This is a genomic window from Providencia sp. PROV048 (assembly GCF_033688165.1).
In the GTDB taxonomy this organism is placed as follows: domain Bacteria; phylum Pseudomonadota; class Gammaproteobacteria; order Enterobacterales; family Enterobacteriaceae; genus Providencia; species Providencia hangzhouensis.
The window spans coordinates 1-57,671 of record NZ_CP096360.1 but is presented as its reverse complement, the minus strand read 5'-3'; the positions used below and the strand labels follow the sequence as shown (position 1 = coordinate 57,671).

Annotated in this window: 45 protein-coding genes and 1 pseudogene (1 of these 46 running past the window's edge); 22 read left to right on the top strand and 24 right to left on the bottom strand. The window is 39.8% G+C overall.

Features of this window, described 5'->3' with window-relative positions; genetic code table 11:
- A protein-coding gene (gene viaA / locus M1F26_RS00230) for an ATPase RavA stimulator ViaA (protein WP_096863682.1) crosses the window boundary here: on the top strand, positions 1 to 548 show its end. Its footprint begins 910 nt before the window's first position; only the last 548 of its 1,458 coding nucleotides appear in the window; its start codon lies off the left edge, out of view; the stop codon is at positions 546 to 548.
- Here viaA and asnA read toward each other — a convergent pair whose 3' ends face one another.
- Positions 549 to 1,541, bottom strand: coding sequence for an aspartate--ammonia ligase (gene asnA / locus M1F26_RS00225; RefSeq protein WP_004906329.1), 993 nt, complete (start codon positions 1,539 to 1,541; stop codon positions 549 to 551).
- A 161-nt stretch (positions 1,542 to 1,702) separates the two neighbouring features.
- Here asnA and asnC point away from each other — a divergent pair, with 161 nt between their 5' ends.
- The 15 genes from asnC to glmS all read left to right on the top strand — a co-directional run bounded on the left by asnC (position 1,703) and on the right by glmS (position 16,654).
- Positions 1,703 to 2,164, top strand: a complete 462-nt coding sequence (gene asnC, locus M1F26_RS00220; protein WP_004906326.1) for a transcriptional regulator AsnC — start codon at positions 1,703 to 1,705, stop codon at positions 2,162 to 2,164.
- A gap of 91 nt (positions 2,165 to 2,255) precedes the next feature.
- Positions 2,256 to 2,696: an FMN-binding protein MioC gene (gene mioC / locus M1F26_RS00215; protein WP_094962009.1), complete on the top strand. Its 441-nt coding sequence runs from the start codon at positions 2,256 to 2,258 to the stop codon at positions 2,694 to 2,696.
- A gap of 377 nt (positions 2,697 to 3,073) precedes the next feature.
- A complete protein-coding gene (mnmG, locus tag M1F26_RS00210) occupies positions 3,074 to 4,963 on the top strand; it encodes a tRNA uridine-5-carboxymethylaminomethyl(34) synthesis enzyme MnmG (RefSeq protein WP_140172699.1) in 1,890 nt (629 codons plus the stop codon).
- Between the two features lies 1 nt (position 4,964).
- Positions 4,965 to 5,585, top strand: a complete 621-nt coding sequence (gene rsmG / locus M1F26_RS00205) for a 16S rRNA (guanine(527)-N(7))-methyltransferase RsmG (protein WP_140172698.1) — start codon at positions 4,965 to 4,967, stop codon at positions 5,583 to 5,585.
- A gap of 601 nt (positions 5,586 to 6,186) precedes the next feature.
- Positions 6,187 to 6,564: a F0F1 ATP synthase subunit I gene (gene atpI / locus M1F26_RS00200; protein WP_004906317.1), complete on the top strand. Its 378-nt coding sequence runs from the start codon at positions 6,187 to 6,189 to the stop codon at positions 6,562 to 6,564.
- Positions 6,565 to 6,597: 33 nt separating this feature from the next.
- The gene (gene atpB, locus M1F26_RS00195; RefSeq protein WP_004906316.1) at positions 6,598 to 7,416 is read left to right on the top strand and encodes a F0F1 ATP synthase subunit A; all 819 of its coding nucleotides are present in this window, start codon (positions 6,598 to 6,600) and stop codon (positions 7,414 to 7,416) included.
- 48 nt (positions 7,417 to 7,464) lie between these two features.
- Positions 7,465 to 7,704, top strand: a complete 240-nt coding sequence (gene atpE, locus M1F26_RS00190; RefSeq protein WP_004093904.1) for a F0F1 ATP synthase subunit C — start codon at positions 7,465 to 7,467, stop codon at positions 7,702 to 7,704.
- Positions 7,705 to 7,762: 58 nt separating this feature from the next.
- A complete protein-coding gene (gene atpF / locus M1F26_RS00185) occupies positions 7,763 to 8,233 on the top strand; it encodes a F0F1 ATP synthase subunit B (protein WP_004906301.1) in 471 nt (156 codons plus the stop codon).
- A 12-nt stretch (positions 8,234 to 8,245) separates the two neighbouring features.
- Positions 8,246 to 8,779, top strand: a complete 534-nt coding sequence (atpH, locus tag M1F26_RS00180) for a F0F1 ATP synthase subunit delta (protein ID WP_004906300.1) — start codon at positions 8,246 to 8,248, stop codon at positions 8,777 to 8,779.
- Between the two features lie 14 nt (positions 8,780 to 8,793).
- A complete protein-coding gene (gene atpA / locus M1F26_RS00175) occupies positions 8,794 to 10,335 on the top strand; it encodes a F0F1 ATP synthase subunit alpha (RefSeq protein ID WP_004906297.1) in 1,542 nt (513 codons plus the stop codon).
- A 51-nt stretch (positions 10,336 to 10,386) separates the two neighbouring features.
- A complete protein-coding gene (atpG, locus tag M1F26_RS00170; RefSeq protein ID WP_004906295.1) occupies positions 10,387 to 11,250 on the top strand; it encodes a F0F1 ATP synthase subunit gamma in 864 nt (287 codons plus the stop codon).
- A 34-nt stretch (positions 11,251 to 11,284) separates the two neighbouring features.
- A complete protein-coding gene (atpD, locus tag M1F26_RS00165; protein WP_004906293.1) occupies positions 11,285 to 12,667 on the top strand; it encodes a F0F1 ATP synthase subunit beta in 1,383 nt (460 codons plus the stop codon).
- Positions 12,668 to 12,688: 21 nt separating this feature from the next.
- Positions 12,689 to 13,114 carry a F0F1 ATP synthase subunit epsilon gene (locus tag M1F26_RS00160; protein ID WP_004906291.1) on the top strand — a complete coding sequence of 142 codons (426 nt, stop codon included), beginning with the start codon at positions 12,689 to 12,691 and terminating at the stop codon, positions 13,112 to 13,114.
- A gap of 126 nt (positions 13,115 to 13,240) precedes the next feature.
- Positions 13,241 to 14,611, top strand: a complete 1,371-nt coding sequence (gene glmU, locus M1F26_RS00155; protein ID WP_140172696.1) for a bifunctional UDP-N-acetylglucosamine diphosphorylase/glucosamine-1-phosphate N-acetyltransferase GlmU — start codon at positions 13,241 to 13,243, stop codon at positions 14,609 to 14,611.
- A gap of 210 nt (positions 14,612 to 14,821) precedes the next feature.
- Complete coding sequence (glmS, locus tag M1F26_RS00150) at positions 14,822 to 16,654, top strand: glutamine--fructose-6-phosphate transaminase (isomerizing) (protein ID WP_036959190.1); 1,833 nt, start codon at positions 14,822 to 14,824, stop codon at positions 16,652 to 16,654.
- Between the two features lie 149 nt (positions 16,655 to 16,803).
- On the opposite strand, the gene M1F26_RS00145 is transcribed toward glmS, so the two are convergent.
- From M1F26_RS00145 to M1F26_RS00110, 8 genes are all read right to left on the bottom strand, one after another.
- Positions 16,804 to 17,133, bottom strand: a complete 330-nt coding sequence (locus tag M1F26_RS00145) for a hypothetical protein (protein WP_227528864.1) — start codon at positions 17,131 to 17,133, stop codon at positions 16,804 to 16,806.
- Positions 17,134 to 17,154: 21 nt separating this feature from the next.
- Positions 17,155 to 18,300 (bottom strand): ABC transporter substrate-binding protein, encoded by a 1,146-nt coding sequence (locus M1F26_RS00140; protein ID WP_140172695.1) that lies wholly within the window; start codon positions 18,298 to 18,300, stop codon positions 17,155 to 17,157.
- Positions 18,284 to 19,495: an MFS transporter gene (locus tag M1F26_RS00135; protein ID WP_140172694.1), complete on the bottom strand. Its 1,212-nt coding sequence runs from the start codon at positions 19,493 to 19,495 to the stop codon at positions 18,284 to 18,286. Before M1F26_RS00135 ends, M1F26_RS00140 begins: the two co-directional genes overlap by 17 nt.
- 2 nt (positions 19,496 to 19,497) lie before the next feature.
- A complete protein-coding gene (locus M1F26_RS00130) occupies positions 19,498 to 20,661 on the bottom strand; it encodes an NAD/NADP octopine/nopaline dehydrogenase family protein (protein ID WP_140172693.1) in 1,164 nt (387 codons plus the stop codon).
- Between the two features lie 10 nt (positions 20,662 to 20,671).
- Complete coding sequence (locus tag M1F26_RS00125) at positions 20,672 to 21,688, bottom strand: PLP-dependent cysteine synthase family protein (RefSeq protein WP_140172692.1); 1,017 nt, start codon at positions 21,686 to 21,688, stop codon at positions 20,672 to 20,674.
- A gap of 8 nt (positions 21,689 to 21,696) precedes the next feature.
- Entirely contained in the window at positions 21,697 to 23,091 is a 1,395-nt protein-coding gene (locus M1F26_RS00120) for a Y4yA family PLP-dependent enzyme (protein ID WP_140172691.1), read from the bottom strand.
- A 12-nt stretch (positions 23,092 to 23,103) separates the two neighbouring features.
- Positions 23,104 to 25,038 carry a TonB-dependent receptor gene (locus M1F26_RS00115; protein WP_227528862.1) on the bottom strand — a complete coding sequence of 645 codons (1,935 nt, stop codon included), beginning with the start codon at positions 25,036 to 25,038 and terminating at the stop codon, positions 23,104 to 23,106.
- A gap of 321 nt (positions 25,039 to 25,359) precedes the next feature.
- Entirely contained in the window at positions 25,360 to 27,024 is a 1,665-nt protein-coding gene (locus M1F26_RS00110; RefSeq protein ID WP_318837637.1) for an IucA/IucC family protein, read from the bottom strand.
- Between the two features lie 788 nt (positions 27,025 to 27,812).
- Between M1F26_RS00110 and M1F26_RS00105 the strand changes: the two genes are divergently transcribed.
- Complete coding sequence (locus tag M1F26_RS00105) at positions 27,813 to 28,979, top strand: hypothetical protein (RefSeq protein ID WP_140172690.1); 1,167 nt, start codon at positions 27,813 to 27,815, stop codon at positions 28,977 to 28,979.
- A 105-nt stretch (positions 28,980 to 29,084) separates the two neighbouring features.
- Here M1F26_RS00105 and M1F26_RS00100 read toward each other — a convergent pair whose 3' ends face one another.
- Both M1F26_RS00100 and M1F26_RS00095 read right to left on the bottom strand, forming a co-directional pair.
- On the bottom strand, positions 29,085 to 30,011 hold the full coding sequence (locus M1F26_RS00100; protein ID WP_140172689.1) for a hypothetical protein: 927 nt from the start codon (positions 30,009 to 30,011) through the stop codon (positions 29,085 to 29,087).
- Between the two features lie 67 nt (positions 30,012 to 30,078).
- The gene (locus M1F26_RS00095) at positions 30,079 to 30,624 is read right to left on the bottom strand and encodes a TetR/AcrR family transcriptional regulator (RefSeq protein ID WP_140172688.1); all 546 of its coding nucleotides are present in this window, start codon (positions 30,622 to 30,624) and stop codon (positions 30,079 to 30,081) included.
- Positions 30,625 to 30,719: 95 nt separating this feature from the next.
- Here M1F26_RS00095 and M1F26_RS00090 point away from each other — a divergent pair, with 95 nt between their 5' ends.
- Complete coding sequence (locus M1F26_RS00090) at positions 30,720 to 32,219, top strand: MFS transporter (RefSeq protein ID WP_140172687.1); 1,500 nt, start codon at positions 30,720 to 30,722, stop codon at positions 32,217 to 32,219.
- Between the two features lie 97 nt (positions 32,220 to 32,316).
- Here M1F26_RS00090 and M1F26_RS00085 read toward each other — a convergent pair.
- Positions 32,317 to 33,125, bottom strand: a pseudogene (locus M1F26_RS00085) (MFS transporter); the annotation flags it as partial.
- Positions 33,126 to 33,199: 74 nt separating this feature from the next.
- Between M1F26_RS00085 and M1F26_RS00080 the strand changes: the two are divergent.
- Entirely contained in the window at positions 33,200 to 33,862 is a 663-nt protein-coding gene (locus tag M1F26_RS00080) for a helix-turn-helix transcriptional regulator (RefSeq protein ID WP_140172686.1), read from the top strand.
- 6 nt (positions 33,863 to 33,868) lie between these two features.
- Here M1F26_RS00080 and M1F26_RS00075 read toward each other — a convergent pair whose 3' ends face one another.
- From M1F26_RS00075 to nagK, 5 genes are all read right to left on the bottom strand, one after another.
- Positions 33,869 to 34,435 (bottom strand): rhomboid family intramembrane serine protease, encoded by a 567-nt coding sequence (locus M1F26_RS00075; RefSeq protein WP_140172685.1) that lies wholly within the window; start codon positions 34,433 to 34,435, stop codon positions 33,869 to 33,871.
- A complete protein-coding gene (locus tag M1F26_RS00070) occupies positions 34,435 to 39,372 on the bottom strand; it encodes a DNA repair ATPase (protein WP_140172684.1) in 4,938 nt (1,645 codons plus the stop codon). Before M1F26_RS00070 ends, M1F26_RS00075 begins: the two co-directional genes overlap by 1 nt.
- Positions 39,373 to 39,452: 80 nt before the next feature.
- Complete coding sequence (locus M1F26_RS00065; RefSeq protein WP_318837636.1) at positions 39,453 to 41,654, bottom strand: hypothetical protein; 2,202 nt, start codon at positions 41,652 to 41,654, stop codon at positions 39,453 to 39,455.
- Positions 41,655 to 41,729: 75 nt separating this feature from the next.
- On the bottom strand, positions 41,730 to 42,368 hold the full coding sequence (locus M1F26_RS00060) for an OB-fold-containig protein (protein ID WP_140172682.1): 639 nt from the start codon (positions 42,366 to 42,368) through the stop codon (positions 41,730 to 41,732).
- A gap of 389 nt (positions 42,369 to 42,757) precedes the next feature.
- Positions 42,758 to 43,669, bottom strand: a complete 912-nt coding sequence (gene nagK / locus M1F26_RS00055; RefSeq protein WP_140172702.1) for an N-acetylglucosamine kinase — start codon at positions 43,667 to 43,669, stop codon at positions 42,758 to 42,760.
- 251 nt (positions 43,670 to 43,920) lie between these two features.
- Here nagK and M1F26_RS00050 point away from each other — a divergent pair, with 251 nt between their 5' ends.
- The 3 genes from M1F26_RS00050 to asd all read left to right on the top strand — a co-directional run bounded on the left by M1F26_RS00050 (position 43,921) and on the right by asd (position 45,766).
- Positions 43,921 to 44,181 (top strand): type B 50S ribosomal protein L31, encoded by a 261-nt coding sequence (locus M1F26_RS00050; protein ID WP_004906261.1) that lies wholly within the window; start codon positions 43,921 to 43,923, stop codon positions 44,179 to 44,181.
- 2 nt (positions 44,182 to 44,183) lie between these two features.
- Positions 44,184 to 44,324 carry a type B 50S ribosomal protein L36 gene (gene ykgO / locus M1F26_RS00045; protein ID WP_004906260.1) on the top strand — a complete coding sequence of 47 codons (141 nt, stop codon included), beginning with the start codon at positions 44,184 to 44,186 and terminating at the stop codon, positions 44,322 to 44,324.
- A gap of 335 nt (positions 44,325 to 44,659) precedes the next feature.
- Entirely contained in the window at positions 44,660 to 45,766 is a 1,107-nt protein-coding gene (gene asd, locus M1F26_RS00040) for an aspartate-semialdehyde dehydrogenase (RefSeq protein WP_140172681.1), read from the top strand.
- A gap of 70 nt (positions 45,767 to 45,836) precedes the next feature.
- Here the strand turns inward: asd and M1F26_RS00035 are convergent, their stop codons facing one another.
- From M1F26_RS00035 to dnaA, 7 genes are all read right to left on the bottom strand, one after another.
- Entirely contained in the window at positions 45,837 to 46,184 is a 348-nt protein-coding gene (locus tag M1F26_RS00035; RefSeq protein ID WP_140172680.1) for a DUF1622 domain-containing protein, read from the bottom strand.
- 69 nt (positions 46,185 to 46,253) lie between these two features.
- Positions 46,254 to 47,837, bottom strand: a complete 1,584-nt coding sequence (locus M1F26_RS00030; protein ID WP_140172679.1) for a phosphoethanolamine transferase — start codon at positions 47,835 to 47,837, stop codon at positions 46,254 to 46,256.
- Between the two features lie 210 nt (positions 47,838 to 48,047).
- Complete coding sequence (locus M1F26_RS00025) at positions 48,048 to 50,945, bottom strand: autotransporter domain-containing protein (RefSeq protein ID WP_140172678.1); 2,898 nt, start codon at positions 50,943 to 50,945, stop codon at positions 48,048 to 48,050.
- 298 nt (positions 50,946 to 51,243) lie between these two features.
- Positions 51,244 to 53,658 (bottom strand): DNA topoisomerase (ATP-hydrolyzing) subunit B, encoded by a 2,415-nt coding sequence (gene gyrB, locus M1F26_RS00020; RefSeq protein ID WP_140172677.1) that lies wholly within the window; start codon positions 53,656 to 53,658, stop codon positions 51,244 to 51,246.
- Positions 53,659 to 53,676: 18 nt separating this feature from the next.
- Entirely contained in the window at positions 53,677 to 54,771 is a 1,095-nt protein-coding gene (recF, locus tag M1F26_RS00015) for a DNA replication/repair protein RecF (protein ID WP_004906245.1), read from the bottom strand.
- Between the two features lie 9 nt (positions 54,772 to 54,780).
- Positions 54,781 to 55,881, bottom strand: a complete 1,101-nt coding sequence (dnaN, locus tag M1F26_RS00010) for a DNA polymerase III subunit beta (RefSeq protein ID WP_004906243.1) — start codon at positions 55,879 to 55,881, stop codon at positions 54,781 to 54,783.
- A gap of 5 nt (positions 55,882 to 55,886) precedes the next feature.
- A complete protein-coding gene (gene dnaA / locus M1F26_RS00005; protein ID WP_004906241.1) occupies positions 55,887 to 57,278 on the bottom strand; it encodes a chromosomal replication initiator protein DnaA in 1,392 nt (463 codons plus the stop codon).
- Between the last annotated feature and the right edge of the window lie 393 nt (positions 57,279 to 57,671).

Below are 57,671 nucleotides of genomic sequence, written 5' to 3'. Positions count from 1 at the left end.
AAAGAAAAGTTCTGCGCCCTATTACCCACCACCATAATGAAGAACAGCCAAGAGGACCATTTGTTGTATGTATTGATACATCGGGTTCGATGGGCGGTTTAAATGAACGCTGCGCCAAAGCATTTTGCCTCGCGCTAATGAAAATTGCGCTGGCGGATAACCGCTCATGCCATGTGATGTTATTTTCCACAGAAATTGTGCATTACGATTTACTTTCTATTGATGGCTTAGAGCAATGTATTCGTTTTTTACATCAAACATTTAAAGGTGGGACTGACCTTGCGGCTTGTTTGCAAGAAACCGCAATAAAATTGGAATCAAAACAGTGGATTGATGCAGATGCCGTGGTGATTTCTGATTTTGTTGCTCAGCGTTTACCGGATGAGTTAATTCAGAAAATAAAGATTATGCAGAAGAAAGGTAAATACCGCTTCCATGCGGTATCTGTATCAAATTATGGGAAACCCAGTATCATGAAGATCTTTGACCATATTTGGCGTTTTGATACTGGGTTAAAAAGCAGGCTGTTACGCCGCTTTAGCCGCTAATTACAGCATACCTTCAACGGATTCTTGCATTTCAGCACCCCATACACCACATTGCACTTGGCCAATGTGTTGGCGTTGAAGAAGTAGCATAACTAAGCGAGACTGGCCAATACCACCACCGATAGTTTGTGGCATTTCACCTTTCACTAACGCTTGGTGCCACTCTAATTCCATACGTTTTTCATCGCCAGTTAAACTTAATTGACGAGTTAAACACTCAGGACTTACGCGAATTCCCATTGAAGAAAGCTCAAATGCGTCCTGTAAAACAGGGTTCCACACAATGATGTCGCCGTTCAAACCACAAAAACCGTCTTCATTTTTTGTTGTCCAGTCATCGTAGTCTGGCGCACGAACATCATGTGATTCACCGCTAGATAGCTTACCACCGATACCAATTAAGAATACTGCACCTAATTCTTTTGCGATTGCGCGTTCACGCCCTTTCGCATCTAAATCAGGGTAGCGCTGTAACAACTCTTCACTGTGAATAAAGTGGATTTGGTCAGGCAGGAACGGTGCCAACCCAAATTCTTTACTTACGGCAGCTTCTGTTTCTTTTATTGCCTTATAGATTTTACCCACTGTCTGCTTCAGATAAGGAAGTGTACGTTCCTCATCTGCCATCACTTTTTCCCAATCCCACTGATCAACATAAACGGAGTGGATTGGGGTTAAGCGATCTTCGTCCGGACGCAACGCTTTCATATGAGTGTATAAACCTTGGCCTTTACTAAAACCGAAACGCCCTAAGGTTTTACGTTTCCATTTAGCCAAAGAATGAACCACTTCAAAGGTTGCACCTGGAATTGATTTCACTTTCACTTGAACGGCTTTTTCGCTGCCAGATAAGTTGTCTTGAGTACCATCCCCTAAGCGGCTTAGGATTGGCCCTTGAACTTCAATTAACCCTAATTCTTTTTCAAGTAAACGTGAGAAATATGATTTCACAAAACTAATTTGTTGCTGATGTTCGATAAATGACTTGTCCATAATTTATTCCCATAATTTGTTAGCTGTATTAGCTGATGTATAGATTAAGCAACAAAATGAGGTATAAATTCAATATCCATCATTAAAAAAAGCCTTTACTGTTTATTTTGAATAAAAAAACAGGTATAAAAATGAATAATCGTTAAAATAGAGGTGAAATAATGCCGGAAAATTATCAAATCGATAATCTCGATCGTGACATACTTCACGAATTAATGGCAAATGCACGCATACCGTATGCTGAATTAGCCAAAAAATTCGCTGTTAGTCCCGGGACAATTCATGTCCGTGTCGAAAAAATGAAACAAGCAGGAATTATTAAAGGCACACGTATTGATATAAACCCAAAACAATTAGGGTTCGATGTTTGCTGCTTTATTGGCATTATTTTAAAAAGTGCAAAAGATTACCCAACCGCACTAAAAAAATTAGATGCCTTAGAAGAAGTTGTCGAGGTGTACTATACAACAGGGCAATACAGCATTTTTATTAAAGTAATGTGCCGTTCTATCGATTCTTTACAAGACGTACTTATCAACAAAATTCAGACCATTGATGAGATACAATCCACAGAAACACTGATCTCCTTACAAAACCCGATCTTACGAACAATCAATCCGTAGAAAAAAAATGATATAACCACATTATCCACAGGTAGATCCCAGCTCATTCACAGCGTACAATAGCGCCCTATTATTGTGAAAGAGAATCACCATGACAAAAGTAACCTTAATAAGTGGCAGTACAATGGGCAGTGCGGAGTATGTTGCCGAGCACATGGCTGAGATTTTAGAAGAACTCGGTCATGAAACCGAAATTCAACATGGCCCGGAGCTTGATGACTTAACACTTGAAGGCATATGGCTGGTGGTGAGCTCAACACATGGTGCAGGTGATCTCCCTGAAAATATTCAACCTCTTTTTGATTCAATAGAAGAAAGTGCTCCTGATCTAAGCCAAGTTCAATTTGGCTCGGTAGGGATCGGTAGCTCTGAATATGACACTTTTTGTGGTGCGATCCATAAAATAGATGACTTGTTAACCAAGCAAGGGGCTAAAAGGATCGGTGAATGTTTGGAAATTGATGTCCAACAACACGAAATACCCGAAGATCCCGCAGGGGAATGGGTTAAAATTTGGGCAAACGAACTCTAATTTGATTAAAATAACAGCAATCAACTGTGGATAACTCAGGGAAGATCCCGGTATTAACCCGTAGTTATCCAGAGTATAAGTTTTAGGTTCCCCATGCCCTGTGTATAAGTACCCTTTTTGATCCCAGCTTATACGCAAATGGATCACGGATCATTCACAGTATATGATCCTTTACACTTTTATGATCTTTAAAGTGAAAATCCACTTATCCACAGAAACGAGTGATCCTAATAAAAGATCTAATAAAGAGATCTTTAAATAAAAAGATCTTTATATTATATAGGGGAGAAACCTAAAGCTTGGTCTCTTCCTCAAACTTGAGTAGAATTCTCTCCTCAAATGCACAATCCGCATTTTCTAACGTTTAAGGTCCACACATGTTTTATCCAGAGCAATTTGACGTCATCGTAATTGGTGGTGGTCATGCCGGTACTGAAGCAGCAATGGCAGCTGCACGTATGGGGCGTCAAACCCTATTACTGACTCACAATATTGATACATTGGGCCAGATGTCTTGCAACCCAGCCATCGGTGGGATCGGTAAGGGGCATCTGGTTAGAGAAATTGATGCCCTTGGTGGTCTAATGGCCACAGCAACAGACAAAGCAGGTATTCAATTTAGAACATTAAATGCCAGCAAAGGGCCTGCAGTTCGTGCAACCCGAGCACAAGCTGACCGTGTTCTTTATCGCCAAGCTGTCAGAATGGCTTTAGAAAATCAGCCTAATTTGATGATTTTCCAACAACCTGTAGAAGACTTAATTGTTGAAAACAATCGAGTTACAGGGGCTATTACTCGCATGGGCTTAAAATTTAAAGCCAAAGCGGTAGTCTTAACCGTTGGTACTTTCCTTGATGGCAAAATTCATATAGGTTTAGAAAATTACAGTGGTGGTCGTGCAGGTGATCCCCCTTCAATTTCACTTTCTCAACGTTTGAGAGAATTGCCTTTACGTGTTAATCGTTTAAAAACAGGAACGCCACCACGTATTGATGCAAGAACTATTGATTTCAGTCAGTTAGCTCAACAGCTAGGTGATGATCCAATGCCGGTATTTTCATTTTTAGGTTCACAAGATCAACATCCACAGCAGATGCCTTGTCATATCACCTATACCAATGAAAAAACCCATGAAGTGATCAGAAATAACTTGGATCGTAGCCCTATGTATGCAGGGGTTATTGAAGGGATCGGCCCACGTTATTGCCCTTCGATCGAAGATAAAGTTATGCGTTTTGCCGATAAAGACTCACATCAGATCTTCTTAGAGCCAGAAGGCTTAACAAGCAATGAAATTTACCCTAACGGGATATCCACCAGCTTACCATTTGATGTTCAAATGCAAATTGTTCATTCCATGAAAGGAATGGAAAATGCAAGGATCATTCGTCCTGGTTATGCTATTGAATATGATTTCTTTGACCCTAGAGATCTAAAACAAACGCTTGAAAGTAAATTTATTGATGGCTTATTTTTTGCTGGCCAAATTAACGGTACAACAGGTTATGAAGAAGCAGGGGCCCAAGGACTACTAGCCGGCCTTAATGCTGCACAACATGCCTTTGGTTTAGAAGGTTGGTTCCCTCGTCGTGACCAAGCTTATATTGGTGTTCTCGTTGACGACCTTTGTACTTTAGGGACAAAAGAACCTTACCGTATGTTTACCTCACGTGCTGAATACCGTTTGATGCTTCGTGAAGACAATGCAGATTTACGTCTGACAGAAAAAGGCCGAGAGTTAGGTTTAGTTGATGATGTTCGCTGGGCGCATTTTAATAACAAAGTCGAATTGATTGAAAAAGAGCGTCAGCGCTTAAAAGATATCTGGGTTCATCCTAAATCGGATAACCACACAGAAATAGATGGAATTTTAATCGTTCCATTATCTAAAGAAGCAAATGGGGAAGATTTACTCCGTCGCCCAGAAATGACTTATAAAATGTTAACTTCACTCAACCTTTTTGCACCGGGTATTGATGATCCTCAAGCTGCGGATCAAGTGGAAATCCAAGTTAAATACGAAGGGTATATTGCTCGTCAAAAAGAAGAAATTGAAAGACAACTGCGTAATGAAAATACCTTGTTGCCTGTTGACCTTGATTACAAACAAGTCAAAGGGTTGTCTAACGAAGTGATGGCGAAACTAAACGATCATAAACCAACATCTATTGGTCAAGCATCACGAATTTCAGGGATCACGCCTGCTGCAATCTCTATTTTACTTGTTTGGCTGAAAAAACAAGGCATGCTACGCCGGAGCGCTTAACGTGGATTTATTATCGAAACTTAATCAATTGCTAGTAAAAACCGATATCGACTTAACGGAAAAGCAAAAACAGCAGTTAGTTGATTATGTTGGGTTATTAGCGAAATGGAATAAAGCCTATAACCTGACATCGGTACGTGACCCACAGCAGATGTTAATCCGCCATATCATGGATAGCATAGTGGTGAACGATCAACTCAACGGAACAAAATTTATTGATGTAGGAACCGGTCCTGGTTTGCCTGGTGTTCCTTTAGCAATTGTTCGACCTGATTCCCATTTTGTTTTACTGGACAGCTTAGGGAAGCGCATACGCTTTCTAAAACAGGTTCAACATGAGTTAGGGCTAACTAATATTGAGCCTGTTCAATCACGTGTTGAAGAATATCCAGTTGAAGATGGTTTTGATGGTGTGATTAGCCGCGCATTTGCTTCGCTGAATGATATGTTGAGTTGGTGCCATCATTTACCTTCATCTGAAGGGCGCTTTTATGCACTTAAAGGTGTCATTCGTGATGATGAAATGGTGCTACCAGAAGGTTTTGTGATTGAATCTATTACAGAGCTTGAAGTACCTGAACTTGATGAGCAGCGCCATTTAGTTAAAGTTTCTATAAAATAAAGTTGCTTTCTGTCAAAATATTTTGTCTTTTAGAGCGATAGTCGGTGTGTTAAAAAGCACCGGCTATTTTTATTTTTAGCTAAAGAATAAATACTTATATTTCACGTGTTATTTACATGGAAATAACGAATAAGTTTCAAAAATAAAGTGTTGATAGAAAAAATGCTGGCTAATTGGCAATTTTTACTTAATCGATTTAGCTAGGTAAATAGTTAACAGTGAAATATTTGATTTATCACGTTTAAATTTAACTTAAAAAACTAATTATTTAATTGTTTGATTTACAGATTAAATCTATTTTTTGTTGTCAGTAAAGTTGAAAGAATAAATAAAGAGGATAAAGTCAAATGTGATATTTATCACATTAATGTGAATATGTGCAGCAATTCATTAACTATTTATTAATTATTACAGCGACAATTCTGCGCCAACTCGAAAAAATTAAATATTTATTCACCTTTTCGCTACTTACTGATTGAATTCATTTCGCCTGCCCGTATAATTTGCACGTTTTTGTCTCTTGACACATTTACGCAAAGGCAGTTTTATACAACACTTAGCGTTTCTGAGGCTGAGAAGAGCTGGGAGTAAACAAAAAGTTATGTCTGTATCCCTTTATGACAACAAACACGCTGCAAAGCAGTTGTCTGTTCAGTTTATAACTTTAGTGATCCTCAGTGGGGCTTTCTGTGCAAATAGTATAGAATGGGGGGCCTCTGCTCTTGCTGGTGGGTTAGCATGCTGGTTACCAAATATCGTATTTATGCTGCTAGCACAATTTCAGAAAGCAAAAGGAGAGGATGAACCTGTCCGCATTGCCTGGTTCTTAGCATTAGGAGCAGGGCTAAAGGTTGTTACAACTATCGCTGTCTTAGTTGTTGCTTTCGGTGTGTTCAAAGCGTCATTAACACCACTGGGTTTGACCTATTTAGCGGTGCTAATTGTTCAGATTGTTGCACCAGCCGTTTTTAAACGGTAAGTATTTTTAAACTACAAAAGGGTAAGAGGCATCATGTCTGCATCAGGAGAAGTGATGACTACAGAGGATTACATAGGCCACCATCTGAAAAACCTTCAGTTGGACCTGAGTACCTTTAAGTTGGTCGATCCCCACGCTAGTCCAACATTTTGGACGTTGAACATTGACTCGCTTTTTTTCTCGGTAGTTCTCGGGGCTCTGTTCCTGTGGCTATTTAGAAGAGTTGCAGCCAATGCGACTAGTGGCGTACCCGGTAAGTTACAGACTGCAATAGAACTGATCATTGGTTTCGTTGATAACTCAGTCCGTGATATGTATCACGGCAAGAGCAAAGTTATTGCTCCTTTAGCATTAACGGTGTTCGTCTGGGTATTCTTAATGAACCTAATGGATTTACTCCCAATTGATTTCCTTCCGTATATTGCTGAGCATTATCTCGGGTTACCTGCATTACGTGCAGTACCAACCGCAGATGTTAGTGTCACATTATCGATGGCTATTGGTGTGTTTATCCTAATCCTCTTCTACAGCATCAAAATGAAAGGAATTGGCGGATTTACAAAAGAGCTCACAATGCAGCCTTTTAACCATCCTGTCTTCATTCCAGTCAACTTGATTCTTGAAGGGGTAAGCCTGCTGTCAAAACCTGTATCACTCGGTCTGCGACTGTTTGGTAACATGTATGCAGGTGAATTGATCTTTATTCTTATCGCGGCTCTGCTTCCGTGGTGGTCACAGTGGTTGTTAAGCCTACCTTGGGCTATCTTCCACATACTGATTATTACGCTACAAGCCTTTATTTTTATGGTTCTGACGGTTGTTTATCTGTCGATGGCATCTGAAGAACACTAATTTAATTTTATCAATAATTGTATTAACTGAAACAAACTGGAGACTGTCATGGAAAACCTGAGTATGGATCTGCTGTACATGGCTGCCGCTGTGATGATGGGCTTAGCGGCGATCGGTGCTGCGATCGGTATCGGCATCCTAGGTGGTAAATTTTTAGAAGGTGCTGCTCGTCAGCCAGATTTAATTCCTCTGCTGCGTACACAGTTCTTTATCGTAATGGGTCTGGTCGATGCTATTCCGATGATTGCTGTTGGTCTGGGCTTGTATGTAATGTTCGCTGTTGCCTAATTAACGTTACGGAACACTGTAAGAACATTAATTCACTAATGAATATGAGGTATTGTCTGTGAATCTAAATGCAACAATCCTCGGCCAGGCTATCGCGTTTGTCCTGTTTGTTTGGTTCTGTATGAAGTATGTATGGCCACCGATTATGGCGGCCATTGAAAAACGTCAAAAAGAAATTGCTGACGGTTTATCTTCCGCAGAACGTGCTAAAAAGAACCTGGAACTGGCGCAAACCGACGCAACCGACCGACTGAAAAAAGCGAAAGCTGAAGCACAAGTCATCATTGAACAAGCGAATAAACAGCGCGTTCAAATGATTGATGAAGCAAAAGCAGAAGCGGAAGCAGAACGTGCAAAAATCGTCGCGCAAGCGCAAGCTGAAATTGATGCTGAGCGCAAACGTGCACGTGAAGAGTTACGTAAACAGGTTGCGATGCTTGCTATCGCAGGTGCCGAGAAGATCATCGAACGTTCCGTGGATGAAGCTGCTAACAGCGACATCGTTGATAAACTAGTCGCTGAACTGTAAGGAGGGAGGGGCATGTCTGAAATTGCTACTGTAGCTCGCCCCTACGCCAAAGCAGCTTTTGACTTTGCTGTGGAAAACCAAGCTGTTGCTAAATGGCAGGAAATGCTAGCCTTCACCGCTGAGGTGACGCGCAATGAACAGGTTGGAGAGCTGCTTTCTGGTTCTATTGCACCAGAAACATTAGCTAAAACGTTTATCTCTGTTTGTGGAGATGAAATTGACGAGCATGTTCAGAATCTGATTCGTGTTATGGCGGATAACGGGCGTTTAACGACGCTACCAGAAGTGTTAACGCAATTTATCCAATTGCGTGATTCTCTGGAATCAACCATTGAAGTTGATGTAATTTCTGCCAACGAACTGAGTGAACAGCAGTCAGCTAAAATTTCTGCAGCGATGGAAAAACGTCTGTCACGCAAAGTTAAGCTGAATTGCAAAATTGATAAGTCTGTTATTGCTGGAGTGATCATTCGTGCTGGAGACCTCGTTATTGACGGGAGTATCCGCGGTCGCTTAGAGCGTTTAACTGACGTCTTGCAGTCTTAAGGGGACTGGAGCATATGCAACTGAATTCCACCGAAATCAGCGAACTGATCAAACAGCGTATTGCTCAGTTCGATGTTGTGAGTGAAGCTCACAATGAAGGTACGATTGTATCCGTTAATGACGGTATTATTCGTATTCACGGTTTAGCCGAAGTCATGCAGGGTGAAATGATCGCGCTGCCTGGCAACCGTTACGCTATCGCACTGAACTTAGAGCGTGACTCTGTTGGTGCGGTCGTCATGGGTCCTTATGCCGACTTGGCAGAAGGCATGAAAGTTAAATGTACTGGTCGTATTCTTGAAGTTCCAGTAGGCCGTGGCCTGCTAGGACGTGTTGTGAATACACTGGGTCAACCAATTGATGGTAAAGGTCCTGTTGATAACGATGGCTTCTCTCCTGTAGAAGTTATTGCTCCAGGTGTTATCGACCGTCAATCTGTTGATCAACCAGTTCAAACTGGTTATAAATCAGTCGATGCCATGATTCCAATCGGTCGTGGTCAGCGTGAGCTTGTTATCGGTGACCGTCAAACAGGTAAAACTGCTTTGGCAATCGATGCAATCATCAACCAACGCGACTCAGGCATCAAATGTGTGTACGTAGCTATCGGCCAGAAAGCGTCTACCGTTTCTAACGTAGTTCGTAAACTGGAAGAGCACGGCGCACTGCAAAATACTATCGTTGTTGTTGCTACAGCATCTGAATCAGCTGCTCTGCAATACTTAGCACCATATGCTGGTTGCGCGATGGGTGAATATTTCCGTGACCGCGGTGAAGATGCACTTATTGTATACGATGACCTGTCTAAACAGGCTGTTGCGTACCGTCAAATCTCACTGTTGCTGCGTCGTCCACCAGGACGTGAAGCTTACCCAGGTGACGTTTTCTATCTGCACTCACGTTTACTTGAGCGTGCTGCTCGCGTTAACGCTGAATACGTAGAAAACTTTACTAAAGGTGAAGTTAAAGGCAAAACAGGTTCATTGACAGCTCTGCCTATCATTGAAACCCAAGCTGGTGACGTTTCTGCATTCGTACCAACAAACGTAATTTCGATTACAGATGGTCAGATCTTCCTGGAATCTAACCTGTTTAACTCTGGTATTCGTCCAGCGGTTAACCCAGGTATTTCAGTATCTCGTGTTGGTGGTGCTGCTCAGACTAAAATTATCAAGAAACTGTCTGGTGGTATCCGTACCGCACTTGCTCAGTATCGTGAACTGGCAGCGTTTGCTCAGTTTGCTTCCGACCTCGATGACGCGACTCGTAAACAGTTAAGTCATGGTCAGAAAGTAACTGAACTGCTGAAACAGAAACAGTACGCACCTATGTCAGTAGCAGAGCAGGCACTGTCTCTGTTCGCGGCAGAACGTGGGTTCTTGGATGATGTTGAGTTAGCGAAAATTGGTGCGTTTGAAGCTGCTTTAGTTTCTTTTGCACAGCGCGAGCATGCTGACCTTATGAACGAAATTGGCCCGGCTGGTAGCTATAACGATGATATCGAAGGCAAGTTGAAAAAACTGCTCGAATCATTTAAAGCAACTCAGTCCTGGTAATACTATTCGGCCCAGTTCCTAGGGCCGTCTGGTTAATAAGGAGAAGCAGAAATGGCCGGCGCAAAAGAGATACGTTCCAAGATCGGAAGTGTACAAAATACACAAAAGATCACTAAAGCGATGGAAATGGTCGCTGCGTCCAAAATGCGTAAAACGCAGGAACGCATGGCGGCCAGCCGTCCTTATGCAGAAACCATGCGCAGTGTGATTGGTCACCTAGCGTTAGGTAATCTGGAATATAAACACCCATATCTCGAAGAGCGTGAAGTTAAGCGTGTCGGGTATCTGGTTGTTTCAACAGACCGTGGTCTGTGTGGTGGCTTGAACATTAACTTGTTCAAAAAACTGTTAGCAGATATGAAGTTATGGTCTGAGAAAAACGTTCAGGTTGATTTGGCTTTAATCGGTTCTAAAGCGGTATCATTCTTCGGTTCTGTGGGCGGTAATGTCGTGACTCAAGTTACCGGAATGGGGGATAACCCAACGCTTTCGGACTTGATTGGTCCAGTTAACACTATGCTACAAGCCTATGATGAAGGGCGTTTGGATAAACTGTATGTGGTGACGAATAAGTTCATCAATACAATGTCTCAGGAGCCAACTATTCTTCAATTGTTACCATTGCCTGCAAGTGATGATGAAACACTGAAGAAGAAGTCTTGGGATTACATTTACGAACCCGATCCTAAGGCGTTGCTGGATACCCTGCTACGTCGTTATATCGAGTCGCAGGTTTATCAGGGCGTCGTTGAAAACCTGGCTAGTGAGCAGGCCGCACGAATGGTAGCGATGAAAGCCGCTACTGATAATGGTGGAAACCTGATCAAAGAGTTACAGTTGGTTTACAACAAAGCTCGTCAGGCCAGCATTACTCAGGAGCTTACCGAAATCGTTTCGGGTGCTTCCGCGGTTTAACAGCTAGGTTTACGAATTACGTAGAGGATTCAAGATGGCTACTGGAAAGATTATCCAGGTAATCGGCGCCGTTGTGGACGTCGAGTTCCCTCAAGATGACGTACCAAAAGTGTACGACGCTCTTGAGGTTGTTAACGGTAAAGAAAAACTGGTGTTGGAAGTTCAGCAACAGTTAGGCGGTGGTGTTGTCCGTTGTATCGCAATGGGTACATCAGATGGCCTGAGCCGTGGTTTAGAAGTTGTAAACTTAGAGCACCCAATTGAAGTACCAGTAGGTAAAGCAACTTTAGGACGTATCATGAACGTTCTGGGTCAACCTATTGATATGAAAGGTGATATCGGCGAAGAAGAGCGCTGGTCAATTCACCGTGCTGCACCTAGCTATGAAGAATTAGCTAACTCAACAGAACTGCTGGAAACCGGTATCAAAGTAATGGACTTAATCTGTCCATTCGCGAAAGGTGGTAAAGTTGGTCTGTTCGGTGGTGCGGGTGTTGGTAAAACAGTAAACATGATGGAACTGATCCGTAACATCGCGATTGAGCACTCAGGTTACTCAGTATTCGCAGGTGTTGGTGAGCGTACTCGTGAAGGGAACGACTTCTATCATGAAATGACCGACTCAAACGTTTTGGATAAAGTATCACTGGTTTATGGCCAGATGAACGAGCCACCAGGAAACCGTCTGCGCGTTGCGTTGACTGGTCTGACTATGGCTGAAAAATTCCGTGACGAAGGTCGTGACGTACTGCTGTTCGTTGACAATATCTATCGTTATACACTGGCAGGTACTGAAGTATCAGCACTGTTAGGCCGTATGCCTTCAGCGGTAGGTTATCAGCCAACGCTGGCGGAAGAGATGGGTGTTCTGCAAGAACGTATTACCTCAACTCAAACAGGTTCTATCACTTCCGTTCAAGCGGTTTACGTTCCTGCGGATGACTTGACTGACCCATCACCAGCAACCACCTTTGCTCACTTAGACGCAACGGTAGTTCTGAGCCGTCAAATCGCATCACTGGGTATTTACCCTGCGGTTGACCCTCTGGATTCTACTAGCCGTCAACTTGACCCACTGGTTGTTGGTCAAGAGCACTATGATGTTGCTCGTGGCGTTCAGTCTATTCTGCAACGTTACCAAGAACTGAAAGATATCATTGCAATCCTGGGTATGGATGAACTGTCTGAAGAAGACAAACTGGTTGTTGCTCGTGCTCGTAAGATCCAGCGCTTCCTGTCTCAACCATTCTTCGTTGCTGAAGTATTTACCGGTTCACCAGGTAAGTTCGTTTCTCTGAAAGACACTATCCGTGGCTTCAGTGGGATCCTGAACGGTGATTACGACCACCTGCCAGAACAAGCGTTCTATATGGTTGGTACCATTGAAGAAGCTGTGGAAAAAGCGAAAAAGCTTTAATCCAGCTGACAGGAGGTTGATATGGTAGCTGCAATGACATACCACCTGACTGTAGTGAGTGCTGAAAAACAAATGTTTGAAGGCATGGTACAGAAAATTCAGGTGACAGGTAGTGAAGGTGAGCTGGGGATTTACCCGCAGCATACCCCGCTGCTGACTGCCATAAAACCGGGCATGGTACGTATTACCAAACAGTTTGGTGAAGAAGAGCTAATTTACCTCTCCGGCGGTATTTTAGAAGTACAACCAAATGGTGTTATCGTACTCGCTGATACAGCGATCCGTGGTAAAGATTTAGACGAAGCTCGTGCAGTGGAGTCTAAACGCAAAGCGGAAGAACACGTCCGTAAAGCTCACGGCGATGTTGATTATGCTCAGGCATCAGCAGAACTTGCAAAAGCAATAGCGAAACTTCGAGTTATCGAGTTAACTAAAAAGCTAATGTAATGATAGCGGTATAGTAAAAAAAGCCAGTTGGTTAAGTCTAACTGGCTTTTTTATTTGAGCGAAATATGTAGTAATTTATAAAGGAAATAGGTTTACTTTCATCCCTAAGTTGGAGTTTCAGGAAAAATGACTGTGCAAAGAAAAAGTGTCGTGATTTTAGCTGCCGGTAAAGGCACACGGATGTATTCAGAGCTACCTAAAGTTTTGCATTTGCTTGCAGGCAAACCAATGGTTCAGCATGTTATAGATACAGCAAAATCCATTGGTGCATCAGATATTCATCTGGTATACGGACATGGCGGTGATTTACTGAAAGAAAAACTAGGTGAGCAAAACCTCAATTGGGTATTGCAGGCGGAGCAACTCGGTACGGGCCATGCGATGCAACAAGCTGCCCCTAGCTTCCAAGATGATGAAGATATTGTCATGCTCTATGGTGACGTGCCGTTAATCGCTAAAGATACCTTGGACAGGCTGATTGAAGTCAAACCACAAGGTGGTATTGGCTTGCTGACGGTTATTTTAGATAACCCAACAGGGTATGGCCGTATCATTCGTGAAAATAATGAAGTTGTCGGTATTATTGAGCAAAAAGATGCGACTGAAGAGCAACGTAAAATCCAAGAGATTAACACTGGGATCATGGTTGCCAGTGGTAAAGATTTCAAACGTTGGTTGGCACAGCTGAACAACGATAACGCACAAGGCGAATACTATATTACTGATATTATTGCATTAGCACATAAAGAAGGTAATAAAATTGCAACCGTTCATCCTAAACATTTAAGTGAGATGGAAGGGGTGAATAACCGCCTACAGCTGGCTGCGTTAGAAAGAGTTTATCAGAAAGAACAAGCGGAAAAACTGTTATTAGCCGGTGTTATGTTGATTGACCCTGCACGTTTTGACCTGCGCGGAAATCTAACTCATGGTCGCGATATTATTATTGATACTAACGTGATTATCGAAGGTAACGTTACATTAGGGAATAACGTACATATTCAATCTGGCTGTATTTTGAAAGATTGTGTAATCGGTGATAACTCAGTGATTAGCCCGTATTCAGTCATAGAAAACTCTGAATTATCAGCTGAATGTACGGTTGGTCCTTTTGCGCGTTTACGTCCAGGTGCTAAATTAGCAGCCAAAGCACACGTCGGTAATTTCGTCGAAATGAAAAATGCCTCTTTAGGTTTAGGTTCTAAAGCGGGTCATTTAAGTTACCTCGGAGATGCCCAAATTGGTGATAACGTGAATATTGGCGCAGGTACCATCACTTGTAATTATGATGGTGCCAATAAACATAAAACCATTATTGGTGATGATGTGTTTGTAGGGTCTGATACTCAGTTAGTTGCGCCAGTTTCTGTTGCCAAAGGTGCAACAATAGGCGCTGGCACGACGGTTACACGTGATGTGAATGAAGACGAACTTGTCGTTAGCCGTGTAAAACAAATGCATATTAAAAACTGGCAACGTCCAGTTAAGAAAAAATAAGTAAATATTGAGGAGAGGTAGCGTTATCTCACCTATTATAAAAAAGCTATTTAAATAGCAAAAATTAAAATAGCTACCCAAGGTAGCAATATAAAAATAATATCCCCATTTTCTACAAGGCTGGGGAGCAGTGAAAACTGTACAACAATTAGGTTGCGACAAATGAAGGTTTCTCAAGAAAGGAACCTTTTGTCTAGGAATCAAAAAAATATGTGTGGAATTGTAGGTGCTGTTGCACAACGTGATATTGCAGAAATTCTGTTAGAAGGTCTTCGTCGTCTTGAGTATCGTGGTTATGACTCAGCGGGTATGGCTGTCGTTGATCACGAAGGTCATTTGCAACGCTTACGTGAAGTCGGCAAAGTGCAAATGTTAGCGGAAGAAGCGGAGAAAAACCCAGTATCGGGTGGAACGGGGATTGCACATACCCGTTGGGCGACTCATGGTATTCCAAGTGAACGTAATGCTCACCCACATACCTCTGGTTATATTGCTGTTGTTCATAACGGCATTATTGAAAACTATTTAGAACTGAAAGATGAACTGAAAAAACTCGGTTATGTCTTTAGTTCAGAAACTGACACTGAAGTGATTGCGCACCTTGTTCACCATGAGCAACAAAAGGGCGGTTCGCTGGTGGAAGTAGTTCAACGTGTTATCCCACAATTGCGCGGTGCTTACGGTACTGTGATTATGGATAGCCGTATTCCTGAATTATTAGTCGCCGCACGTTCTGGTAGCCCATTGGTTATTGGTTTAGGTGTGGGTGAAAACTTTTTAGCATCAGACCAATTAGCGCTGTTGCCTGTGACTCGTCGCTTTATTTACCTTGAAGAAGGGGATGTTGCCGAGGTCACTCGTCGTACTGTTCGTATTTTTGATAAAAGTGGTGAAGCGGTCGATCGCGAGCAAATTGAATCAAACGTTCAATATGATGCGGGCGATAAAGGCGTTTACCGTCATTACATGCAAAAAGAGATTTATGAACAGCCGATGGCGATTAAAAACACCCTTGAAGGGCGTTTTAGCAAAGATAATGGCATTGATTTAAGCGAGTTAGGTCCTCGTGCGAGTGAAATTTTATCTCAAGTTGAACATATCCAAATTGTAGCTTGCGGGACATCTTACAATGCTGGCATGGTTGCACGTTATTGGTTTGAGTCTTTGGCCGGTATTCCATGTGATGTGGAAATCGCTTCAGAGTATCGCTACCGTAACCCTGCGCACCGTAAAAATAGCTTAATGATTACGCTATCCCAATCAGGTGAAACCGCTGATACACTGGCAGCATTGCGTTTATCGAAAGAGTTAGGTTATTTGACCTCTTTAGCGGTATGTAACGTCGCAGGTTCTTCACTGGTACGTGAATCTGAATTTGCTTTGATGACCAAGGCAGGGGCAGAAATTGGTGTGGCATCCACTAAAGCATTTACCACACAGTTAACCGTCTTACTGATGTTAGTTGCGTATATGGGCCGCTTGAAAGGTGCTAATCCTGAGCTCGAAGAAAACATTTCTCACGCTCTACATGCGCTACCGGCTCGTATTGAAAGCATGTTATCGCAAGATAAAGTTATCGAGGCATTGGCAGAAGATTTCTCAGATAAACATCACGCATTGTTCTTAGGTCGCGGTGATCAGTTCCCTATTGCAGTTGAAGGGGCTCTGAAATTAAAAGAGATTTCTTACATTCACGCAGAAGCATATGCAGCGGGTGAGTTAAAGCACGGCCCATTAGCGTTAATTGATGCCGATATGCCTGTTATCATCGTTGCACCTAACAATGAGCTGTTAGAAAAACTGAAATCAAACATTGAGGAAGTCCGTGCGCGTGGTGGTTTGCTGTATGTATTCGCTGACCAAGATGCAGGCTTTGAAGCCAGTGAAAATATGAAAATTGTTTCGCTACCTCATGTTGAAGAACTGATCGCACCAATTTTCTACACTGTTCCTCTGCAACTGTTGTCTTATCACGTTGCATTAATTAAAGGCACAGACGTTGACCAACCACGTAACTTGGCGAAGTCGGTGACAGTTGAGTAACTCAGATGATTGAAATATAAATAAATCCGATTATGTTGTTAGTGGCATAATCGGATTTTTATTTATATTTACAGGCCTTTTAATAGGCTTAATTTAAAATTAATTGTTGGTAATAATGGCGAAAAATGATGTTTTGTAGTTTTATAAGGCTATAGCTTATTTTGATATAAAATAACTTCAAAAATATTTTTCACATCATAAGGTTGGTCTGAGTTTTGATAGTTGACTTTGACTCGATTATCTTGATAACTCAGTAATATACAAGGTAACAGCGATAGTTTTAGTTGCTTAGCCACTTGATAGCGGTGGTTACCATCCATAATAATACCAGTGTGAATTTCACATGTAATTGGTGTTGTCCAAGTCCCATCACAGGCAATTTTGTGGCTAAGATAATCAACATGCTGTTCATCTGTTTCTTCTGATGAGCAAAAAAATTGTATTGGTTTCAATTCAATATGGTAGGTATCGTTAGTCATAACATCACCTTTATCAAAAAATTACTTATTATCTAAGCTTACAAAGTATCCAGGTTCATAAGGAATAGATAAAAATTTTTCATAGAATGTTTTAAATGTTTTATCTGCATTTAAATCAGCGAATAGTTCTGGGTGGATCCAATATGCGAGCTGCTGTATAGCAATAAAATCATAAGGGCTGTTATAGAATTGATGCCAAATAGCATAAAATTGTTGGTTCTTAACGGCATTACTGCCAGTATAGGCGGGTTTTTTTAAGTATTTTTCTAGTTTTATTTTAGCCGCATTGAGGTTTTCATTTGGGCCTAAGCCTATCCAATCTCCTTCAGGCATGAATTTTGAAAAGTTGGCGCTGGTAATAATCACTTTATCAGGGTTAGCGGCAAGCACTTGTTCAGGATTCATCATATAGAAGGTGTTAGGGGCATTGTTTGCGCCGATATTGTTACCACCAGCAAGTGAAACAAAGCGACCAAAGTTACCATCACCAAAAGTCAGACAGCACTCATCGGTATAACCACCTATGCGTTCAATAAAAATGCGTGGTTTTTGGGGATTATTTTTTGTGAGTACATCACTAACTCGTTTTAGCTGTTTTTCTCTAAATTGAATGAATTTCTCAGTTGTTTTTTCTTTCCCCCATAAAGCACCGAATAAGCGCATGGTTGGTGGTGTATTTTTTGATGGGTTAAAGCGAAAATCGACATAGATAATAGGGATCCCCGCCTTCTGTAATGCTTTATCGTGACCTTGCTCTTCAATAGCGGTTTTAGCTTCGATATTCATAATGATGACATCAGGCTGTAAAGTTAATGCATGCTCTATGTTTAAAGAACGTCTTTCTGTGCCACCAAATGTTGGAATTTTTTTTAGTTCAGGGAAATGCTCACTATATTGGCGCCATGTTGCAGGATCTGAGGTTTGCATATCGTTCCCCATTGCAACAATACGTTTTGCAGGGTTTTCTTTATCTAGCATGGCGACTAGGTAAAGCATACGGCCTTCACCTAAAATGACTTTTTTCACTGGAACGTTGACCTTGACCTTTCTATCTAGAATGTCGGTGACAACAATCTGCTCTGCTGAAATAACAGTAGAGAATAGCAAAGTAAAAGAAAACAATAACAGGGATACTATTTTGATAGATAATTTATGCTTTTCTTTCATATAATTCCTCATTGGATGAATGTTTGATCAGTAAAATGATTGTAATTAGGCTTGTGATATAACCAGCTGAAACATAATAAAAAAGCCAATCAATTCCAGGAAATAGAATAAATATACTTCCTAAGGCAATTCCTCCAATAGAAGCGAATTGATTGATACTTTGTGATAAACCAAGTACATAGCCTTGATGTTCAGAAGATGTAGTTGAAGATATTAATGCCGTGAGTATTGGCGTTGTTGCACCAAGTAAAACTCCCCAAAGCAAGTACAGTGAGGCAAACCAAAAAATTATAGGGGTTAATGCAAGACAGATAACAACAATGACACAGGTGAAGATAATCCATTTTAAGCGAACCAATGAAACAGTTATTGATTGGTGTTCAAACCATTTAGCCCATAACTGAGCAGATAGAATAACCCCCATTGCTTGTAGACCATAAATTAACCCAATAACCCAGAAATCTATTGAGTAGGAATGGTTGAGGTATAATGAAAAACTGGGGAGGGTGAGCATTCTGCTCATTAATAAAAGCCCCATTAATAACATAAGGTGTTTCACAACTTGTTGAGGGCGATACTTTTTTTTGTTGTTAGATGTTTTTTTTGCTTGTATCACTAGATGATGTTTTTTATCTGAAGGTAAGAAAACAAATACAGTGACTGCGCAAACACCACAGAGTAGCCCCGCAATTATATTGATCCAAAAGAAATTGAGATAATCTAAGATTAACCCACCACAAAGTGCCCCCAGTAAAGACCCGATATTTGTAGATACTTGTAGGAAGGCAAAAAGCTGTGTTCGCTTTTTAGGATCGGTGACTGAAACGCCATAAGCTTGAGCTGGAGCAATATACCCTGCGCAAGCTCCTTGCACAGTTCTCAGTAATAAAATTAGCCAAGGGTCGTTACAAAATGATAATAAAATTTGGGTAATTGCTAAGCCAAGCAATGCACGGATCATCATTGCTTTATTACCCATTCGATCACCCATTCTTCCCCAAAATGTACTGGTTAACATGACACCAGTCATAGGGGCGACATAAACCATTGTCAAAGAAAAAGACAGTAGCCAACCCGAGCTATTATGTTGTAAATGAATAGGCCAAAATGGCCCACTCATTTCCATCGCTCCCATTGAAACAATTTGGATACCAAATAAGAAACCAATAATCAGATGGCTTTTCAGTAAATTCACGGTTAACTTACCTGATATTGAGTTAGATTTAGCTCGCTGAAGGCAGGATGCGGAATGTTAGGGTCTAGTCCTAGATACCCCATGCACCAAGTGTATATTTCATTCGTATAAGGGAGTGGAATATTGAGATGCTCACTTAAATGAACGAGTAAACTTAGCCCATAAACAATATCTTCCTGAAATACTCGATGTTGTTTATTAAAAGACCAGCCACTTTGCTTATGTTTTATTAATGGTAATTGGATACCATGGTAAGCCTCATTGGTACGAAGTATTGACCAAAGGGTTTTTGTATCACTAATTTGTTTAGGATAAACTTCGCGTAATTCATCAATTAAGGACTTTACTGTGACTAAAGGAATACCTAAGTTGTCTATTAAGTGTCGGCAAATAGAGAGTCGTTCTTCATCACAACGCTGTAAATAATAGGCGCTAAGCTCGGTACAATCATTCCACCAGCAGATAGGTGACTCAAAATAGTCATTATGCCATTGAGCGTATGGGCCGATTAGCCCGTAGATTACCGAGCTATGCATTATAGGGTTTGCTGGTGTTAGGGTAATTTCCAAATAGTTATCGAGAATACTAATAGGTGCGGAATATAGCCTTGATAACAATTTATGAAGCTGCTTTTTATTGGATTCATTTTCTCGACGATGAAAAGCAATAAAAAGTGCCGACTTTTCTCCACCGAAACAGACTTTAGTCCCAGGTTCTAATCCCCATGCTATATGAGGAACATCTTTCATTCCCCAAATCACGATATTAGGATTGTTTTTAAAGAACTGTTCAGCAAGCCAGTCAAAACCATTAATTCCAGGAATAGCACCGATAAAAACAGTTTTAGAAGAAGATAGATAAGCAGAAATAAAACGTAACCAACTTGCTTGATGATGGGAAGGGACAGTAAGAATGACTATGTCAGCTTCAGGTATCACCAGTTGTGGTGAATTGGTTATTAATCCAACAGAATGGTTTATTATCTCACCATTATTGTAATGAACAGACAGAATATTGTTTTGCTGTTGATGGCGTTCAACCGTTGTTGCATTTTGGGTCAGTAGTGATGTTTTTATATTTAGATATTGACTAAATAAAGCTACAGCAAGGTGACCCGTTTGACCTCCTCCGCAAATCACAACATTAAGATGTTTTTCTTCCGACATGACTTCCTCCTTAGCTAGCTTTCTCTAAAGAAACAGTATTAGTAATCCAATGATTAAGTTGATGAGATATATCAGGTGAGGTCAAATTACGAGAGCTAAGCCACTGCTCATTAAATACGGTATTAAGATATTTTTCACCGCCATCAGCTACGATAACAACGATATTGCCGTGAATAGTATCGTTATTAATATACTCTAAGGCTTTATAGACAATTCCTCCGGTAGAGCCTCCTATTAACAAACCGTATTGGCTAGCAATATATCGCGCAGTTTCAAATGCTTGAATATCTGAAACCTGTGTATTATGGTCAATACAGCTGTAGTCCAGTACTAATCCAACTTCGTCCCCTTCAGGAGTGCCTGTACCTGATTGATAATAAGGTTTCCCTGGATATCCAAAAATAATGGACCCTTCAGGTTCAACGGCAACAGTGATAGTTTGTGGATTATGGGACTTTAGGCCTTGAGAAACACCAGTCATTGAGCCGCCAGTGCCAACACAGCCTATATATGCATCAATTCTGCCAATTTGTTCTATTAGTTCACAAACTAATGCAGCATAACCACCTGAGTTTGCTATATTGTCTGATTGATTCATAAACGTTGTATTGGGAAGTTGGGAGGCTAATTCACTAGCAAGGCGCTGACGTTCGACAACAGCTACTTCGTCTTCCTGATAATTACCAGTAACATAACGGATTTCAGCACCTAGTGCTTTCATTATCGCTATTTTGTCAGGAGCGGCGTGATGATCAACAACGGCAATAAAATGTAAATCAAATTCAATAGCAGCAAGCGCAAGGCCAATTCCAGTATTGCCTGATGATGATTCTATAATGGTACTTTTAGGCTTAATTTTCCCCGATTTTAGCCCTGCAATAACCATATTACGTGCCATTCTGTCCTTCATACTTCCACCAGGGTTGTTCTTTTCTATTTTTAAAAATAAGGCACTTTTTTTATGGGGTACTGCAATACGTAAAATGGGTGTATTACCTATCAAATCAGTGATTTTGTTGTAGATCATAAGCTTACCTATTTAGTGTCTTTGAAAAAGATAAACTGCCCAACATTGTTTTCCTGTACATATAATCGGCAAGGTATTGGGTGCCGATGAAATTGACTCTCAAGTAAATCCATTTGATATCCCGCGGTATTAACGAATCCTAATAAGTCACCTGCTTGGGGAAGGTTGTTAAATAAAATAAGTCTGTGAGTAATAACATCATCTTCTAAACAGCTATGTCCTGCTATCCATGCTCGGATAGGTTGCTGTTTTGATTGTTTGGTAACAATATGAAAAGGGTCGATTAAAAATTCAGAGTTAAACCACGTTTCGCAGGCGCTGAAGCTACTGCCTTCGACAAATATAATAGGGTGTTCGGATTGCTGGCAGGTACGTACAACTCGAAATAGAGTGATGGCGCTTTGATCAACAAGGCTACGCCCAGGTTCTATCGCTAATGTGACATTTAGCTTATTAATATATTGGGCGATTGTTTCATTATCGGTACATTTGCTTGTGAGTAATGTGCTAAGCCATTGTTCTGCTGACTGTTCACTACCATAAGGATAAAAATCTGTTGGAATACGGTGATTTTGATAAGTTTCAGTGGATTGATTATTAACCCAAGCTTGATAATGTTCTGTTGGGACATATTGAATAGGTAGCCCACCTCCGATATCGATAGTTTGGATGTTAAGCCCTAATTGTTGTGATAATTCAATCAGTGGTAATATTTCGTGAAAAGCTTGTACCCGTGAGGCTAGTGTATAGCCACCTAAATGGAAGTGGATCCCTTGCCATTGTAATTTATCATGTTGTTTCACTAATTTAAGTGCATTAACAAAAGCCGGGTATTTCATGCCGAATCGTGAATGGCTTGAATGCGGTTGATATCGCAGTAGTACTCTTGCTTTAAGTGATTGAAATTCTAATAAATGTAGAATATCTTGTAATTCTTCAAGTGAGTCTACGACAATTAGTGAGTTATGTAATATCAGTTGCCAGAGAAAATCATCTGTTTTGGCAGGGCCAGTAGCGCAAATTTTTTCAGGTGAAATGCCATATTGGCTGGCATCTCTCCATTCATGAAGGCTTGAAACATCAACTCCAATATTTTCTTCGATAGCTGTTCTGAGCAGGACGTTTGATTGATTAACTTTCACACCATATAAAATACATCCATTCACGTTGTTTTCTTGAAAAACAGCCTTCAGTTTTTGGATGTTCTGTTTCATCGTATGAGGAAAAACTAAGTTCAATGGTGAACCATACCGCTTAATCAATCCGACAAGCTGTTCATTATTAGAAAAACACAGTTGATGAATCTGAGGATCCATAATAGGAGGAAGCTCTGTTGGGGCTATTGTTTTAGCTGATAAATGAACAACAGTTGATATATTGACTAAGTTAGATTGATCCACCATGATTTTCACCTCTTAAAAGTCAACAGCAATTGATCCCATTACAGTTCTTGGTGAGCCTTGAGCGAAGGTGCTGTACGAAGCAACGCCAGACCAATAGTGTTCATTTAAAATATTATTGATGTTTAGCCTCAATGTTACAGGGGTATTGGAAACAGTTGTTTTATAAGCAGAACCGACATCAACGGTTGTCCATGAAGGAATTGAGTGGGTATTTTCTTTGTTCACATATTGGCGGGTATGATAATTAACATTGCCATTAATACTTAAACCAGAGACTGAAGGAATATCATATTCGGCTCCAATATTAGCCACCCAAGGAGATACACCGATGGGTTCATGCCCTTTGTTTTTCCCTGAAGCAGTTTTAGTCAACTCGGCTTGAATATAGGTAACACCACCCGTTAAACGAAGTGATTCAAAAGGTTTGCCTGATATACTTAGTTCGACTCCTCGGTTTCTTTGTTCATCATTTGCTGAGTAAATCAAACTGTTAGGATCTAATGATCCACTTGGTTTACTAATTTGGAATAGGCTTAAAGTGGTTATTGCAGATGGTTGTTCATATTTAACCCCTAACTCATACTGTTTTGAACGAAATGGTTTCATCATTTCGCCACTATTTTTTGCATTAACTGGTGCGGTGCTTCCTTTACTTAGCCCTTCGACATAATTAGCGTATAGAGAAATATTATCTACAGGTTTAAACAATACACTAACGAGAGGGGTGATTGCGGACTCGTCATAACGAGTTGAAAGCTTACCCAAAGTAAAATTGTCAGACTTTACATTTTGATAGCGAAGGCCTGGAGTCACCATAAAAGAATCATTCAAGAAGCCGATAGTATCGACGAAAGAAACTCCTGATAGTGTATTTTCAGAACGTTTAGTTATTTTAGCGTAAGCAGGGATCTGTTTATCAATATAAGTAGGATTAAATAAATTGGTTGTATAAGGTGTTCCTGCTGTAGTGCCAATACGGTAGCGATCAAAATATTGATTCCACTGCAATGCAAGTTGATGTGATACTCTACCCGTCATGAATTCACTTTTAACCCCAGTACCAACTGAATAACGTTGAGTTTTAGTTTGGAAATTCATGATATAGGTTGAAATATCGCCTTGATTGTTAAGGATTGTATAGATTTGCTCATTAACTCGATCTATACGAGTAAGTGCTCCTCCTATATCCATAAATAGCGATGTATTGCTTAATATGTCATATTCCATATGTAGTAATGCGGAATCATCATTAGATTTCCACCATGTCCAAGGGCTGGCTAAATTGATTTTCCCACTCGGGGCCGAAGGGACAACACCATCAGGACCTAAATAAAATGGTCGATTCGTAGCATTCATATTTTGGTTTTGAATTATTAAATCTAAAGATGAGCGAAAGCGTTCATTAGAATAATCTAACGCAATTGCACCAACACTTTGCCTGCGTGTTTGATGATCGACGGCTGTATCACCATTGGTGTAGCTACCGTTAACACGAATACCAAAGTATTGGTTATTGTCGAGATCATATAGGCGGCCCATATCTAGTCTGCCACCTAATAGTGAGTCGTTAAGGTACTGAGCGGTTAATTGTGTAATCGGTTGGGCACTTGCACGTTTAGTTACGACATTAATAACTCCACCAACTCCACCTTCAGGAGACATACCATATAGCAGTGAAGCGGGTCCTTTTAAAATATCAACACGCTCGGCATAATCCGTTAAAAGTTGAAAATTAGGAGATACACCATAAATTCCATTTAATGCAAACTCACTGATATTACCTTCAGTAATAGGAAATCCTCGAATATATAAGGAATCAAGAAGACCTCCTTTCGAGCTACTAATTTGTATTGAGGTATCATGAGATAAAATATCTGAAATTTGCTGTGCTTGTTGTGACTGCATATAAGCCGAATTATAATTTGAGATATTAAATGGAATATCCATAATATCCTTATCACCTATTAACCCTGCTTGCATTATTCTAGATGAAAAGTTATTAGGTTGCTGATTATTATTACTTGTTGTGGTAACTAGAATACTATCTTTATTTTTTTGCTCATTAGTTTGAGCATGTGCTGTTATTGTGCAAGATATCCCAATAACAATATATAACCATTTAGAGAATATGTTTATATTCTTATCTGTGTGTTTATTTTTATTTTCTATTAAATTATTTTTCATATTTAAATTATCATTCAATTGATTTTTAATAAAATGAAGGGAATAGTATTACACTCGCCTTCTTGGTTAATGGATTTCTATTTGTTATTTTTGAAATAATAGAAAAGGATTTGTTAACCCATGTTGTATTCGATAATTAGTATATTGTTGAATATGCATACTAAGTAGCGAACGAGTTTGCCAAGGCTCATTCATAAACATTTGGTATTCATGTCGCCATAAATTATCATCAACTCGTGGTTGGAGCTGTTTAAAAACATCATGAACAACTGTTTTTAGTTCTAACCAAAGCTGGTGATCAGTCAATCGATAAAATCGAGTTAGATGTACGGCAAGTTCGTGTAAATGGCAGACTAAACAGGCACTGATTAGAAATGTTCTAACGGGTTCTATATCTTCTTCAAAAATAGTAGGTAAGATGCCAGGCCAACGATAAGCTTGCAGCTGATAACCCCGCTGATTCAATAAAGGTAAAAATATTCGACCATCACCATAATCACGTATTAAAAATTTCTCAGGAATACCTTGAACAGTGAAGAACACTTGAGTGTTTTGTTGATGGGCTTCCAGAGCAACTCCATAAAGTAAAAACATCGAAATACAAGGTGTTAGAATTACAGTAGCATATTGGTTAAACCATTGTTGAGGTGTTAAACCTGATTTTTCAATCAATTCAGTAAATATTGGTCGTGGTTGATATGGTAAATCAGTAAATAGAGTTGCCACAGTTATTGGCAGTAAGTGATCGTTTTTTTCATAAGCGTTGGTGCAACGAAATACGACAGAAATAAAGCGTCCTGCTGAATCATCTTGTTCTACTGCATGGTGGTAATGGATACCTACATCTTCACGCAGAGACTCCATTTTTCCATTAAAATAATGTTCGTGGTTTAAAATGTCATCTATTAGCTGACTTATTCTAGGTCCCATATGGATAGACTTAGCTTGTAAGCTACGCATTTCACTGGTCATCCAAACGGCGATAGGTAACTTTATAAATGCGGTGTTAATTGCATCTGTTGGTAACATTGTCCTGAATGACATTGTGGGTTTTGTTTCTAATTGAGGGCCATCAATGAGTAAAATTTCTTCGTCAATCAGTGATGTTGCTTGTTGTTTTACCCAATGATTTAAATGCCAGTCATGAACGGGAAGAGGCAGCCATTGGTATGGATTTTTCCCTTGTTGTTTAAGCCATTTGACCCATTGCCGGCCAACGATAGGGAATCGTTGAAGGAACCAATCATGAATGTTTTCCACATGAGGTAGTGACTCAACATAGGCCATATCTTGGCGTAGCGCCATAATTGTCAAATTTACCGTTGCATTAAACTCAGGAGATAAAGCTGCAACATCTTCTAAGCTCATGTTTGGCCTACTTTTCCATGTAGGATAATAGGGATGGCCTTCCAATGAGCCCCATTGATCAAGAAATAAAGCCGCATCACGTATACTATATTGTCCGGTAACCCAATCAGTCAGATAGTTGGTATTGTATTTTGCCATTTGAGTATTAATCAGTACTGACCATTCGGTACGATAATTGCGAGCGTTAATATCATTATTAATACTGTTTTCAATATCTGATTTTAATTTATTAATATTGTTATTATTAAAGGTTATATTTAATTCACCCTCTAATTTTTCTAGAAGATAATATATTGTTTGAATAATTTCTTTTTTATTGTTGTTGTTAATTAAATAAATACCACCATAATTAAAGAATGTATCTACCGGATATATTTCCATGTTCTTAAAAAGAATCTTATAAGGGGTTTTCTTAAATTTATAAATATACCCACAATGGTCTATATCCCAATAAACTTGCTTTTTATCAATAAGATTCTCAGCAAATAAACAATGAATTAAACGTCTAAGTGCATTATTATTAGAGTGTTTTTCATTAATGTTAAAAGCTACTTTCTTTATAGGGTTACTTATCATGATCAGCCTCTTAAGCTACGAAAATGAATCAATTAACGGCATCTGTAATCTATATTCACTAAAGGGAGGATATAGATAAGAATATTTGAAAGATGATTTTAATAACGTTAGCATCACATAAAAGAATAGTAAATGATAATTATTCTTTTTTTTATTCTCAATTGTAAGTGAGGGAAATAAATATGTTATTCAAATAATTAACAAGAAAGGTGAAATCTAGAAGATGTAACATGTCACGGAATGCTTCTTGCCATTTGTTATCATCAATATCTATTGACTTAAAGTAGCGGAGCATCCTTGTATACTGTAGTAGCCTTGGGCTTATTTATAGGTTTGTTTGCTTTTTTCAACTTGGTCAACAACCTGAAATTTAAAGGCAAGGGAATAATCGTGTTGACTGTGTTTTAGTGAGCAGTTTCTAACATTCTCCAATTGTGGATTGGGAAAGTGTTAACCTTATTTAGAATTGGTCAATTGATTAATAAAATGTTCATTATTTAATCATAATAAGCCTTTTTATTTTTTTGTCATAATATAATTTCTATTTTTTGTTTTTTTTAATATAACATAATAAAAAATAAGGAAATAAACATATGGAAAATATATTTATCGATGTTATTGATAAGGAATATGAATTTTTATGTCAATTATATTGGCAAGTTGAGGGAAATGGTCGATTTTCATATTCAATGATTAAGATAGAAGAAAAAACACAATTAAAATCTAAGGAAATAAAAACTATTGTTGCTAAAAGCTGTAAAGCCTATAGTTTAAAACTAAAATGTGTTTCATGTGGTGAAATAGAATGTCTACGAGATAGAAGCCACTTTTCACATTTAAACGGTCTTGAACATGTTTGTATTGATTGTATTCGTATAGAGAATGAAAAAGAAAGGCAGGAAAAAATTGAATACATTAATGACTTATTATTTTGTAAAAAAGAAAATGCATTAAGTATTAATGATCTTTCTTTTGAAAATAGTGTTTTTTTACTTTCACTTATACGGTATTGTGCGGATGAAAACCTAATGTATTTAGATAGTCTTAACAATCTGAAACATGAGAAATTAACACCTAGTTATAATTTTGATTTATTAATTATAGAACAGCTTTATGCTTCTGGTGTGATAGCAATAAGTACAGTTACTAATTTAAAATATTTAAGTGTTAGTGGTGATTATGTTTATTTTAATGATGAGTTTATGTGCTGGGAAGTTATTGTTAAAGAAACAGATAACTTATCATCGATTATTGATTTACTGGAGAGGAAATTATCTGATTTATATTACTTACAAGAAAATAAAAAATCACTAATTGAACTATGTAAAAAAAATAATCTATTTGAGTGTTTTTTTTATTTAAACCATGAAATGAATGAATATAATTTCACATCTTTTCAAATTGGTGAAAAAACCACGAAAAACATCACCTGTTTATTAGAAAACTTATCTGTTGGACAAGTTTTCTATATTATATCTAAAACGGTTACCGATGCCTTTGTGTATCACCAAAAAAAATCGACTAAAATCAATAAAGGGCAAGCCGCGAACTCTGTTGTTGATGCAATGAAGCGAATGTATGAAAGGTATATCGCTAATGGATGGTCAGTCTATTCAAAATATCGGCCTCGTCATTGCCCTCAATCGGTACTTTGTCAGGTTTTATTTGTGTTTATCTTGCAAACAGATGATGGCGCTATTCATAAATCGTTAAAACAAATTATAACTGACGATGATAAGGGGGTTTTCTTTAATCATTAAAACTGATTTTATGTCTTTCTATAATGGTTTAGTCATTTATTTTCCTGCATCAGGGGCATTTTTCGTTCAAAAAAATGTCCCTGTGCCGTTGAATAGTATCTTTAGTTAGGATGTTATTTCACTTTTTTTTAATTTTGGTAAAAATTTTTCTATTTCAGAATAATACAGAGGTTTTATTTCGTTAACTCCAAGTGGTTTTCTGATAAATTTACTTATATAAATTTTACGTGCTTCTAGAGTTCCTAATGAGGGGGATCTTTTTAATTTAGTTGGTTGTACTGCAAGGTCAGCATCAATAACATATTTTTCGCCATTACTATCTATTTTAACATTGCCATTAGAATTATAATCAAACATGATGCGTCCTCGTTGTTTAACAAAATCATAAGCACTATTACCTTTAATGTTTTTTCCAGCGATATACTTCGTAATTAAAACATCCTTTCCCTTATTCAGAGTTATAGCTCTTGAAAAATTAGTGTTTCTGTTTAATTCATTGAGTATAGAGGAGCAGCGTTTTACATTGCTGTAAGGGCTAAATTTATAGGTATCATAAAAAGGGACTTTAATAACAAAATTTCCAACGCGGTAGGCTGTTCCATAAGTTCCATGACCTAATGAATTAGTTATATTGAGATGCAAATCTGAGTTTTTTTCCTTTCCTACCGAATTTAAATATCCTTGATAAACATAATTATTTTTATTTTTTGCCTCAAAATAGATATTTTCCTCCCTTATCCTTCTAACGAAAGAATCGATATTTTTGATATCTTCTAGTTTGGTTGTATTCGCAGGGGTTATCGGTTTTAGTTTTTCAATTATAGGAACGGTTTTTTTTCCTTTCGATGTAAGATAAGGAACATCAACATTAAATTTATATTCTTTTTTATGGCTAGATTGATTGAATTTTAAGTCATTATTATTTTTTGATTTTATACTTTTTATGTTTTCTATTATGAAGTTTTTATTCGGTTTCTGAGCTTGATAATAATATTTATGATTTTGAATTGTAGTGGTAATTATTTTTCTCATGATAATCTCCATTTGATTTTTATCCAATAATATTGAATTAGGAGATTATTTATTTTAAAAAATGATGTTATGAATAATTTTTTAATAAAATTTCCAAATCACTAAATATAGATTGCCATTCATTATCATCAATTTCCATAAATCCCATATAACGCAACATAAAAGCGCCTTCAGTGGCTAGAAAAACAATTCTTGCTTGTTTGCCTTTTTCTGTTGAAGTATCTAGTCTCGCAAGCCGTTCACGATACCAAGTACGCGTACTTTCCAGATATTCAGGGGTTTGTAATAAGGATGCCATTAAGGAAGCGCCTTTTGCCATCGAGACTTTGTCGTGCTGGTGGGTCGCTTGCATATGCGCAAAAATTTTCCCTTCAGGGGAGTTATCTTGTTCAATTGTTTGATTGAAAATTTCATCATAGGACTGGCCCCAACGCTCAAACATTGCATCGATTAAGGCATCTTTATTGCCAAAACAATATTGAACCCCACCTTTAGATATCCCCATCGCTTTGGCGACTGCGTCGATAGTGAGCGCTGTAGCGCCTTGCTGTAGAACAATGTCTTCAGCAGTATCAAGTAATTTTTCTCTATCGATTTTTCGTTGACGTCCCATTTAGAAAAACCTCTTTTCAATACGTACGTATGGATTTATATTGTAGCACGATCAGCACAGAAATCATGATCAAATAAACTCATTGAGAGAATTTTATGTTAACCGATTATAAGCGCTGGATAGTGCTTCTATTAGTTTCAAGTGTACTGTTTCTTATCGTTATTGATGTCACTGTACTGTATACCGCATTACCTAAATTAACCCATGACTTAGGCGCTACGTCATCTGAAAAACTGTGGATAATGAATGCTTATCCACTGGTGGTCGCTGGTTTATTACCTGCGGCAGGGATGCTAAGTGATAAAGTCGGTCACAAGCAAATGTTTTTGTTGGGGTTACCTCTGTTTGGGATGGCTTCATTGTGTGCTGCATTTTCACCAACAGCAACAAGTTTGATTTTGTCTCGCGGCTTTTTGGCTGTAGGTGCCGCAGTAAGTATGCCTGCCACTCTTGCGATTGTAAGACATGTTTTTTTAGACCCGAAAGAAAGAGCTCTCGCTATTGGAATATGGTCGGCAGTTGTGTCAGGTGGGGCGGCAATTGGCCCATTGATTGGCGGTGTTTTACTTAATCATTTCTGGTGGGGCTCTGTTTTTCTCATTAATGTGCCGGTTGTTTTATTGGTTATTCCGTTCGCTTGTTATTTGATCCCTAAATGCGGTGGTAACAGTGATAAAAAAATTGATATTTTAGGTTCTATTTTAGTCTTAATTGGTCTAATTGGCGTTATTTATGCGTTGAAGGAGCTTGGTAAACCTTATACAGACTGGCCAGCAGTATTGGTTTCAGGCGTGATTGGGGTTTTATTTTTGGTGGTATTTAGAAATCGACAAATTAAATCTACATCACCCATGATTGATTTCACGCTATTAAAGCACCCTAAATTCAATGCAGGGTTGATGATGGCGATTTTATCCATTGTGGTTATTGTTGGTGTCGAATTATTACTAAGCCAACGTTTACAACTGGTATTGGGCTATACCCCATTTCAAGCTGCGTTGTACATCATCCCGATACCCTTAGCGTCAGTATTTGCAGCACCTTTAGCTGGTATGTTCTTACATAAGTTGGGTGAGATTAAACTTACCATTTTAGGGTTTAGTTGTACGCTAATTGGTGTTGTGGGATTGGCTGTCGTTTATCAAACATCTACGGGTATCTTACTGCTTTCATTTCTTTTTCTTATTGGTTTTGGTCTTGGTGCGATATTCACGACAGCATCAACGACAGTGATGTTAAACGCCCCTGATGAAAAAGCGGGTATGGCAGCATCAATTGAAGAAATTGCTTATGAAATTGGCAGTGTCTTAGGTGTCACCTTTATGGGGGGGTTAATGAGTGCTATCTATACGTTAAAACTCTCATTACCTGAAGACATGACTGTCAGCGATAAAGTTTATGACAGTATTGATGAGGCTTTATTAGTTTCTGAATCACTGCCAGTAAATACTGCATCAGCATTGATAAATCAGGCAAATATTGCCTTTGACCATGCTTTCTTAGGGGTGATGGTAGCAACTATTTTTGTTCTGCTGATCAGTATTATTGTTCTGCCTTATTTGTTACGTTCCAAAAGGGATTACCAAACTCATTAGAGTGATTTTTTATCTAAAAGGGAGCTTAGGCTCCCTTTTACACTTTATTTTATTTTTCGGATTAATATAGTTGCGAGTAATGGGCTAATCGCAAATAGAGTGAATAGGCTCCTGTCGGTAATAAACGTTTTTCATTTTGCCATCGAGTAAGGCAATCGTCAGCAGTATGGCTAGGCCAATTAATAAACCAATAAGGTTCATGAATAAGCTGTCAGACAAACTTCCAATTGAAATAGCAAGAACGGATATCACTAACAAAGAAATCGCTAAGAATGGGATTTTGTTAGTTTTTGGTGCCTGGGATTGTTTTTTGGGGAGTTGATTGATGACAATGAGCGCTAGAAAAATAGCGACAGGTAGTAAAGCCCAAAATGCCCAACGCCAATGGCCACTTTCAGCAAAAATACCTCCAATTGCAGGGCCACAGAGTGTTGCTATTCCCCACATACCCGAAACGACACCCATGGCTCGGGACCATAAGTTTTCAGTAAAAACAATGCGAATTAATGCGTAGCTCAGAGCAAATAAAATACCGCCACCCAGTCCTTGTAATGCCCTGCCTCCCAGCAACACTAGCATTGATGGGGAAGCTGCACACCAAATAGACCCTAAAGAAAAGAGAATGAGTGCGAATAAATAAGAAAATTTAGGCCCAAAGCTGTCTAATACTTTACTGGAAAGTGCTGAACCGACAATTGATGTTGCCACAAATAAAGTGGTATTCCATGCATAATATTCAAGACCGCCAATATCATTAACAACACTAGGCAATATGGTTGTTACGATATAAATATTGATAGCGTGTAGCGCAACACCACCAGTTAAGGCGATAGTGAGTAATGCATTGGTGCCACTAAGTAAATCAGCCCACTTGGCTTGAGATACGGTTGATGTTTCATTGCTCATAGAGAGACCCGCTAGACGGAATAGTAGAAAAAGATGTATTATACAAGTAATCGCTTGGGTAATAGAGTCGCATAATGATTAATGCAAGTAATTACTTTGATAATTTAAATCTAACGCAGGCTGTGGATAAGGTTCTATTTTGTATCAAAACTAAAGGACCAATTTCTACCGCAGTGATCGCAAATGACTTAAATATGACTGGGGAAGCTGCAAGGCAACACATTCAAAAACTCACTTCGTTGGGGCTAGTTGAAGGTGCGCAGTGCTTATCACAAACAGGGGCAGGGCGCCCTCGGCAAAATTGGGTGTTAACGGAATTAGGGCATCAACGTTTTCCTGATACTCATGCGCAACTTGCTCTTCAATTAATTAATTCTGTTCAAACTATTTTTGGTGATGAAGGGCTAGAAAAGCTGATTAGCCAAAGGGAAATGGAAAGCCGAGAAAAATATTTTGCCCGTTGTAAAAATTTACCATTAGCTGAGCGGCTTGAAGAGCTGGCTGAAGTGCGTAGCGAAGAAGGGTATATGGCGAAGGTTGAACAAGATGATGACAGTTGGTTGTTTATCGAAAACCATTGTCCAATTTGTGCAGCAGCCACCGCTTGCCAAAACTTTTGTCGTTCGGAATTGGCGTTGTTCAGTGAGATTGTGGGTGATGATGGTAGCATTGAGCGCGAACAGTACTTATTAAATGGTGCTGGACGTTGTGTGTATCGTGTAAAGGTTAAAGGCTAATTAAAGTTATTTGGACGATATCGAATAACCTTTCTTGCTTAGCCATGCATAGATGACCCCAGCAATAGCCCCTGCTATATGGGATTCAGTTGAGATGTACAAGTGAGTCGGTAATAAGCCGCTAGCCATTGTGCCAAAATAGAATAGCACTAATAACGCGATAGCTATATCAACCCAGCTTCGGCGGAAAAAACCTTGGGCGATGAGTAAGCCCCATAAACCAAAAACCCAACCACTGGCACCGATATGAATAGCATTACGACCTAATAACCAAACAGTAAAACCCCCAACAACAATAATAAACAGTGATGCAAGCAAATATGCCTTAATAGTACGGTGCAGTAATAGGGCACTTAGTATGATAAATGGCGGTAAATTACTGAATAAGTGCCCCCAATTACCATGGATAAATGGGGCAAAGAATATACCTATGAGCCCGGTCATAGTGCGAGGTATAATCCCGAATGAAGTTAACCCCCCAGCCATTAAGCTATTAATAAGCTGTACCGCAATAAAAATTGCGACAATGCAGACTAATAGCTTAATGCGAGGATGCCCTTGTAAATATTTCATTAGTGGTTACCCAGCGCTTGTACACTTTCAACAAGCGACGCTAACTGACCAACAACCCGATCACCAATATCTGTATTATCACCACCTAAAGATTTATTACGCATAAAGTCTTTCTTAATTTGTTGCCAACGTGCTGCATCTTTTTCGGTAAGTGTTCCTCGTAACTCAGCGAGTTTGAGTAAGTTTTCTTCTGCGCCGGTTGTGAGCAGCTGTGCCTCACCCAAGTAGTGGTCATCTAGTAATCTTTCAAGTTCATCATTATTCATAACGGAAGAGACTTTTTCGCTGAGCTTATTCATATTACGGTAACTACCTTGCAAGCGAAATGCGGGTTCTGTCCGGTACTTATCGGATTGTGCTGCACTGGCGATATAGTGTTGATTCACTTTCAATACAACATCTCGTAACTTGATTAATTTACTGATTACCGATGTGATTTCATTAATTTCTGCATCAGAGTACGGGTAACTTAAAGTGTTGGTAGAGACAGATTTACCCATCGCTTTATCAACAAATAAGTACAGGTCGTTCAGGTCTCGTAATGCAAGAGGGGCTAATACTGGGTTTGATGTCAGGCTGTTTTCTATATAGCTCAGGGAAAATGCTTCATCCATACCACCTAATACCTCACCAAGGTTATAAATATCAGCGCGGTTTGCAAGCATATCAGGGATTCGGAAAACTTCCCCTGACTCGGTATAGGGGTTACCTGCCATAACGACACTGAATTTTTTACCCCGCATATCATAAGTTTTGGTTTTGCCTTTCCAAACGCCTTCAATACGTCTTGTTCCATCACATAAGGAAATAAATTTTTGCAAAAACTCAGGGTGAGTGTGCTGAATATCATCAACGTATAACATCACATTATTACCCATTTCTAAAGCTAAATTGAGTTTTTCTAGCTCTTGTCTTGCCGTTGCATTAGGCGCTTGTTCAGGGTCTAGAGAAAGCACATCATGACCAAGAGCAGGGCCGTTGACCTTCATAAAAATTAGCCCTAAACGGTCTGCGGCATATTCCATTAAGGTAGTTTTACCGTACCCTGGTGGTGAGATCATTAAGAGTAGCCCCATGAGGTCAGTGCGTTTACCTTCCCCTAAAGCCCCAATTTGTTTTGCCATGTTATCGCCTATGATAGGCAAATAGACATCGTTTATCAGTTTATTACGTACAAAAGAACTTAGTGGTTTTGCTTTATATTCATGCAGTTTTAAACGGCTACGCTCTTCAGTAACAATCTGTTGGCGCAGTGCTTGATACTGACGAAATTCGGGGATAAAACGTTTCCGTTGCCCTCGCATACGGCTGAAGTAGTTATCTAAACTCAGTGATAGAGTTTGGTTTTCAATGGTCGCATGTTCGCCAAGTAACCCGTTAACTTTAAAGTAAAGGTCAGCTTCACTAAAGCGAGCGGAAGCAGCTTTATCTAAGATAATAATGGCAATAGCACCGGGTATGTATGGAACAAGGTGAGAAAATTCAGGGGTTGAGCACAGCCCTTGTAACCAGTTTTGAACTAATGACCAGCGCTGGGCATAGCGAGCCCCTAAATTTTGTTGTGAGCGATTAAAATCTCCCCACATATGGGCTTCTTCTAAGCGGCTCTGGAGTGCTAAAACTAATTCTCTTGCATATTTGCTATAGACGAGTTCTATCGGGGTTCTTGCAAGTGCAAAGCTAAGATATTCGGCGGCTTGAGTCTGCTCATAAGCTTGGCATTGAATGGGGTTATCTTGTAAAAACAAGCTAATTCCCGCTTCGATTTCGGCTTGTAGGTCAAGTAATGCATTGTCATTATGGAATAATTGGTGAATATTCATGGCTGTTCTTGCACGTTCAGGCCATAGTGCAGGAAAATCGTCATTTTGAACTTGTTGCCAATAAATAGCTGCGATAGCACGGGCTGTTGGGCTATACCGTAATAGATCAGCACTTTCACCGATTGGCAGTAGTTTTTTCAGTAAAGCAACAGCATCGTGGTCATGAATACCTTTTTCATAACCTTCTTTATAACGTGGGCTCGCAAAATCACGGACAATTTTTTCAAGTTTTTCCGTTGATGTTAATGCGTTTTTTAGTATATCAAAATTTAGCCCTTCTTGGCGTTTTGTTGCGGCATAGATAATTGAATAAGCAAGATATTCCGCGCGGTAAACCGTATCAGATTCAGACTCTAATGAGGCGCTCCAATAAGGTTTTAACTGTGATAGTTGTTCATTTTCTATTGGTTCTTGGAAATCTGTCCCGGTGAGATAAACCCATAGTTGTTCATTTTTCGGTAAAATGGTGAGGTCGAGCTCTTGGGTATTTACACTGAACCGGTGACGCCCGAGCTTAATGACATTTCCACCATTTTCAAAAATATCTGTTTTATCACGTAAAACTCGAATGGCTTGGTCCCGAGAAGATTTCAGGCGTGCGTCAATATCATCAGCTTTAACGTTATCGTTAATTTCCCTTAATTTTTCAATAATTTCACGGGTTTTAAGCGCCAGAGGGTCTGAGGCAAAGAAAGCATTGAGTTCATCTTGAGACTGTAAACGAGTTGTTCGTCGTTGCAGGCTGTCTAGTAGACGGTCTGCAGCAGTAACTAAATTTTGTGCGCGGCGCTGGCGGTCATCAATAAGAACTTGTTTATGAGATTCAAAGGTTTCGAGTAATTCTTCACGCTTTGCCAATATATCATCAAGAAATTCATCATGGCTGCTAAATTGGCTTTCGAGCTCTTCTAATTGAACAAGTAATCTTGATAGCTGATCATCACAACGTTCAGGGTCGGTGGCAAGAGATAGTGCATTGGTAATGCCTTGGCTGAATAGGCGAAATTGTGCACCAAACTGTGCGACAGTTTCTACATTGCTTTGTGATTTTCGTTTTTGTTGTAAGCGAGCTCGGGATTGGTTTAACTGAGCATAGATTTGAGAAATAGCATCAATAATGTGGGTTTGTTGTGTAACATCGTTGAAGCTTAGTGATGCCATTAGGTTTGAAAGCATATCTAAGTCAGCAGACATTTTTTCCATATCTTTCATGGGAATGTCTAGCTGGGCACTGTTTTGGGCTTTTTCTATTTGTTCTTCAAAAACAGTTAATTGTGTTTTAAAGGGCTGTAACGCTTTATCACTAGCAAGAAAAACAGCGGTTTCTTGTGATACATATTGTTGATTTTTCTCTATTTCGCTTTCCATTTCGCTAAGTCTTTCTAAATCCATATAGCGAAATTCACGCAGTGAAATCAAGTGACCGCGTTGAGCACTCAGGGCATTTAAGCCATCAACAAATTGTTGAATATCAGCCCAACTTTCAGGCAATGTTAATGAAAGCAGTGATTTTTGGCGGCTGATGGCTTCATTCATTGATTTGGCAGATTGCTGCCGTATGCTTTCGACCTTTTCATATTCATCAAGGACGAGTTCACTTGTTTGACTGATTTCTTTAAGCAATTTACCAATACCAAGGCATTGCTCATCACCAAACCAGTAATAAATATCCAGTAAATTTTTTGCTTGTTGGCTAAGTTGTTCGTAGCGAGCAATAGAAATTTGGCTGCCTTCTATTTCTTTGGATACATGCAATATTTCAGAAATACCACGAACTAAGTCTGCATTGCCTATACGGCCTAAAAAACCGCTACGAGTAGGCTGTTTGTCGGCAAACTCTTCTGAGTAAAATGGGGTCTGCCAAACTTGCATTGGGTGAACGCGAGTCGCTTCTTCCCCTTCGCCCTCAAATAACACCATTTTTCCATCTTCCAGCATGGCATAACCATGCCCAATGAGTGGAATTGAAAGTGTTCGTTCAATTAAATTGTAATTGAATAGGGCAATACGACCTTGATTTGGAGAATAGAAAACATATAGAACATCCTCTCCATTTGGGGAACGACGTAAACGGCGAAAATGCATGCCATCCATAGGCTGTTCAAACGTTTTATAATCACCATTTTGTAAGTAGTAACCGCCAGGGAAAATAATACCGTGGTCTTCTGGTAACTGGACGCACGCTTGCCCAACAGCATCAATACGTTGTACGGATTGGGATAACGTGTTGTAAACTAAATAACGCCAAGTTTCTTCCCGATAAGGTAAAACTTTTAAGATAATTAAACTGCCAGTTTGTGCGTATTCAATTTGGGCGTCGTCTAGTGATTGGTTTTTATCAAGAACCGCTTCTCGGTAAATCCCCAAACCATCTTCAGTGTTATTTTCACACTTGATGGTTAAATCACCGCCGATAGTTTCAATGAATACTGTGTCAAGAATATTGATGTGAGGGTATCGGCCGTTAACGGTGTCTTCTCGCGTGGTTTTTTGCCATTCAAAGTCATAGGCTGGTGGGAGGGCGATATCGCGTTCACCCCGGTTATCAATATACTCAATTTTGCGTTTGTCGCTGGAGATTGACCAGCGAAAAACTCGCACGTCCGTGATGCGATCGCCAATTTGAAAACTAGCAAGAAGTTTGCCGTCCCGTTCAACAAGTTGCAGTAACTGTGTGTTCTTATAATAGGTATAGAGTTCAGTAAAATCTTGAACAAAGCGATTATCACTCAAGAAGGTATCTTCATAAGGGACTGCTTCAACATCAAACTCATTGTCGTTTTCAATTAACCTATATAGTGAAAATACATCTTCGAGGTGCGTTTCTTTTTTTAGGCCGAGGAATACGTTATAGCCAAATAAAAGCCACTCGCCAACGCGGACAATGTCCCTTGCTTGGCAATTATTTTCAGTACGAATGCGAATGCGGCCAATGATATCCATTTGGCTCTGGCCGAATTCATCCAACCGCATTTCATTGAGTTGAGCGGCTTTTTGATGAAGTTGTTGCCCTTGGTCGGTCAGGCGTTTGCGTAATATTTCATAAGCACCACCTTCTGCAACAGCACTATCGAGTATTTCTTGTTCGCGATCCGTATCCTGAATATCTGACATTGCGCAGCGAATTCCCTTAACTAAGACAATAAAAATGAAAAACAATAGGGGTAGGTTCACTACCCCAATGTGCTAAAGGTTTACAGTTGGTCATCCGTTGGTGGAATCGGTTTTGATATGACCGTTTTTGCTGGCTGATTAACCCCTTTAGCTGCCATAAAACCGTTTATAAGATCTTGAACTTCGGGGTTTTTCAATAATGCGGCAATATCAACTTTTTTGTCTTCTTTGCTACGATTAATGAGTTTTTCAACATTTTCTTTTGCGAAACTGCTTTTATCCATAAAGCCATCAACCGCTTTACCGAGGCTTAGTGCTTTAGAGAAGGTATTGAAGAAGCTGCCGTCGCCGCCCACAATTTCAATATTGGTTTTGCTAAGTGCTGCAGCCAGTACATCAGCTTGCTCGCGGGCAATTTCTTTATTTGCGTCGATAGAGGCCATGGATTGTTCGAACTCTTTCTCAAGGCGCATACGGAACTCTTCATGTGAACGTGCGGTATCGCTGAGGTGATCCATTGATTTAAATTTGTCGGTTAAACCATCGGCTTCAGCTTTCAAGCGTTGGCGGATAACTTCGGCTTGCGCTGAACCTAATTGTCCTTCCCCTCGAGCTTGTGCTGCCAGTTTTTCTTCCAGTACTTTCGCGTCAGCTAAGCCTAGTTTTTCTTTAGCATTTGCTTGCTGTTCTTCACCACGAGCTTGGGCTGCTAATTTCTCTTCAAGGATTTTTGCTTCAGCAAACCCTTGTTGTTGCTCTGCTTTAGCTTTAGCTTCCATAACCTGAGCTTCCGTTAAGCCTTTTTCTTTCAGCCCACGTGCTTCTGCTAACAGTTTCTCAGCCGTAATATTGGCAAGAACAAGACCTTCTTTTTCTTCTGCCTCTGCAGTTGCTTGACGAACTCGAGCTTCTGCTAAACCTAATGCCGCGTGTTCGGCTTCAACCCCTTCCACTAAGCGTTTTTTGGCTTCAGCTTGCTTTGCCGATGCTTCGAGTTCTGCTTGTGCCATGGTGCTTATTTCTTCTGCACGGTGTTTAGCACTGGCTTCATCAGCTTCGGCTTTTTTCACTTGGCGAACGAGTGACTCTTCTGCTTCTGCCTGTGCGTTAATCACGGTGACTTGGCGCATGCGTTCAGCTTCAGAGACTTCACGAACTTCTTTGATGCGCTCTTCTTCTTGTGCCACGGTTTTTTCAACGGCTACACGCTCACGTATAACATTGGAGATATTTTTGCGTTCTTCTTCGAGTGCTTTTTCTTTTTCTATACGTTGTAACTCAACTTCTCTTTCTCGGGCAACAATCTCAAGTTCACGTGCGCGGCTCACTCGTTCTTCTTCGATAGCTACAGCTCGAGTACGGTTTTGTTGTGCGACTTCAACTTCTCGCATGCGGTTTTCTTCGCGGATTTCAATTTCTTGCTGGGTTTGAATACGTGCTTGCTCTGCTTTAAGGCGTTCTTCTTCTTGAACACGTAAAGTTTCAGCTTGTTCACGTGCACGAATATTATCAATTTCACGCTTTTGGCGTGCTTCGGCATCGGCTTGTTGGCGCTCTAAAGCCAAACTTGCTTCGCGAGTTTCAACATTTTTCTTTTGAATTGCGAGCTCTTGGTCACGCTCTTTTTGGTTGGTTTCAATATTGTGGATCGCGGTGATTTCAGTAATTTTACGAATACCTTCGGAGTCAAAGATATTGTTTGGGTCTAAGGCTGATTTAGGTGTTTGTTCTAGGTAATCAATAGCTACATCTTCAAGGGCGTAGCCGTTAAGGTCCTTTCCTATCACATCAACAATGCGGTCACGGAAGTCTTGTCGGTTTTCAAATAAAGTGGCTAAATCCAGTTGCTTACCTACTGTTTTTAAGGCTTCAGAGAATTTTGCACTGAATAACGTGCTGACCGCTTGATGGTCTGATGCACGGTCAACACCGATAGCTTTTGCAACTTTCAGCACGTCTTCCGTCGTTTCATTCACTCGCAAATAGAAAGCAACGGTGATATCAGCACGTAAGTTATCATGACAAATTAAGCCATCTTTACCGCGGCGATCAACTTCAAGTGTTAGCAAAGAAATACGCATGAATTCTTTTTTGTAGATGACAGGGTAAACTAATGCCCCTGTAAAATGCACTTTAGGCTGTGATGACATGTCATTGACAATCAAAGCAGTACCTTGTGGAACTTTGATATAGAAGGCTTTGAATAATCCAAAGAAGCCTAGAATAACTAGGATGATCCCCCCGATAATGGTTAAAAAGGGCATTAGTGCAGCCAAATCCATATTAATTCTCCATTGGTTCTGACGATGACGTCATTTCGATTATGCAAGCAAGATATTTATTTTTTAAAAGTGAAGTTATCCGTGGCGAAACTCATTTTCACTGACAACTTGGTAACTGTGCGATGATGCGTCATAGCTAATGATGACAACACGATCACCGCGTTTTAACTGCTCGGAGGATGGGGCGCGTATTTGTAAAATTAACCCAGCCCCGCCATCTTCTAATAGTGCCTCGCCATTTTGTTCATTTACCGTTCCTGAACGTACTGTGGCGTATTTACCGATAAGCTGTTGTACTGTTTTAGGTTTATTGAGATTCACCAATTTTTTGCGCACAGGTTTTAAGCACAAAGCGGTTAAATGAAGAGAGATAAATAGGGTGATCGCAAAAACGGTGAAGCTGACGAGATAGCGTAATAAGTCAGTATCAATGAAGCGAATAAAGATATGTACGCTGAAATAACTGATTATCCAGCCAAAAAGAGTAAATAACGTGACAATAATAGTGACAGGGATCCCTGCTAAGCCAAGCTTAGTTAACCAGCCAGCAAAACCGGTTGCATCAATACCGGCATCAAATTCGGTATCAATATTAAATACGTCGATATCCAATAAACCAAAAGCGGCACATAACCAATAAAATAAAACAATGATTAGCAAACCACTAAAGATAATTGTTGGGAACATCAAACTGTTATGGAAAAACAAACTCATAGGGTTTTCTCTTTATTATTAATACATTATTGAGTTTACGTGAAAAGTAACGTTTGTTTAATTTATCACCATAAAATAATTTAACTTAATAATATATTTTTTAATTAATAGCAGTATCAGACTAGTCTATAAGCACTTTTATTTTTTGGGAGTTTCTTATAACACTGGTTGTTTATCCAGTTTTATTTGGTGAAGTTATTCCTAAAGTCTTATCGATAATAACAGGGCATTGATAGGAGAGAATTTTACCATTAATCGTTAAGTTGATGATAATCATTCTCAAACAAAGAATGGGGGTTTAAAGTACAAAATGGGGAGAATAGAGTTGATTAAGGTGATAAATTTGCGCTTCACTGTTTAAAGCATCTATGAAGCGCAAAAAAGTAAGATTAGTCTATCAAGTTCAGGAATGCCGCACCTCGTGCACCTCCAGAGTCACCATAACGTGCTTTTTCAATTGCAGGTAGTGTTGCGATGCCATAAAGGTATTGTGGAAGCACTTCTGGTAGTTGTTTATAGATCTCTTCAAACTGTGACAAACCTCCGCCAATAACCACTAAATCGGGGTCAAAAACAGTGACAATTTGCCCCATAAACATCGCAAGTAATGACATATAGCGGTTAACATGTTCTTTTGCTTGAATATCACCTTGTTTATATTGTTCGATAATTTCGATAGCGGAACGCTTTTCATTGGTGAATGAGGAATAAATACGCTCAAAGCCTGGGCCTGATAGGTAGGTTTCAAAACAAGCAATTTGGCCACAGCCGCAAGTTATTTCAGGAACTTTTTCCCCTAATAGCTTGGCTCCACGAACGCTGAGGTTCATGTGGCCTATTTCTCCAGCGATTCCATTTTTACCAGATAAAACTTTGCCATTTATAATAAACCCACCGCCCACACCTGTCCCTAAAATTAAACCAAGGACGGTAGGGTAGCGTTTGAAGTCAGGGTCCCAAGCTTCTGATAATGCAAAGCAATTTGCATCATTTTCTACTTTTACTGGGCGTTGTAATATATTTGCAAGGTCATGAATTAAAGGTTTGTATTGTGCAGTAGGGACATTGGTTGTAAATACGGTTCCTTCAGCATGGTTTACGATACCGGGAACGCCAACACCTACTTTTCCTTGGCAGTTAAATTTTTCATCTGCTTCTTGTGTGAGCTCGAGAAATGTATTTAAGAGCGTTTGGTAGTCATCTTTGGGTGTAGGAACACGCTTTTGCCAGACCTGATTTAATTCGTTGTCAAAGACGGCAAGTTCAATTTTTGTCCCGCCCATGTCAAAGCCGTAATACATTTTCATCTTCCCCTAATGGTTTATTTATTAAAAAGATAACGTATCTATTTGATAAATAATAAATGATGGAATCTACTGATCTAATTATACAAAAGTTCATCAGAGGATAAATTACTGTTTTGGTTTTTATTTTGTATATGGCACCTTTTCTTAACTTTTAGCCTTTTTGAACCTTTTTGAATAAAAAATAATTGCACCACTATTTTAAATGCGTTATTGTTATATTATAACATTACATTTAGGTGGTTATTATGAAACAGGGGATCCATCCACAATATCGTACCGTGGTTTTCCATGACACAAGTGCAGATGCCTATTTTAAAGTAGGGTCAACAATAAAAACCGAAAAAACAATCGAGTATGAGGGTGAAATATTTCCGTATGTCACGCTTGATGTCTCTTCTCAGTCGCATCCGTTTTATACCGGTAAACAAAAAATGATTTCACAGGAAGGTAAAACGGCACAGTTTCAAAAGCGTTTTGGTCGTTTTTTACAGTCAGAGGGTAAATAAAGATGAAAGTACTGAGTTCATTAAAAACGGCAAAAACCCGTCATCCAGATTGCCAAATTGTTCGCCGCCGTGGCCGGGTGTATGTGATATGCAAAACAAACCCGCGTTTTAAAGCAGTGCAAGGCTGTAAGAAAAAACGTTAATTATTGAATTTAAACATAATTATAAAATTTCCTGTATCGCTTTATATTGTATTTGCTTAGCCATTGCAGATTATTGCTCTCTGCCGTGGCTTTTTTTATTTGTTTTTTTGTCCACTGATTCCCTCGATCATTAGCATGATTACTAATCTTCTTATTATTAGTGATGAAATTCACTTGCACATAGATGCATATTTTGTCAGGTTTAATACATGCGAAAAATTTCTAGCTTCAATTTTTGTGAATACTGAATGAATGATAACAATGACGGTATTTACTTTGTGGGGTCGAAACTAGAAATTTTTTGGTGAAAATTTAAACGAACAGGGTGAGTGAAAATGAAAAATGTAGGGTTTGTTGGCTGGCGAGGAATGGTCGGCTCAGTATTGATGCAGAGAATGGTAGAAGAACGTGATTTTGATGCGATCCGTCCTGTTTTCTTTACCACGTCACAACAGGGTGCGGAAGCGCCGGTTTATGGTGGCCATCGTAGCGTTTTACAGGATGCTTTTGATATCGATGCACTAAAAGCATTGGATATTATTATTAGCTGCCAAGGCGGCGACTACACGAATGAAGTTTATCCTAAACTGCGTGAGTCTGGCTGGAATGGTTACTGGATTGATGCTGCGTCTTCATTACGTATGAAAGATGATGCGATTATTATTCTGGATCCCGTGAATAACCAACATATCCAAGATGGCTTAAATAAAGGCATTAAGACCTTTGTCGGTGGGAATTGTACGGTAAGTTTAATGTTGATGTCTTTAGGTGGGTTGTTCACTAATAATTTAGTGGAATGGGCATCTGTGGCAACGTATCAAGCGGCATCAGGGGCTGGGGCACGCAATATGCGCGAGCTTCTGGCACAAATGGGGTCTTTGCACACGCAAGTGGCTAAAGAACTCCAAAACCCGGCCTCCGCTATTTTAGATATCGAGAAAAAAGTCACAGATTTCACTCGCAGTGGCACAATGCCAACGGATGCATTCGGCGTACCATTAGCGGGTAGCCTGATCCCATGGATTGATAAAGCATTAGAAAACGGTCAAAGTCGTGAAGAATGGAAAGGTCAAGCGGAAACGAACAAAATTCTTGCAACAGGCAATAACATTATTCCAGTTGATGGTTTATGTGTACGTATTGGTGCGCTGCGCTGTCATAGCCAAGCTTTCACATTGAAGCTGAAAAAAGATGTTCCGTTGAATGAAGTTGAGCAATTGCTTGCCTCACATAATGATTGGGTGAAAGTGGTTCCTAATGACCGCGAAATTACTATGCGTGAGTTAACTCCAGCGGCAGTTACTGGTACGCTTAGCACTCCTGTTGGTCGCTTGCGTAAACTGAATATGGGCCCTGAATACTTATCTGCCTTTACGGTTGGTGACCAATTATTGTGGGGAGCCGCCGAGCCTCTTCGCCGTATGCTAAGAATTTTATTATAAGCGCGGCACAGCGATAAGTCGTATTCGATAAACCTGCATAATTCAATATGCAGGTTTTTTTGTACCTAAATTACTGACGATCAGGTTCATTCTGCGGTGGCTGGTGTTCTAACTCTTTTGCCAAGAAGTAGTTCAAGAATGTTCGGATCACGGCAATAATACCTAATTTGATGAGGCTATCTAAATCAGGGTCGACAGTCGTTGCTAAAATATCCGCAGCGAGTTGGAACTCCAATGCAGTCGCTAACCAATCACCAAAACAATAGCGAGCGGTACGTGCTTTTTGGGTTTTCATCCACACGATTAGGGTCTTGATTAACCCAATCACCACGCAGATGACTGAAATTGCTTCTAAAAGTAACTGGAGTACGTGAACACTAGACACCAGTAATTCACGTAAAAAAACTAAATCGAACATTAAAACCTCGATAGGTAAGCAGAATTCATATTTGTTAACTATGGGCAAATATTCGCAAAATATCGAGTTTTATTGTGGATCTATCGTCTCAGAAGGTAATTGGCTAATGGATAAAATATTTCGATTGCCATCGATTACCTGAATATTTTTATTGGGTTGATAACATTCACGTAAAGGTGATAAGCAAGCTTGCTGTGAACCTTGTTGTATATTAAGCCAATCACTGATTAGCCAATAATTATTCGCAGTAGAATAGGGAGACTGTAAATTTTCTGGGCTGATACTTGGTTTACTGGCGCTTTGACTGTACCAAATCAGCAAGGGGATTTCATAGGCTTCTTTTCTTGGGTTGTTAACGCCATGGTGGTAGTGAATATTGTTATCGCTGTCTAGGCGTTGTAATGCGTGGTCTGAATAGTACATCAACGTCGCAGGTTTCCCTTCGAGTTGTTGCATTAGGCTTTCGATAAATTTATCGGTATAAGCAATTGAACTGTCGTAGCAATCGTCATCGTCTTGGCCGCTAAATTTTTTTAGCTCATCTTCAGGAAAACGGTTACAGGCAGGTTCATGGCTGCCATAAGTATGTAACACAATGAGTTTTTTCTTATCAGTAGGGTCATTGATCGCGTTATTGAAGTCAGCTTGCAGCTCTTCATCGTAGCCGACAAATTCGTTCCACGTTTTCTTTTGTGACATAGAAGCAATAGCAGAAATGATACTGGTACGTTTATTGGTTTTTCCCTGGTTGCTGATCCAATAGGTTTTAAAGCCCGCATGATTGGCTAATGAAATGATATTGTCCGAATAGTGTGATTTATCCTGCATTTGCTCAAAGCGAATATTAGACAGTGAAATAGGGACTGACAAGATAGTCACAGGTGCAGGGGAATAAGCTTGTTGAAACGCCAATATTTGTGATTTGCGCTTATTTAAGTTAGGCGTTGTATTATACTGATAGCCGTAAAAACCCATATGATCACGGCGCAATGACTCACCAATGACAAGAACATAGATTTCAGTTTCAGATGCTTTTTTCTGGTAGTTAAATGCGACCTTTTGTGATGATATTTTTTTTATGCCTCTGTTTTCATATAAATTTTTGACTAAAGCCGCCGCATTGTAGAAAGGGGTATTTAAGAAGTATTTTTCTGTGATCAATAACGCGCTATCAGGCTTGCTTAGTAATGAGGCGTAATAGGTTGGAATAGCTAATAGATAGCCACAAAGTAGAGCCATACTTGTCGTTGTTATACGACGATTCATGTATTTTGCACATTGATGAATACATGCTAAATAAGCAGAAAAAACAAATAAATAAAAAATAACATAACCAATGTTATAGGAAAGCATTCCTACGGTTTCACTGCTATTGGTATTGATAAAAGTTTCTGCAATCGAAGAAGAAAAGCGGATATCGTGTTTTTGATAAAAGAAGAATGAAACAGATAAATTGAGAGCCCACAGGAGTGAAACAAACACAGTGAAAATTTTGCCAAGCAAAAAGCGATAAATACCGGCACATAACAGTATTATCAGCGCCCCTGAAATGACGATGGCAATGTCAGCCATAATGCTGGCATCTCCACTGAAAAATACAGGGGTGATAGATATCAATAATGCATAAATTGAAATAATAAGTTGGCGTATCATAGTGTTATTTTACGTATTTTTGACCTTACCTGAGGTTATAGAGACAATTAAAAAATAGTTAATTAACATCTAATTAACTTAGGGCGTTGTTTGTTTATAACATAAAAAAAGATAAGATAATCAAAATAGTGGCGTAAAAAACTGTAAAATCTCGTGATGTTTAGTCATGACCTGCCCCCCACAAGTTGCGAGGGGAGGTAAAGTATTGAGTTAGAAAGTTACCGCAATTTTGGCATCAATATTGTTATCGTGATAATTTTTTGATAAAAATTTATTATAATTAATTGATAGCTTAGTATTTTCTTTTATATTGATATCGGTACCGACTTTTAATGCGACACCATGGCGTGATGCAGGAACACTATGCGTTGTAAATGAGCTCGGGGTATCGGTAAAATTCAATTTTAGTCCTCTATTTAAATTCCCGTATTGATATTGCCAGTTAAGCTCACCGTGTAAACCGATATTGGATGTTTTACTCAATTTCCATTGGTTATCAAGGCGTAGCCCAAGGGTTGATAACACCGTATTGATGCGCTGTTTACGTGCCTGTAGTGATGTGCTGTTGATGTTCTCATTAATAGCATGATTCATTGCGCTGATATAAGTGAGATTGGTAAATGGCTCAATATTTATCCCTTTTGAGTTAATTGGATAGGCCAGCTCCATAAATGCTTGATGTGTATTGGTATAATAGCTCGATGAGTGACTTGTACCATCACTGATTGAGCGTTCGGTATGAATGAGATGTGAAGTGTGACCGAGCCCTGCACGAACTGCGATAGGTTGCCATAAAGCGCTACCATAAATGGCGACATGGTAGTTATTACTGTTAGCGTGGTCAAAGTGGTTAGATAAGTCACTTTGGCTAAAACCTGCGGCGATACCTAATGTCATTTTTTCGTTAATAAAACGTCGATTTGCCCCAAGCAATAAACCATAATTTGATGATTTATACCCAGTGGCATTGTTATCGTCGGTCGTTTTATCCCAATCATAGAGCATTTTGACCCACACATTGCTTTTGTTTTCGCTACCCCATGATTCAGATAAGCGAGCTTGCTCAAGTAGTGTTTCTTTAATCTGACGGCTATTATTTATTTGATTGGATAATACGTCAGCGTATATTTGGCCTGTGACATTGCTAAATATCGTTTGAGCTTGTTGTTTTGTTTGGCTTTTCAACGTTTGTTCATAAAGCGCATGGTGCGTAGGAAGTGTTTCAATGGCTTCAGCCACTGCGATTTGGTTTTGTGTTGCAGCCGTGCTGGAAAATGCCGTGTTATTACGCCCTATTTTAAGTGTGACTTCTTTGGGGGAGTAATTTAGCGTCGTTCCAATAAACTGGTAATTAGGTACAACGGCATCAAATTGGCCATCAATCCCTTTTTGAGCAGTTAATATCGTATATTGTGTATCAAATAGTTGGTTGATATCTTGCTTAGAAAGCGGGCTATTTTGATTTTCAAGAGTGACACTGACGGTCCCGCCCTTTAATGAAGCTGAGCCTTGGCTGATGATCTTATCGTTTTTACCTGCTGGATTGATTTCAACCAAATAATGGCTATCTGGTGCAAAACTCACGGAATCAACAATATTAATTGTGCCAACTGAATGGCCTGGTGCAACAACAGCGCCTTGGTTGGCGGTTAATTGATGAATGCTTCCATTGCCCGTTAGTAAACCGTGGTGGTTAATATTGACGGAAGCTCCGATTTTGCCGTTATCTAGGACCAGCGCGCCTTTATTGATATCTAATGAAGAGTTTAAGGTTTTTTTCAGGGTGACGGTTCCGCCATTAATATAGGATTTTTGCGAGTATTTATTTTCACCCGTTAAGACTAAATGGCCTTGGTTTACTGTAAAGCCTCCGAAGGTATTGTTACCAGATAATACTAATGTTCCTTGGCCCTGTTTCGTTAACTTTCCTGTGCCTTGTATATTGTTTGTCCATTCATCTAACTTTCCAAAATTAGCAATATCAAAGTCATTAGTGTTTTGGTTGACGATAAAGTTTTCATATAAATAAGCGGGGCCATGATAAGCCGTAGGTAGGTTAATTAATCCCCAATAAGAGTTCGGATCATTTTCTTTGATATTCCAACCCGCAATTGACTGGCTTGGATATGCCGTGCTGGCTAAAATATTATTCCATTGTGCATTATTCAAGTAAGGGAAACGTAATCGAAGTAAATAACCCGCCGTTTTAGGGATATTTTTAGGGGCGATCATTGGTGTATCTTGTATTTCTTTTTTTCCATAATAACCAATGTGGTCATTGGTAATAGGGGAAGAAACGGTTAGGCAATTTTGTATGTTATTTGAACATGATGATGAAATGTCATTACGAATATTTTTTGCCGATTCAACAATGAATTTGGTGTTTTTTTCATCGGATAGTAGCTGTGATAATAAATAATAATTACCTACACGGGAAGCGATGGTATCGGTGGCGAAGTGTGCGCCAACAATCACGCGGCTTTCACCGTATTCAATCGCTCGGTTGAACGTTTCACTGCCTTTTTCAGGGAAAATCATCGCTAATACGGCAGCTTGTTTAAAACCATTCCACGTATGGCCACTAGGGTAAGATGAGCCCTGTATTTGTGAGTAGCCCGCAATATAATGGCCTTCATCATTCAACACTTGATAAGGGCGACCGCGTTTAAAATGGTCTTTAAGAATAAAATCGACTGACCGAGTACGCTGCTTTTTTTCATCATAAGCACGAGTACTTGTGTCATGTAATAAATTGATTTCTTTGTATTGGCTATGGTTTCTTAGGTTAATATCATGTTCGCCAAACAGGATGGTTTGATAACTATTAAATAAATAACCTGAGTTTTGGGATTTATCCGCGAGTGCTAAATTTTTCCTTTCACCTGTAATATTGATGTATTCGTTACTAATCAGCCTATCTTGCTCAGCAACTTCGCTACCTTCTTTAGGTGTATCATTAATAATATTGTGCTTTATATCTTCAAGCCATGCATTTCTTGTATCGATAATATTTTTCTCTAATTCTAAAAGATTCGTTTTTGCTGTTAGAGTATTGGTGAATATGAATGGCAATAAGGTCATTGATGCTGAAATAAAAATTTTTCTCATTATAACTCCGCCGATGCTATTGGTAAAAATTTCATTTGGCGGAGTTTATTTATAATATATTTATCTTTTATGACAGTTTTAAAAATAAAAAACCGTTATTAATTAAAGTGATAAGTTTTATTTTTAATTGTTTTGTTTTTTACGAAGAGGCTTTTTATTGATTGGTTTTGTTTTTTTATTATTTTATTATTGGTTGGATTAAATGGTAAAAATAAAATAATAGCTATAAAAAAAATCATAAAAAATAACCCCAAACTTTCGTATGGGGTTATTGAATAACGTTTAATTAGCAGAATAGTTAAATATCAATATTTGCTGCTTTTAATGCATTCTCTTCGATAAATGCACGGCGCGGCTCAACAGCATCACCCATTAATGTGGTGAATAGTAAGTCGGTTGCAATTGCATCTTTCACCGTTACACGCATCATACGGCGCGTCTCAGGGTTCATGGTGGTTTCCCAAAGTTGCTCAGGGTTCATTTCACCAAGACCTTTATAACGCTGTACGTATAGGCCGCGACGTGACTCACGTGTTAACCAAGCCAAAGCTTCTTCGAAGTTACTGATATCTTGACGGCGTTCACCACGCTTGATGTAAGCACCTTCTTCAATTAAGCCACTGATTAAGTCACCTAAATGAGTGATACGGCGGTATTCACTGCCATGAACAAAATCAAAATCGAGATTATAGTCGGTATCAACACCATGGGTGCGAATACGGATAGTTGGTTCGAATAATTGACGTTCACGGTTTTCGTTAATGGTATAACTATATGTGCTACCGAATTGCTCGTTATCTTCTAAGCGCTTAACCAGAGTTTTAGCCCATTCTTCCACTTTTTCGCTGACTTTTAAATCATCTTCAGTCAAGGTTGACTGATAAACCAAGTTGTTAAGTAGGGCTTGAGGGTAAAGGCGCTCAAGACGACGAATAATACGGTGTGCGGCATTATATTCGACAACCAGTTTTTCCAGTTCTTCGCCTTTCATTGCTGGAGCTTCGGCACTTAAATGAAGTTCAGCACCATCAAGTGCGATAGAAATCAGGTAATCGTCCATCGCATCGTCATCTTTAATGTATTGCTCTTGTTTACCACGTTTCACTTTATACAGTGGTGGTTGAGCGATAAAGATATGACCACGTTCAACAATTTCAGGCATTTGGCGGTAGAAGAAGGTCAACAGTAACGTACGAATGTGCGAACCATCGACGTCCGCATCCGTCATGATAATGATGCTGTGATAACGCAGTTTGTCTGGGTTATATTCATCGCGACCAATACCACAACCTAATGCCGTAATCAGGGTTGCAACCTCTTGTGAAGAAAGCATTTTATCGAAACGCGCTTTCTCTACGTTTAGAATTTTACCTTTCAGTGGCAAAATGGCTTGGTTCTTACGGTTACGGCCTTGTTTTGCAGAGCCGCCCGCGGAGTCCCCTTCCACAAGGTACAGTTCAGATAGCGCAGGGTCACGTTCTTGGCAGTCAGCCAGTTTACCTGGCAAGCCAGCTAAGTCTAACGCGCCTTTACGGCGAGTCATTTCGCGGGCTTTACGTGCTGCTTCACGTGCACGTGCTGCATCGATGATTTTACCCACAACGATTTTCGCGTCGTTTGGGTTTTCCAGTAAATACTCAACTAATTTCTCATTCATCATCGTTTCAACCGCAGTTTTCACTTCGGAAGAGACTAATTTTTCTTTGGTTTGTGATGAGAATTTAGGGTCTGGAACTTTCACTGAAATAACGGCAATCAGGCCTTCACGTGCATCGTCACCAGTTGCGTTGACTTTGCTTTTTTTCTGATAGCCTTCTTTTTCCATGTAGTTATTCAATGTACGCGTCATTGCTGCACGGAAACCAGCGAGGTGAGTTCCCCCATCACGCTGAGGAATGTTATTGGTGAAGCAGTATACGTTTTCTTGGAAACCATCATTCCACTGCATTGAAACTTCGACGCCAATACCGTCTTTTTCAGTTGAAAAATAAAAGACAGAAGGGTGGATAGGGGTTTTGTTACGGCTTAAATACTCAACAAAGGCTTTAATACCGCCTTCATAATGGAAATGGTCTTCTTTGCCATCGCGTTTATCGACGAGCTTAATAGAAACACCTGAGTTTAGGAACGATAACTCACGTAAGCGTTTTGCTAAGACGTCGTATTCAAATTCAGTCACACCTTTGAAGGTGTCCATACTTGGCCAAAAACGAACGCGTGTTCCTGTTTGGTCGGTTTCGCCGACTACAGTCAGAGGCCCTTGAGGCTCACCGTGTTTGTAGATTTGCTCATGAACTTTGCCATCACGGCGGATAACTAATTCTAATTTTTCAGATAAGGCGTTAACAACGGAAACCCCAACACCGTGCAAACCGCCGGAGACTTTATAGGAGTTGTCATCAAATTTTCCGCCAGCGTGCAGAACGGTCATGATAACCTCTGCGGCGGAGACGCCTTCTTCTTCGTGGATACCTGTAGGGATACCACGTCCATCATCCTGTACGGAGATAGAGTTATCGGCATGGATAGTGATCACGATATCATCACAAAAGCCTGCGAGGGCTTCGTCGATAGCGTTGTCGACAACCTCGAAAACCATGTGATGAAGACCTGTTCCATCGTCTGTATCACCGATATACATGCCCGGGCGCTTACGCACCGCATCCAGTCCTTTTAATACCTTGATACTTGAGGAGTCATATGTATTCGACATCAACGTTTCCTGCTCTTTCTATTCCTGAGGTTGAACTTCTATTTTGCCATGTTCTACACTAAACATCTTGCTATTTGCATCTATCATATCATTAACTTGCTCAGGTGTAATGGCACTGACAAACACTTGCGCTTGTGTAGCTTTGAGGCGGGCTGCCAGCAATTGGCGACGGCCTGCATCAAGTTCAGAAGCAAAATCATCCAGTAGATACAGGCATCGTTGCCCGCTCTGATGGGTGAAAAATTCACCCTGCGCTAACCTTAATGCACACATAAGTAGCTTCAATTGCCCCCGCGAAAGCATATCTTCAACAGGGGTTCCATTTGCTCGTATACGCAAATCCGCTTTATGTGGCCCTGAAGCGGTATAGGTTAGTGCTCTATCACGCTCAAATTGGCGCTCTAATTGTTCTGAATAATCAATTTCTTTATCCCAACCACGTTGGAAGGATACCGAGAGTGAAAATTCGGGTAAAAACTGTTGGCAAGTTTGCTCAATATTTTCGGCAATACCTGCAATATAGTTATGACGCCATTGGCTTATTTGCTCAGAAAGCGGTGCCAGTTGTTTATCCCAATGACGAATTTGCTCATAACGGGTAACTTGTCGTAAAGCGGCATTACGTTGCTTTAATAACCGTTTTAAATCTGACCATACTGAAAAAAACAGTGGGTCATTGTGAAAACAACCCCAATCAATAAAAGCCCGCCGATATTTAGGGCCACCATTTAGCAAGGTAAACCCTTCTGGGGTAATCAATTGCATTGGCAATAATTTTGCTAGTTCTGCAATTTTATGGCCATCAGTACCGTCTATTCGAACTTTACTGTCACCATCACGGTTTTTACTTAAACCTAATGAAAGGTCGTTTCGCTGTTCATCTAAATGGCTAAGTTTACCATGAAGAATGAATTGTTCTTGCTCATGACGAATAACTCTGTTCGCTTGAATGCTGCGAAATGCACGACCATGACCGAGTGTATATATGGCTTCCAATATGCTAGTTTTTCCGCTCCCATTGGGGCCAATTAAAAAATTGAACCCATTAGCAAGGGAGAGATCCGCGTTTTCAATATTTCGAAAATCACGGATCAATAAACGCGAAAGGATCATAAATACCGATTACAAGCGCATTGGCATGACAACATACACGGCTGCTTTACTATCAGCGTCTTCAATCTGCACACTGGAAACGGCGTCGGTTAACAGAAGTTGCACATTTTCACTTTTTAGCGCATTTAAGACATCTAAGATGTAGCTGACGTTAAAGCCAATTTCCATTTCAGTACCTTGGTAGCTTACATCAACAATTTCTTCAGCTTCTTCTTGCTCTGGGTTATTGGCAGTGATGCGTAATTGGTTTTCACTGAAATACAGACGGACACCACGGAATTTTTCATTCGATAAAATAGCCGCACGCGAAAATGCTTGTTTAAGTAAATCACAGCGTGCTTCTAAGGTTTTATCTGGGTTTTTCGGTAGTACTCTGCGGTAATCAGGAAAACGGCCATCAACCAATTTAGAGGTAAAGATAAAGTCCCCCACGTGAGCGCGAATATTATTACTGCCGATTTGCAGCTGTAGAGGAGTATCACCGCCATCTAACAAACGCATTAACTCAATTACCCCTTTACGAGGCACTATCACTGAATGAGAAGGTAGCGATTGACCAATATCCATCGCGCACACGGCGAGCCTGTGCCCATCGGTTGAAACGGTTCTGAGCATTTGATCTTCGGTTTCAAATAGCATGCCGTTGAGGTAATAGCGGACATCTTGGTGCGCCATTGAAAACTGAGTTGCTTCAATTAAACGTTTCAGTATTGATTGCGGAAGAGAAAATTCCACTTCGCTTTGCCAGTCATCCAAGTTTGGAAAGTCAGCGGCTGGCAACGTAGATAATGAAAAGCGGCTACGCCCAGAACGGACGAGCAGTCTGTCATCATTCAGCTCTACATGAATTTCAGAACCTTCAGGTAACCCACGCCAGATATCAAAAAACTTGCGTGCGGGCACGGTCGTTGCGCCAATTTCATGTTCCCCAGTTAGGGCAACATTGGCCATCATCTCCATTTCAAGGTCGGTTCCAGTGAGTTGGAGGGTGCCTTCTTTTACCTGTAATAAAAGGTTACCTAAAATAGGCAGAGTTGGACGCCCACCTAAAGGACCACTAACCTGTTGTAACGGTTTTAATAACTGCTCGCGTTCTATTGTAAATTTCATAGCAATTAAGATGATAATGTTCTGATTAAATTAGAAAAATCTTCTTTGATGTCATGGCTTTCTTCCCGTAATTGTTCAATTTTACGACAAGCATGTAACACCGTGGTATGGTCACGGCCGCCAAAGGCATCCCCGATTTCAGGTAAACTATGGTTAGTCAGCTCTTTCGCCAGTGCCATTGCCATTTGACGCGGACGTGCGACAGAACGGGAACGGCGTTTAGACAGTAAATCTGCTACCTTAATTTTATAATATTCAGCAACTGTTTTTTGAATATTATCAATAGTTACCAGTTTTTCTTGTAGTGCTAATAGGTCACGCAGTGCTTCTCTGACAAAATCGATAGTAATCGCGCGGCCAGTAAAGTTTGCGTTGGCAATGACACGATTTAACGCCCCTTCTAACTCACGAACGTTCGAACGAAGGCGCTTGGCGATGAAAAAGGCCACTTCACCCGGAAGTTGAATCTCATTTTCATCTGCTTTTTTCATTAAAATCGCCACGCGAGTCTCTAACTCAGGAGGCTCGATTGCCACGGTTAAACCCCAGCCAAAACGCGATTTTAAGCGATCTTCCACACCGTTAATTTCTTTGGGGTAACGGTCGGAGGTTAAAATAATTTGTTGATTACCTTCAAGTAGCGCATTAAAAGTATGGAAAAACTCTTCTTGCGAGCGCTCTTTGTTAGCAAAAAACTGGATATCGTCAATAAGCAATGCATCTACAGAACGGTAATAACGTTTAAATTCTTCAATTGCGTTGTTCTGTAGAGCTTTGACCATATCTTGAACAAAACGTTCTGAATGCATATAAACCACGCGAGCGTTGGCTTTATGCTGCATAATACTATTGCCGACAGCATGTAATAAGTGGGTTTTACCTAAACCAGTCCCACCATAAAGAAATAATGGGTTGTAGGCCCCACCTGGATTTTCTGCCACTTGCCTCGCTGCGGCGCGAGCCAATTGGTTCGATTTACCTTCAACAAAGTTATCAAAAGTGTGCTTAGGGTTTACATTTGAACGATAAGCAACTTCTGGTTGTACTTTGGCTGAGTTGTCCCAACTCGGTTTAATTGGGGCTGACGGAACGGCAAACGCAGGTACTTGTTGAGCGGTACGAGCTTGTGTTGCTGCCGGTGCGACTGTAATCGGTTTGTTGCCTACCTCAAAGTGTAGTGCAGGCGCGTCAGTTCCACAAAAGTCATTCAATAATTCATTGATATTATTGATGTACTTGTCTCTAACCCAGTCGAGAACGAAACGATTTGGGGCATAAAGTGCCAGTGTATTGTCGTTTAATTCAGCTTGAAGGGGGCGTATCCACATACTGAATTCTGTGGCAGGTAGTTCATCCTGCAATCGGGCAAGACATTGCTGCCAAAGCGAAAGTGACACGTTGGACTCCCCTAAACAAGGTCAATGGAACAAGAAGTACGGATGTAAACAAAGAAATTTCTCGGGCTTACTTTTAATCGCATGTAGTTTAATAGCATGTAGTAGCATGACCCAAAAATGTTTTAGATTAACTCTTACTTACTGCATATTGCCGATCGTTAGATCAGAAATAGACCTGCGATCATACCGCAAAATTAGTCAGAGATCTCCATTCTTTTACACAGTTTTTATGCTTTTTATCCACAGGTAAATGTGATAAGGCACCCGTTATAAAGAAGAAATAGACCGGGTTATCTTAATTTGCTGTCATTTTTCCACATGCTGGGGATAACTTTAGACGATTTACGGTAAATATTCTGTATGATCAAAAAATATTTTTAGATCTCTTGAAGA

Coding starts and splice junctions, on each gene's coding strand:
- M1F26_RS00095 (WP_140172688.1), bottom strand. CDS start 30,624: ATGGGACGTCAACGAAAAATCGATAGAGAAAAATTACTTGATACTGCT.
- M1F26_RS00125 (WP_140172692.1), bottom strand. CDS start 21,688: ATGATCTACAACAAAATCACTGATTTGATAGGTAATACACCCATTTTA.
- M1F26_RS00050 (WP_004906261.1), top strand. CDS start 43,921: ATGAAACAGGGGATCCATCCACAATATCGTACCGTGGTTTTCCATGAC.
- mnmG (WP_140172699.1), top strand. CDS start 3,074: ATGTTTTATCCAGAGCAATTTGACGTCATCGTAATTGGTGGTGGTCAT.
- M1F26_RS00065 (WP_318837636.1), bottom strand. CDS start 41,654: ATGGATTTGGCTGCACTAATGCCCTTTTTAACCATTATCGGGGGGATC.
- gyrB (WP_140172677.1), bottom strand. CDS start 53,658: ATGTCGAATACATATGACTCCTCAAGTATCAAGGTATTAAAAGGACTG.
- M1F26_RS00120 (WP_140172691.1), bottom strand. CDS start 23,091: ATGGTGGATCAATCTAACTTAGTCAATATATCAACTGTTGTTCATTTA.
- glmS (WP_036959190.1), top strand. CDS start 14,822: ATGTGTGGAATTGTAGGTGCTGTTGCACAACGTGATATTGCAGAAATT.
- M1F26_RS00025 (WP_140172678.1), bottom strand. CDS start 50,945: ATGAGAAAAATTTTTATTTCAGCATCAATGACCTTATTGCCATTCATA.
- M1F26_RS00160 (WP_004906291.1), top strand. CDS start 12,689: ATGGTAGCTGCAATGACATACCACCTGACTGTAGTGAGTGCTGAAAAA.
- asnA (WP_004906329.1), bottom strand. CDS start 1,541: ATGGACAAGTCATTTATCGAACATCAGCAACAAATTAGTTTTGTGAAA.
- M1F26_RS00140 (WP_140172695.1), bottom strand. CDS start 18,300: ATGAAAGAAAAGCATAAATTATCTATCAAAATAGTATCCCTGTTATTG.
- M1F26_RS00130 (WP_140172693.1), bottom strand. CDS start 20,661: ATGTCGGAAGAAAAACATCTTAATGTTGTGATTTGCGGAGGAGGTCAA.
- ykgO (WP_004906260.1), top strand. CDS start 44,184: ATGAAAGTACTGAGTTCATTAAAAACGGCAAAAACCCGTCATCCAGAT.
- M1F26_RS00105 (WP_140172690.1), top strand. CDS start 27,813: ATGGAAAATATATTTATCGATGTTATTGATAAGGAATATGAATTTTTA.
- atpI (WP_004906317.1), top strand. CDS start 6,187: ATGTCTGTATCCCTTTATGACAACAAACACGCTGCAAAGCAGTTGTCT.
- M1F26_RS00115 (WP_227528862.1), bottom strand. CDS start 25,038: ATGGATATTCCATTTAATATCTCAAATTATAATTCGGCTTATATGCAG.
- M1F26_RS00145 (WP_227528864.1), bottom strand. CDS start 17,133: ATGACTAACGATACCTACCATATTGAATTGAAACCAATACAATTTTTT.
- dnaN (WP_004906243.1), bottom strand. CDS start 55,881: ATGAAATTTACAATAGAACGCGAGCAGTTATTAAAACCGTTACAACAG.
- asd (WP_140172681.1), top strand. CDS start 44,660: ATGAAAAATGTAGGGTTTGTTGGCTGGCGAGGAATGGTCGGCTCAGTA.
- atpD (WP_004906293.1), top strand. CDS start 11,285: ATGGCTACTGGAAAGATTATCCAGGTAATCGGCGCCGTTGTGGACGTC.
- atpE (WP_004093904.1), top strand. CDS start 7,465: ATGGAAAACCTGAGTATGGATCTGCTGTACATGGCTGCCGCTGTGATG.
- atpA (WP_004906297.1), top strand. CDS start 8,794: ATGCAACTGAATTCCACCGAAATCAGCGAACTGATCAAACAGCGTATT.
- M1F26_RS00070 (WP_140172684.1), bottom strand. CDS start 39,372: ATGTCAGATATTCAGGATACGGATCGCGAACAAGAAATACTCGATAGT.
- atpG (WP_004906295.1), top strand. CDS start 10,387: ATGGCCGGCGCAAAAGAGATACGTTCCAAGATCGGAAGTGTACAAAAT.
- M1F26_RS00060 (WP_140172682.1), bottom strand. CDS start 42,368: ATGAGTTTGTTTTTCCATAACAGTTTGATGTTCCCAACAATTATCTTT.
- M1F26_RS00110 (WP_318837637.1), bottom strand. CDS start 27,024: ATGGAAATATATCCGGTAGATACATTCTTTAATTATGGTGGTATTTAT.
- nagK (WP_140172702.1), bottom strand. CDS start 43,669: ATGTATTACGGCTTTGACATGGGCGGGACAAAAATTGAACTTGCCGTC.
- M1F26_RS00090 (WP_140172687.1), top strand. CDS start 30,720: ATGTTAACCGATTATAAGCGCTGGATAGTGCTTCTATTAGTTTCAAGT.
- M1F26_RS00030 (WP_140172679.1), bottom strand. CDS start 47,837: ATGATACGCCAACTTATTATTTCAATTTATGCATTATTGATATCTATC.
- M1F26_RS00035 (WP_140172680.1), bottom strand. CDS start 46,184: ATGTTCGATTTAGTTTTTTTACGTGAATTACTGGTGTCTAGTGTTCAC.
- atpH (WP_004906300.1), top strand. CDS start 8,246: ATGTCTGAAATTGCTACTGTAGCTCGCCCCTACGCCAAAGCAGCTTTT.
- recF (WP_004906245.1), bottom strand. CDS start 54,771: ATGATCCTTTCGCGTTTATTGATCCGTGATTTTCGAAATATTGAAAAC.
- M1F26_RS00080 (WP_140172686.1), top strand. CDS start 33,200: ATGATTAATGCAAGTAATTACTTTGATAATTTAAATCTAACGCAGGCT.
- glmU (WP_140172696.1), top strand. CDS start 13,241: ATGACTGTGCAAAGAAAAAGTGTCGTGATTTTAGCTGCCGGTAAAGGC.
- mioC (WP_094962009.1), top strand. CDS start 2,256: ATGACAAAAGTAACCTTAATAAGTGGCAGTACAATGGGCAGTGCGGAG.
- M1F26_RS00075 (WP_140172685.1), bottom strand. CDS start 34,435: ATGAAATATTTACAAGGGCATCCTCGCATTAAGCTATTAGTCTGCATT.
- M1F26_RS00100 (WP_140172689.1), bottom strand. CDS start 30,011: ATGAGAAAAATAATTACCACTACAATTCAAAATCATAAATATTATTAT.
- asnC (WP_004906326.1), top strand. CDS start 1,703: ATGCCGGAAAATTATCAAATCGATAATCTCGATCGTGACATACTTCAC.
- atpB (WP_004906316.1), top strand. CDS start 6,598: ATGTCTGCATCAGGAGAAGTGATGACTACAGAGGATTACATAGGCCAC.